At 27.6% G+C, this 43,606-nt stretch carries 37 protein-coding genes and 1 other annotated feature; of the genes, 30 read left to right on the forward strand and 7 right to left on the reverse strand.

What is annotated here, in order from left to right:
* Positions 1 to 191: 191 nt before the first annotated feature.
* Positions 192 to 1,385: a bifunctional 3,4-dihydroxy-2-butanone-4-phosphate synthase/GTP cyclohydrolase II gene (locus RGC78_RS12385; protein WP_252212832.1), complete on the forward strand. Its 1,194-nt coding sequence runs from the start codon at positions 192 to 194 to the stop codon at positions 1,383 to 1,385.
* A 91-nt stretch (positions 1,386 to 1,476) separates the two neighbouring features.
* A complete protein-coding gene (gene ribH, locus RGC78_RS12390) occupies positions 1,477 to 1,938 on the forward strand; it encodes a 6,7-dimethyl-8-ribityllumazine synthase (RefSeq protein ID WP_252212831.1) in 462 nt (153 codons plus the stop codon).
* A gap of 141 nt (positions 1,939 to 2,079) precedes the next feature.
* Here ribH and RGC78_RS12395 read toward each other — a convergent pair whose 3' ends face one another.
* Positions 2,080 to 2,841, reverse strand: a complete 762-nt coding sequence (locus RGC78_RS12395; RefSeq protein ID WP_309556743.1) for a DeoR/GlpR family DNA-binding transcription regulator — start codon at positions 2,839 to 2,841, stop codon at positions 2,080 to 2,082.
* 231 nt (positions 2,842 to 3,072) lie between these two features.
* Between RGC78_RS12395 and RGC78_RS12400 the strand changes: the two genes are divergently transcribed.
* The 8 genes from RGC78_RS12400 (at position 3,073) to RGC78_RS12435 (ending at position 12,659) form a co-directional block, all read left to right on the forward strand.
* Positions 3,073 to 4,227 carry an iron-containing alcohol dehydrogenase gene (locus RGC78_RS12400; protein ID WP_309556744.1) on the forward strand — a complete coding sequence of 385 codons (1,155 nt, stop codon included), beginning with the start codon at positions 3,073 to 3,075 and terminating at the stop codon, positions 4,225 to 4,227.
* A gap of 5 nt (positions 4,228 to 4,232) precedes the next feature.
* Positions 4,233 to 5,078: a class II fructose-bisphosphate aldolase gene (locus RGC78_RS12405; protein ID WP_252226315.1), complete on the forward strand. Its 846-nt coding sequence runs from the start codon at positions 4,233 to 4,235 to the stop codon at positions 5,076 to 5,078.
* A gap of 77 nt (positions 5,079 to 5,155) precedes the next feature.
* Positions 5,156 to 6,175 carry a 5-dehydro-2-deoxygluconokinase gene (gene iolC, locus RGC78_RS12410; protein WP_309556745.1) on the forward strand — a complete coding sequence of 340 codons (1,020 nt, stop codon included), beginning with the start codon at positions 5,156 to 5,158 and terminating at the stop codon, positions 6,173 to 6,175.
* A 13-nt stretch (positions 6,176 to 6,188) separates the two neighbouring features.
* Positions 6,189 to 6,977, forward strand: coding sequence for a 5-deoxy-glucuronate isomerase (locus tag RGC78_RS12415; protein ID WP_309556746.1), 789 nt, complete (start codon positions 6,189 to 6,191; stop codon positions 6,975 to 6,977).
* An 18-nt stretch (positions 6,978 to 6,995) separates the two neighbouring features.
* Complete coding sequence (iolD, locus tag RGC78_RS12420) at positions 6,996 to 8,927, forward strand: 3D-(3,5/4)-trihydroxycyclohexane-1,2-dione acylhydrolase (decyclizing) (RefSeq protein WP_309556747.1); 1,932 nt, start codon at positions 6,996 to 6,998, stop codon at positions 8,925 to 8,927.
* Positions 8,928 to 8,943: 16 nt separating this feature from the next.
* Entirely contained in the window at positions 8,944 to 9,957 is a 1,014-nt protein-coding gene (gene iolG, locus RGC78_RS12425) for an inositol 2-dehydrogenase (RefSeq protein WP_252226322.1), read from the forward strand.
* Positions 9,958 to 10,052: 95 nt separating this feature from the next.
* Complete coding sequence (gene iolE, locus RGC78_RS12430; protein WP_309556748.1) at positions 10,053 to 10,949, forward strand: myo-inosose-2 dehydratase; 897 nt, start codon at positions 10,053 to 10,055, stop codon at positions 10,947 to 10,949.
* Positions 10,950 to 11,066: 117 nt separating this feature from the next.
* Complete coding sequence (locus RGC78_RS12435; RefSeq protein ID WP_252212823.1) at positions 11,067 to 12,659, forward strand: solute:sodium symporter family transporter; 1,593 nt, start codon at positions 11,067 to 11,069, stop codon at positions 12,657 to 12,659.
* 301 nt (positions 12,660 to 12,960) lie between these two features.
* Here the strand turns inward: RGC78_RS12435 and RGC78_RS12440 are convergent, their stop codons facing one another.
* A complete protein-coding gene (locus tag RGC78_RS12440; RefSeq protein ID WP_252212822.1) occupies positions 12,961 to 13,140 on the reverse strand; it encodes a hypothetical protein in 180 nt (59 codons plus the stop codon).
* 322 nt (positions 13,141 to 13,462) lie between these two features.
* Here RGC78_RS12440 and RGC78_RS12445 point away from each other — a divergent pair, with 322 nt between their 5' ends.
* The 6 genes from RGC78_RS12445 (at position 13,463) to RGC78_RS12470 (ending at position 19,604) form a co-directional block, all read left to right on the forward strand.
* Entirely contained in the window at positions 13,463 to 14,320 is an 858-nt protein-coding gene (locus RGC78_RS12445) for a MurR/RpiR family transcriptional regulator (RefSeq protein ID WP_252212821.1), read from the forward strand.
* A 369-nt stretch (positions 14,321 to 14,689) separates the two neighbouring features.
* Positions 14,690 to 16,213 carry a gluconokinase gene (gntK, locus tag RGC78_RS12450; RefSeq protein ID WP_252212820.1) on the forward strand — a complete coding sequence of 508 codons (1,524 nt, stop codon included), beginning with the start codon at positions 14,690 to 14,692 and terminating at the stop codon, positions 16,211 to 16,213.
* Positions 16,214 to 16,237: 24 nt separating this feature from the next.
* Entirely contained in the window at positions 16,238 to 17,554 is a 1,317-nt protein-coding gene (gntT, locus tag RGC78_RS12455) for a gluconate transporter (RefSeq protein ID WP_252212819.1), read from the forward strand.
* Positions 17,555 to 17,605: 51 nt separating this feature from the next.
* A complete protein-coding gene (gnd, locus tag RGC78_RS12460) occupies positions 17,606 to 18,505 on the forward strand; it encodes a phosphogluconate dehydrogenase (NAD(+)-dependent, decarboxylating) (protein WP_252212818.1) in 900 nt (299 codons plus the stop codon).
* A 161-nt stretch (positions 18,506 to 18,666) separates the two neighbouring features.
* Positions 18,667 to 18,903 carry a hypothetical protein gene (locus RGC78_RS12465; RefSeq protein WP_252212817.1) on the forward strand — a complete coding sequence of 79 codons (237 nt, stop codon included), beginning with the start codon at positions 18,667 to 18,669 and terminating at the stop codon, positions 18,901 to 18,903.
* Between the two features lie 86 nt (positions 18,904 to 18,989).
* The gene (locus tag RGC78_RS12470) at positions 18,990 to 19,604 is read left to right on the forward strand and encodes an NUDIX hydrolase (RefSeq protein ID WP_252230273.1); all 615 of its coding nucleotides are present in this window, start codon (positions 18,990 to 18,992) and stop codon (positions 19,602 to 19,604) included.
* A 244-nt stretch (positions 19,605 to 19,848) separates the two neighbouring features.
* On the opposite strand, the gene RGC78_RS12475 is transcribed toward RGC78_RS12470, so the two are convergent.
* A complete protein-coding gene (locus RGC78_RS12475; RefSeq protein ID WP_252213059.1) occupies positions 19,849 to 21,141 on the reverse strand; it encodes an NCS2 family permease in 1,293 nt (430 codons plus the stop codon).
* 563 nt (positions 21,142 to 21,704) lie between these two features.
* Between RGC78_RS12475 and RGC78_RS12480 the strand changes: the two genes are divergently transcribed.
* The 4 genes from RGC78_RS12480 to RGC78_RS12495 all read left to right on the forward strand — a co-directional run bounded on the left by RGC78_RS12480 (position 21,705) and on the right by RGC78_RS12495 (position 25,273).
* Positions 21,705 to 22,547: a hypothetical protein gene (locus RGC78_RS12480; RefSeq protein ID WP_309556749.1), complete on the forward strand. Its 843-nt coding sequence runs from the start codon at positions 21,705 to 21,707 to the stop codon at positions 22,545 to 22,547.
* Positions 22,548 to 22,722: 175 nt separating this feature from the next.
* Positions 22,723 to 23,301, forward strand: coding sequence for a hypothetical protein (locus tag RGC78_RS12485; protein ID WP_309556750.1), 579 nt, complete (start codon positions 22,723 to 22,725; stop codon positions 23,299 to 23,301).
* A gap of 125 nt (positions 23,302 to 23,426) precedes the next feature.
* Positions 23,427 to 23,567 carry a hypothetical protein gene (locus RGC78_RS12490; RefSeq protein ID WP_252212802.1) on the forward strand — a complete coding sequence of 47 codons (141 nt, stop codon included), beginning with the start codon at positions 23,427 to 23,429 and terminating at the stop codon, positions 23,565 to 23,567.
* Between the two features lie 304 nt (positions 23,568 to 23,871).
* Positions 23,872 to 24,129 (forward strand) — a binding site (T-box leader).
* Positions 24,130 to 24,199: 70 nt separating this feature from the next.
* Entirely contained in the window at positions 24,200 to 25,273 is a 1,074-nt protein-coding gene (locus tag RGC78_RS12495; RefSeq protein ID WP_309556751.1) for an iron-containing alcohol dehydrogenase family protein, read from the forward strand.
* A 251-nt stretch (positions 25,274 to 25,524) separates the two neighbouring features.
* Here RGC78_RS12495 and RGC78_RS12500 read toward each other — a convergent pair whose 3' ends face one another.
* Entirely contained in the window at positions 25,525 to 26,160 is a 636-nt protein-coding gene (locus RGC78_RS12500) for an MntP/YtaF family protein (RefSeq protein ID WP_309556752.1), read from the reverse strand.
* 354 nt (positions 26,161 to 26,514) lie between these two features.
* Here RGC78_RS12500 and leuA point away from each other — a divergent pair, with 354 nt between their 5' ends.
* From leuA to RGC78_RS12530, 6 genes are all read left to right on the forward strand, one after another.
* Complete coding sequence (leuA, locus tag RGC78_RS12505; RefSeq protein WP_252226344.1) at positions 26,515 to 28,188, forward strand: 2-isopropylmalate synthase; 1,674 nt, start codon at positions 26,515 to 26,517, stop codon at positions 28,186 to 28,188.
* A gap of 271 nt (positions 28,189 to 28,459) precedes the next feature.
* On the forward strand, positions 28,460 to 29,677 hold the full coding sequence (locus tag RGC78_RS12510) for a PocR ligand-binding domain-containing protein (RefSeq protein WP_252212798.1): 1,218 nt from the start codon (positions 28,460 to 28,462) through the stop codon (positions 29,675 to 29,677).
* 10 nt (positions 29,678 to 29,687) lie between these two features.
* The gene (locus tag RGC78_RS12515; protein WP_309556753.1) at positions 29,688 to 30,743 is read left to right on the forward strand and encodes a response regulator transcription factor; all 1,056 of its coding nucleotides are present in this window, start codon (positions 29,688 to 29,690) and stop codon (positions 30,741 to 30,743) included.
* 379 nt (positions 30,744 to 31,122) lie between these two features.
* Positions 31,123 to 33,486, forward strand: a complete 2,364-nt coding sequence (gene dhaB1, locus RGC78_RS12520; RefSeq protein ID WP_309556754.1) for a glycyl radical glycerol dehydratase DhaB1 — start codon at positions 31,123 to 31,125, stop codon at positions 33,484 to 33,486.
* Between the two features lie 30 nt (positions 33,487 to 33,516).
* Entirely contained in the window at positions 33,517 to 34,431 is a 915-nt protein-coding gene (gene dhaB2, locus RGC78_RS12525; protein ID WP_252226519.1) for a glycerol dehydratase activator DhaB2, read from the forward strand.
* Positions 34,432 to 34,669: 238 nt separating this feature from the next.
* Positions 34,670 to 35,827 (forward strand): iron-containing alcohol dehydrogenase, encoded by a 1,158-nt coding sequence (locus tag RGC78_RS12530; protein WP_252212795.1) that lies wholly within the window; start codon positions 34,670 to 34,672, stop codon positions 35,825 to 35,827.
* An 89-nt stretch (positions 35,828 to 35,916) separates the two neighbouring features.
* Here RGC78_RS12530 and RGC78_RS12535 read toward each other — a convergent pair whose 3' ends face one another.
* On the reverse strand, positions 35,917 to 36,567 hold the full coding sequence (locus RGC78_RS12535; protein ID WP_252226352.1) for a hypothetical protein: 651 nt from the start codon (positions 36,565 to 36,567) through the stop codon (positions 35,917 to 35,919).
* A 339-nt stretch (positions 36,568 to 36,906) separates the two neighbouring features.
* Between RGC78_RS12535 and RGC78_RS12540 the strand changes: the two genes are divergently transcribed.
* Positions 36,907 to 38,382 carry a leucine-rich repeat domain-containing protein gene (locus tag RGC78_RS12540; protein WP_309556755.1) on the forward strand — a complete coding sequence of 492 codons (1,476 nt, stop codon included), beginning with the start codon at positions 36,907 to 36,909 and terminating at the stop codon, positions 38,380 to 38,382.
* Between the two features lie 38 nt (positions 38,383 to 38,420).
* A complete protein-coding gene (locus RGC78_RS12545; protein ID WP_309556756.1) occupies positions 38,421 to 39,455 on the forward strand; it encodes a M42 family metallopeptidase in 1,035 nt (344 codons plus the stop codon).
* A gap of 151 nt (positions 39,456 to 39,606) precedes the next feature.
* On the opposite strand, the gene RGC78_RS12550 is transcribed toward RGC78_RS12545, so the two are convergent.
* Complete coding sequence (locus RGC78_RS12550) at positions 39,607 to 40,635, reverse strand: LacI family DNA-binding transcriptional regulator (RefSeq protein ID WP_309556757.1); 1,029 nt, start codon at positions 40,633 to 40,635, stop codon at positions 39,607 to 39,609.
* Between the two features lie 114 nt (positions 40,636 to 40,749).
* Positions 40,750 to 41,523 (reverse strand): alpha/beta hydrolase, encoded by a 774-nt coding sequence (locus RGC78_RS12555; RefSeq protein WP_252226358.1) that lies wholly within the window; start codon positions 41,521 to 41,523, stop codon positions 40,750 to 40,752.
* Positions 41,524 to 41,648: 125 nt separating this feature from the next.
* Between RGC78_RS12555 and RGC78_RS12560 the strand changes: the two genes are divergently transcribed.
* Together RGC78_RS12560 and RGC78_RS12565 are read left to right on the forward strand one after the other, a co-directional pair.
* Complete coding sequence (locus RGC78_RS12560) at positions 41,649 to 43,013, forward strand: sugar porter family MFS transporter (protein WP_252212789.1); 1,365 nt, start codon at positions 41,649 to 41,651, stop codon at positions 43,011 to 43,013.
* Positions 43,014 to 43,167: 154 nt separating this feature from the next.
* A complete protein-coding gene (locus tag RGC78_RS12565) occupies positions 43,168 to 43,386 on the forward strand; it encodes a carbon monoxide dehydrogenase (protein ID WP_252226522.1) in 219 nt (72 codons plus the stop codon).
* Positions 43,387 to 43,606 lie beyond the last annotated feature (220 nt).

Raw genomic sequence — 43,606 nt, forward strand, 5'->3', positions numbered from 1 at the left:
ATACTAAAATGACTATAGTCCCATTTTAGCTTGCTCCCAATATAAAATTGAGACAAGCAGTAAATGTGACAATACTCATTAAGAATTCTCAAAGTCCAATTACAACGCCATTTTGCCTATTGCAGATATCAATACATATTTAAAACTTTAAAACAAATCCTAAAATAAAATTATGTATGAGGTGAGAGAAGATGAAATTTAGTACTGTTGAAGAATGTGTAAAAGATATAAGAAATGGAAAAATGATTATTATTGTTGATGATGAGGGAAGAGAAAATGAAGGTGATTTAGTTATTCCAGCAGAGAAAGCAACTCCTGAAAATGTGAATTTTATGATTAAATATGCAAGAGGACTGTTGTGTGCACCTGTAGAAGAAGAAATAGCATTAAAATTAGGATTAAATCCTATGGTTGAAAAAAATACAGACAATCATGAAACAGCATTTACAGTAGCTGTTGACTACATAGATACAACTACTGGAATTTCAGCATTCGAAAGATCTGACACTATAAAAATGTTAGTACAAAGTGAAAGACCACAGGACTTTAGAAGACCTGGACATGTATTTCCTCTTATAGCAAAGAAAAAAGGTGTATTAGAAAGAACAGGACATACAGAAGCTTCAGTAGATTTAGCGAAAATTGCAGGCTTTAAAGGAGCTGCTGCAATATGTGAAATAATAAAAGATGATGGAAGTATGGCAAGAAGAGATGATTTAATAAAATTTGCTAAGGAACATGATTTGAAAATATTAACTATAGAAGAATTAATAAGATATAGACTAAGAAATGAAAGAAGTGTTACTAAAGAAGTGGAAGCAAAACTTCCAACAAAATATGGAGACTTTAAGGTTATAGGATTTAAAGAAAATGATAGTGAAAAATGTCATTTAGCTTTAATAAAGGGAGATATTTCAGGAGAAGAACCAGTACTTGTTAGAGTTCATTCAGAATGCTTAACCGGGGATAGTTTAGGATCAAAAAAATGTGATTGTGGAGAACAATATGATGCAGCTATGAAAATGATCGCACAAGAAGGAAGAGGTATTTTACTGTATATGAAACAAGAAGGAAGAGGTATTGGTCTTTTAAACAAATTAAAAGCATATTCACTTCAAGATGAAGGATTAGATACAGTTGAAGCTAACTTAGCTTTAGGATTTGCACCAGATTTAAGAGAATATAAATCTAGTGCAGATATGTTAAAAAACTTAGGGATAAATAGAATTAAATTAATAACAAATAACCCGGAAAAAATAGATGGACTTAGAGAAAATGATATTGATGTAGTAAAAAGAATTTCTATAGAAATGCCATTAAACAAAAATGATGAATTTTATTTAAAGATTAAAAAAGAAAAAATGAATCATTTATTAAATATATAATTATTAGGCTATGTTTTAGCAGAGCGTTGATATATGCATAAGTAAAGTGGGCGAAGTAATTAAAAAAGTAAAAAATTAGGAGGAATTAATAATGAATATTTTTGAAGGACAATTAGTTGCAGAAGGATTAAAAGTTGGAATAATAGTAGGAAGATTCAATGAATTTATAGGTAGTAAGCTTTTGGATGGAGCTATAGATGGACTTAAGAGACATGGAGTAAATGTAGAAGATATAGACGTAGCTTGGGTACCAGGAGCATTTGAAATGCCATTAATAGCAAAGAAAATGGCAAAAAGTCCTAAATACGATGCAGTTATATGTTTAGGTGCAGTAATAAAAGGATCAACATCACATTACGATTATGTTTGTTCAGAAGTTTCTAAAGGAATTGCAAATGTATCATTAGAAACTGGAAAACCAGTAATGTTTGGAGTGCTTACAACAAATAATATAGAACAAGCCATAGAAAGAGCCGGAACTAAAGCAGGAAATAAAGGCTATGAATGTGCAGTTGGTGCAATTGAAATGGCTAATTTAATAAAAGAACTATAATGAGATGACAAATTAATATATACAGAATAGAATAATTCAACCTCGTTAAATATATACAAGCTAAAAATAAAAAGCTTAATATATTTAACGAGGTGATTTTTTGTTATTTTTTATTAACCATATCTAATAATATTCTTTAATTTAATTAGGAACTATAAGTTCAACATTATAATTATTAAAATAATCAATATATTTGGCTGAAGGATACTTATCTGTAATTAGATAATCTAGATCTTTTACATCACAAAAGGTCATTAAAGAGACTATATTAAATTTTGAACTATCTGCAAGTAAAAATGTTTTATGACTTTTAGAAACAGCTACTTTCTTTATTTTAAATTCATTAGGTGAGGTGTGAGTAAGGCCATTTTCTAATGAAATTCCAGTACAAGCCATAAAAGATTTATTTATATTATAAGTTGATAAGACATCACTAGAAGTTAGCCCAGTAAAAGAAAAAGTAGTTCTATTAAACCTACCAGATAAACATATTATATCAATATTATCATGAGGAATTGCTTTTAAAATAACATTAATACTATTGGTAAATAACGTTATATTATCTTTATCATTTAAATAATCAATTATATTTAATGTGGTAGTACCAGAATCTATGAATATAGAATCCCCATCTTCAATAAATTCAGCAGCTTTTTTAGCAATATCTATTTTAGCACTGTTATTTTTTATTGTTCTTTCTTCAAATGGAAGCAGCTCATTACTTTGAGTATTTACTGTAACGCCCCCATATACTTTTTTTATTACGCCTTTATCAACTAAGGCATCTATATCTCTACGAATTGTATTTTTTGACATCTTAAATTCTTCGCAAAGTTTATCTATTGATACGGTTCTATGTTTATAAATAAATTCTTCTAATAAATCAAGTCTTTTTAAACGCATCTAAATACCCCCTTTTTATTTTATTTCAAAAATATGGAATCTAATATTAATTATAAACTATGAAATTATAAAGTAAAAGACATTATCATCATTATACCATAAATATCCTTAAAATTTAAAAAAAGTAAAAAATATACAAGGAAAATATTGACAATCAGAAAACAGGTACTTATAATATAACCATAAGATAACAAGAAGTTAATCATAAGATACCTGAAAGGAGACGGTAAAATGTCAAATGAATTCATAATTCCAAATAAAATTTTAACAGGGAAAAATTCATTAGAAGATAGTGTAGAAGATTTAAAATTATTTGGTGGAAAAGTTTTAATAGTTACAGATAACATTATGGTTAAGTTAGGTAATGTACAAGCTGTAATTGATATTTTAGATAAAGAAAAAATTAATTATTTTATATATGACGAAATAAATGGTGAACCAACAGATGTGATGATAGACAGAGGTGTAGATTTATATAAAAAAGAAAATTGTGATTACTTAGTAGCTGTTGGAGGGGGAAGTTCAATAGATTCAGCTAAAGCAATAGCAATGATGGTAAATAATGAAGGCAAAATATCTGATTATAGGGGAAAACAAATAGAAAACAAATTACCACCAATAGTTGCAATACCAACAACTGCTGGAACAGGATCTGAGGCAACAAAGTTTACTATAATTTCTGATACTAAAACTGATGTAAAGATGTTAATAAAGGGAAGTTCATTAATGCCAACATTAGCAATTATAGATTCAAGATTTACTATGACAGCACCACCTAAAATAACAGCTGCAACAGGATTAGATGCATTAACACATGCTATAGAAGCTTATACATCTAAAAAGTCTCAACCACTTTCTGACACATTTGCACTATCAGCAATAAAGAAGATATTTAAATATTTGCCAATAGCATTTAATGACGGAAAGAATGAAGAAGCTAGAACTCAAATGGCAATTGCAGCATTAGAAGCAGGAATCGCTTTTAATAACTCATCAGTAACAATAGTACATGGTATGAGTAGACCAATAGGAGCATTATTCCATGTACCTCATGGAATATCAAATGCTATGTTATTAAAGGAATGTTTTAACTTTGCATTAGATGGTGCTTATAAGAGATTTGCAGATATTGCAAGAGTACTCAATATAGTAGATGATAATGAAACTGATGAAATAGCTGCTAAAAAATTTGTTGATGAAGTAGATAATTTATGTAACACATTATTGATACCTACTTTAAAAGAGTATGGAATAGATAAAGAAAAGTTTTTCAATAATTTAGATAAAATGGCTAAGGATGCACTAGAAAGTGGAAGTCCTCAAAATACTTTAAAAACAGTTAAACATGATGATATTATTAAAGTTTATAAATCACTTTGGAGGTGATGAAGATGCCATTAGTAAGTATGAATGAACTATTACTAAAAGCAGACAATGAAAATTATGCAGTTGGAAGTTTTAGTGTAGCTAATATGGAAATGATAATTGGTGCTATAAAAGCAGCAGAAGAATTAAATTCTCCAATTATATTACAAATAGCAGAAGTGAGATTAAAACATTCACCATTAGATATAATAGGGCCATCAATGATAAAAGCAGCAGAAAAAGCTAAAGTACCTGTAGCTATTCACTTTGACCATGGCTTAACAATAGATAATATAAAAAAAGCATTAAGCTTAGGGTTTACTTCAGTAATGATAGATGGATCATCTCTAGATTTTTTAGAAAATATAAAGATAACGAGCTTAGTAGAAAAATTGGCTAGAGATTATGGAGCTGCTGTTGAAGGTGAAATTGGCCATGTTGGCGGTAGTGAAGACGGTAGTGAAGATATAAATATAAAAGTTACTGATTTAGACGAGGCTAGGCAATTTATAAATGAGACTGAAATAGATGCTCTTGCAGTAGCAATAGGAAATTCTCATGGAGTTTATAAAGGTGAACCTAAATTAAGATTTGATATTTTAACAAAACTACATGATAACTTAAAAATACCATTAGTATTACATGGTGGATCAGGAATATCAGAAGATGACTTTAAAAAATGTGCAACTATGGGAATAAGAAAAATAAATATAGCAACTGCTACTTTTAATAAAGTAAGAGATTCTGTAAAAAATCTAAATAGTAATTCAAAAGACTATGATTACTTTACTTTACATGAGACTGAAATACAAGGGGCATATGAGAATGTAAAGAAACATATAAAAATTTTTGGTAGTAAGAATAAAGCATAACAAATGTAATTTTAGATAGAATCAGATAACGTTTGCATTAAATATTACGGAAATATTAAACAAGGAGGTTTTAAAAGATGGGATATATTAAATTCCAAAAAGATAGAAACTTTGAGATAGTTCCTATTGGAAGAGTAGCAATTGATTTTAATCCAATAGATATAAATAGACCACTTTCAGAAAGTACGACTTTCAAAAAATATTTAGGGGGATCACCAGCTAATATAGCAGTTGGGCTTTCAAGACTTGGCAAAAAAGTTGGCTTTATAGGTAAGGTTTCAAAGGATCAATTTGGAAAGTTTGTAGTTGATTACTTTGATAATGATGGAATAGATACTTCACAAATAAAGTATGCAGAAAATGGCGAGTCTTTGGGACTTACATTTACAGAAATAGCAAGTCCAACAGAAAGCAGTATTTTGATGTATAGAAATGGAATAGCTGATTTAGAGTTAGATGTTAATGAGATAGATGAAGAATATATAAAAAATACAAAGGCAATAGTAATATCAGGAACAGCACTTGCTAAAAGTCCATCTAGAGAAGCTGCATTAAAAGCATTAGAGTTTGCCAAAAAGAATAATACAGTTGTAATTTTTGATGTAGATTATAGAGAATATAATTGGAAAAATAAAGATGAAATAGCTATTTATTATTCAATAGTTGGAAAGCAAAGTGACATTGTTATGGGATCAAGAGAAGAATTTGATTTGATGGAAAGTCTAATTGTTAAGGAAAAAAGCACTGATGAAGAAAGTGCTAAAAGATGGTTAGATTTTGGTAATAAAATAGTTGTAATTAAACATGGAAAAGAGGGTTCTACAGCTTATACTAATGACGGAAAATCATATAAAATAAAGCCATTTCCAGTAAAACTCTTAAAATCATTTGGCGGTGGAGATGCATACGCTTCAGCATTTATATATGGAATATTAGAAGAATGGGATATTATGGATGCATTAGAATTTGGAAGTGCTTCAGCAGCTATGTTAGTAGCAAGTCATAGCTGTTCACAAGATATGCCAACTGTAAAGCAAATAAATGAATTTATAAAAGAGAAGAAAAAACAATATGGAGAAATGATAGCAAGAGGATAAGGGAGGATTAATGATGATTCATGAATTACATGATTTACAATATGGTGAAAACGTATTATGTGAAATTAGCGGTAAAAACAAAGAAATGTTAATGGATATTGTAGTTGAAAAATTAAGAAAAGGTGAAACAAAAGAGTACCACAATGATGATAAAGAAATAGCAGTACTTCTTTTAACAGGAAAGCTTAAAATAGCTTGGAATAAAGATTCTGAAATAATAGAGAGAAAGTCTGTTTTTGATGAAGATCCATGGTGTTTACATGTTTCTAAGAATATAAAAGTAATAGTTGAATGTTTAGAAGAAAGTGAATTAATAATACAAAGCACAGATAATCAAAATGATTTTGAAGCAAAATTATATTCACCGGATAAGTGTAGAAGTGATATTTTTGGTGAAGGAACTTGGAATGGAACTGCAAGAAGAATTGTAAGAACCGTATTTGATTATAACAATGCACCATATTCTAATATGGTAATTGGAGAAGTTATAACATTTCCAGGAAAGTGGTCAAGTTATCCACCACATTATCATCCACAACCAGAAGTATATTTTTATAAATTTAACAAAGAACAAGGCTTTGGATTTTGTTTAAATGGAGATAATGCATATAAGATCTCTAATAATAGTTTTTCAACAATAACAGGTGGAGATGTTCATCCACAAACATCAGCACCAGGATATGCAATGTATTATTGTTGGATGATTAGGCATCTTGAAAATAATCCATGGACTGACAGGATAGATGTAGAAGAACACAAATGGCTTTGGGATAAAGATGTTAAAATATGGCCTGATAAATAACAAAGAGAAGGTGAATTTATGAAGAGTACAAAAATGACAACAGCACAAGCATTAGTAAAATTTTTAGATAATCAATATGTTTCTTTTGATGGAAAAGAAGAAAAGTTTGTTCATGGAATATTTACTATATTTGGTCATGGAATAGTGGTTGGCTTAGGACAAGCACTTGATGAGAATCCAAGAGGTTTAAGAGTTTATCAAGGAAGAAATGAGCAAGGCATGGCACATGCAGCAACAGCATTTGCTAAGCAAAATAATAGAAGAAAAATCATAGCTTGTTCTTCATCAATAGGACCAGGAGCTGCAAATATGGTCACAGCAGCAGCAACAGCAACAGTAAATAATATACCATTACTTTTACTTCCAGGTGATTCATTTGCAACTAGACAACCAGATCCAGTACTTCAACAAATTGAGCAGTCTTATAACCTTGGAATCACTACAAATGATGTATTTAAGCCTGTATGCAAGTATTGGGATAGAGTAAATAGACCTGAACAATTAATGTCTGCAATGATCAATGCAATGAGGGTATTAACTGATCCAGCTGAAACAGGCGCAGTATGTATAGCACTTCCACAGGATGTTCAAGGAGAAAGTTTTGAGTTTCCAGAATACTTCTTTAAAAAACGTGTTCACAAAATTACTAGACCTTTAGCTGTAGAAGAGGAATTTTATGAATGTTTAAATATAATGAAAAATAAAAAGAAACCTATAATAATTTGTGGCGGAGGAGTAAGGTATTCAGAAGCTGGAGATGCCTTATCTAAATTTGCTAATAGATTTAATATACCTATAGGTGAAACACAAGCTGGAAAAAGCTCAATAAAATCAAGCGATCCTATGAATTTAGGTGGTATTGGAGTTACAGGAAATTTAGCTGCAAATATCATAGCTAAAGATGCTGATTTAGTAATTGGAGTTGGTACAAGATTTTCAGATTTTACAACTGCATCAAAATCATTGTTTAAAAATCCAGATGTAGAATTTGTAACAATTAACTTATCAAAATTTCATGCTAGTAAATTGGACTCATGTAAGATGGTTGGAGATGCTAAAGAATGTTTAGAATATCTTCATAAATTACTTGAAAAAGAAAATTATATTTCTTCATATAAATACGAGATAAAAAATGCAAAAATGGTATGGAAAGAAGAAATGAAAAGACTAACTAATATAAAATATGAAGAGAATTTTGAGCCAATTATAAAATTTAGAAATAAAGAAAGCTTAGAAGAATTTAAAAAATTAACTGATACAACAATAACTCAAACATCTGCATTAGGGTTAATTAGAGAATGTATTGATGATGATGCAATTATTGTTGGAGCATCAGGAAGTTTACCAGGAGATCTTCAAAGAATGTGGGAAACAGAATCTTTAAATTCTTATCATATGGAATACGGATATTCATGCATGGGATATGAAATAGCGGCAGGATTTGGTGCAAAGTTAGCAGATCCAGAAAAAGAAGTTTATTCAATTTTAGGTGATGGAAGTTATTTAATGTTACATTCAGAACTTATAACTTCAATTCAAGAGAATAAAAAAGTAAATGTATTATTATTTGATAACTGTGGATTTGGTTGTATAAATAATCTACAAATGTCTAATGGAATAGGAAATTTAGCAACTGAATTTAGATATAGAAATGATGAAACAAATAAACTTAATGGTAAATTAATACCAATAGATTTTGCAAAAGCAGCTGAAGGATATGGTTTAAAAACATACACAGCTAAAAACTTAGAAGAATTAAAGAATGCATTAATAGATGCAAAAAAACAAAAGGTTTCTACTTTAATTGATATTAAAGTATTACCTAAAACTATGACTGATGGATATGAATCATGGTGGCATGTAGGATTAGCTGAAGTATCAGAAAAAGAATCTGTTAATAAAGCTTTTGAAAATAATAAAAAAGTATTAAAAAGTGCAAGAAAATATTAAAAGGGAGATGTTTTTTATGTTAAAAGTTGGAATCATTGGAGCAGGAAGAATAGGTAAAGTTCATGGAGAAAGTATTTCTAAGTACGTTAAAAATGCAGAAGTAAAGGCAATAGCAGATGTATTTTTAAATGATGATACTAAAAAATGGGCTAAAGAAATGGGGATAGATAATGTTTATAATGACTACAAGAAAATTCTTGAAGATCCAGAAATAGATGCGGTACTTATATGTTCATCAACAGATACTCATTCACCAATTTCTATAGAAGCTATAAGAGCTGGCAAGCATGTATTCTGTGAAAAACCAATTGATCATGAGCTAAGTAGAATTAAAGAAGTTATAGATGAACTTAAGAAATCAAATGTTAAATATCAAGTAGGATTTAATAGAAGATATGACCATAACTTTAAAGCAGTTAGAAAAGCAGTTGTAGAAGGTAAAATTGGAGAACCACACATTCTTAAAATAACTTCAAGAGATCCAGAACCACCATCAATAGATTACGTTAAAGTTTCAGGTGGACTATTCCTTGATATGGCTATTCATGATTTTGATATGGCAAGATATCTTTTAGGAAATGATGTTGAAGAAGTTTATGCAGCTGGAAATGTATTAGTAGATAAAGCTATTGGAGAAGCAGGAGATATAGATACTGCAATAGTTACATTAAAAATGGAAAATGGAGCAATGGTTGTAATTGATAATTCAAGACAATCATCTTATGGATATGATCAAAGAGCAGAAGTATTTGGATCACTTGGGCAAGTAGCTGTAGCTAATGATAGTACTTCAAGTGCAGTTGTATCAACAAAAGATGGAGTAAATGGAGAAAAACCACTATTCTTCTTCTTAGAAAGATATATGCAAGCTTATGCAGAAGAAATAACTGAATTTATTGATGCAATTGTAAATGATAAAGAAGTTTGTGTAAATGCTGATGATGGATTAAAAGCTGTTCTAATAGGTAAGGCAGCAACAAAATCTTTAAAAGAAAATAGACCTGTTAAGATATCAGAAATTCAATATTAATATTAAAAGAAAATATATATTTAATGCTTAAAAATTCTGTATATAATTTATGAAAGAACAGTTTAATATTTCGTGAAATTTTAGGGGGAATTAATATGTTTAATAACGATAAAGTGAAAATAGGAATATGTCCAATTGGTTGGACTAATGATGATATGCCAGACTTAGGAAAAGAAAATACATTTGAACAAGCCGTAAGCGAAATGGCTCTTGCAGGATTTAAGGGTACTGAAATCGGAAATAAATATCCTAAAGATGTAAAGGTTTTAAAGAGGGCTTTAGAAATGAGAAATCTTCAAATTGCAAGTGCTTGGTTTAGCTCATTTTTAACTACTAAACCTTATGAAGAAACTGAAAAAGAATTTATAGATCATAGAGATTTTTTACATGCAATGGGGTCTAAAGTTATAGTAGTTTCAGAACAAGGTCATAGTATTCAAGGACAAATGGAAACTCCTATATTTGATGGAAAGCATCATTTTAATGAAGAAGAATGGAAGCTATTAGCCCATGGACTTAATAAATTGGGACAATTAGCAGCTGATAAAGGAATGAAGATTGTTTATCATCATCATATGGGAACTGGAGTGCAAACAACAGAAGAAATTGATAAGTTAATGAGTGTTACTGATGAAAATTTAGTATATTTATTATTTGATACAGGTCATTTAGTGTACTCAGGTGAAAATCCAGTTGAAATACTAAAAAAGTATGTTCACAGAATAAAACATGTTCATTTAAAAGATATAAGACCTGAAATTGTGAGTAAGGTTAAAAATGAAAAATTAAGTTTCTTAAAAGGTGTAAGAGCTGGAGCATTTACAGTTCCTGGAGATGGCTCAATAGATTTTGAACCAATATTTAAGATATTAGCAGAAAATAATTATGAAGGATGGTTAATGATAGAAGCAGAACAAGATCCATCTATTGCAAATCCTCTTGAATACGCAATTAAAGGAAGACAGTATATAAAAGAAAAAGCTAGTATTTAAAGCATTTAATTTATCATTTTATCTTTAGGATTCCATGTTATATTTTATAATAATTAGTATTTTATAAATATATATAATATGGAATCCTTTTATCTTAAAATAGAAGGAGGATTGAATATGTTTACGTTAATTACCTTTATATTTTTTGTAGTTTTAGTAGGTGTAATATCATTTTATAAGACTAGAGGTTCTAACACTGAATCAGCAGATGGATACTTTTTAGCTGGCAGAGGATTATCAGGTGTTGTAATAGCCAGTTCAATAATGCTTACAAATTTATCAACAGAACAAATAATAGGGTTAAATGGACAAAGTTATATGACTAATATGGGACCAATGGCATGGGAAGCTACGGCTTGTGTATCATTAGGAATTTTAGCTTTAATATTTTTACCTAAGTACTTTAAAAGCGGAATTACAACAATACCAGATTTTTTAGAGGAAAGATATGATTCAACAACAAAAAGAATAGTATCGTTGTTGCTTCTTTTAGGATATATAGTAACATACATTCCTACAGTATTGTATTCAGGTGCTATAGTTATAAATAAAATATTTGGAATATCAGATATTTTAGGAATAACAACTTTTCAAGCAATAGCAATAACTGGATTTATGATATCAGTAATAGGTTGTATATATGCAGTATATGGTGGATTAAAACTATGTGCTGTATCAGATACCATTAATGGAATAGGTCTGCTTGTGGGTGGATTAATGGTACCTGTACTTGGAATAATATCAGTTGGACATGGGAATTTTGTAGATGGATTTAATGTTTTATTAGCCAATCCTCAAAAATTAAATGCAATAAATCCAGCAAATTCCCTATCTCCACTAGTTCCATGGCCAGTTTTAATGACTGGATTATTATTTAACAATTTATTCTATTTCTGTACAAACCAATCAATTGTTCAAAGAGCTTTAGGTGCTAAAAATTTAGAAGAAGCACAAAAAGGCGCTATATATGCAGGGTTTTTAAAATTAATAGGACCTTTCTTTTTAGTATTACCAGGTGTAATTGCATTTGCTAAGTATGGAACAAGATTAGAAAATGCAGATATGGCATATCCTACATTATTAATAGATGTATTACCAAAACCATTATTAGGATTTTTCGCTGCAGTTTTATTTGGAGCTATTATGAGTTCATTTAATGGAGCGTTAAATAGTTCGGCTACTTTATTTACATTAGATCTTTATAAACCACTTATGAAACCAAAAGCTAGTGATAAAGAATTAGTTCATATTGGTAGAAAATTTAATATAATAATTGCAATAATAGCTACATGTGTTGCACCATTTATATTATATGCACCTACGGGATTATATGGATTTTTACAAGAATGTTTTGGTTTTTATAATGTACCGATTTTAGCAGCTGTAGTTGTAGGATTTTATTCTAAAAGAGTTCCTAAGATTGCACCTAAAATTGCATTTTTTGTTCATATAGCTTTATATACATTATCAAAATTTTTAATAAAAGATGTTCATTTTCTTTACGTATTGGGAGTTTTATTCCCAACATGTGTAATCGTTATGCTTATAATAGGAAAATTAAATCCTAGAGAAACCGATTTTGTACAAGAAAATAAAGCAGTAGTTAGTTTAACACCGTGGAAACATGCTAAATTAGCTACTGGAATTATGGTAGGAACAATGTGTTTAATATACTTAATTTTCTCACCACTAGGAATAGGTCAGTGGTAAAATATTAATTAGGCACAATCAAAAAATAACAAGTCCATTTGCTAGTTATTTTCCATCATGCTGCGTCGTTAAATTGACCTAATAGACACGCTATGAGGACAATTAATCTTCTTGACTGATGAAAAATATCCATTGCAACTTTAGACTTGTTATTTATTTTCATGCTTCTTTATTTGAAATTAAGAAATATAAAATTTAAAAACATTAAATAAAACTTAAAACTAAAAAATATATTTGGGTAAGAATAAATAAGTAAATAATAAAGTAGAAAGTCATATCTACACTTTAAATTAAATGTGCGCTATAAATCATCAACATCTTGCTCTTCACCATATCTAACAGTTCCATCAGAACTAAAACTATCTTTTTTATCATATTGAATAAATGAGCCATCATTTGGTTCTTTAGACTTTTGAGCACATTTACTACAAGATTGTGCTTGCGTATGTAATAAATCAACAAGTTTTTTTATATTATCCATATTAAAAATTACTCCTTTCCTATAATAGTTTTAGTATTACCAAGTATTTAAATTATAGTATTATAAGATATATAATTTAAACATATAAAAATATGTAAATAATAAATTTTGCCATTAGTAAATTTCATATGCTATAATTGAAATATATAAACAGAGTTCTCAGCCTTAGATTAGGTTGTGGTTAATCTTAAATTAAAAAATCGTTATGTAAAGATATATAGTTAATACTCCTACTTGTAGAAGTAGGAGTATTAACAGAGTCTATTTTCTGGATAAAAATTATCATATAATTTGACCATATACATTTGATTGGAGAGATATTATGTCTTATGAGAAAAACAGGGGATGCTTAGAAAGAATAACTAATATTTATAGTGAATTAAAAGGCGCAGAAAAAAAAGTTGCACAGTATGTATTAGAAAATCCTAAAAATATAATTCATTTTTCAATAACAGAATTAGCGGAAGTAAGCAAAGCTAGTGAAGCAACTGTATTTAGATTATGTAGTAAGCTTGGTTATAAGGGATATCAAGATTTAAAAATTAATCTAGCTGGCTCTGTAATAGAACCAATAGACAATATTTATGAAGAAATAAAAGAAAATGATGATACATATATCATTATGAGAAAAATAATGAGTTCTAATATAAATAGTATTGAAAGTACGTTAAAAATAAACAAAACTGAAGATTTAGATAAAGCAATTGATATAATATTGAATGCTAAAAAGATAATGTTTTTTGGAATGGGAGGATCTTGGACTATTGCAAATGATGCTTATCATAAATTTATTAGAACAGGAATAGATTGTGCTACTTCAAGTGATTCACATTGGCAAGTTATGTTTTCTTCTATAGCAAATAGTGGTGATGCTATTATAGCTTTTTCAAACTCAGGAAGTAATAAAGAACTAGTTGAAAATATTAATTTAGCGAAAAAAAGAGGTATTAAAATTATAGCCATTACTGGAAATGAAAAGTCACCTCTTGCTAAAGTTGCAGATTTACACTTAATAGCATATGGAAATGAATCTATGTTTAGAAGTGAAGCCATGGAATCTAGACTTACTTCATTAATGATAGTTGACTGGCTTTATGTAGGAGTAGCAATTAAAAGAAAGGATAAGACATTAGACAATTTAGAACGCATAAGAAATGGTATAGCTAGTAAAAGATTTTAGTTAACTTTATTACTATATTACAAAGCAAAAGGCTATTTTAAATAAATAATAAATAATAAATAATAAATAACAAATAATAAATAATAAATAAATGGCTATCTCAAATTAATAAAGATATCTTTTGAGATAGCTTTAATTTTAATATATTAATGAAAAAAAGTTTCGCAAAAATAAATTTTTAGATACGAATATGTCAAAATAAAAAAAAATTTCAAAAAATCTATATTTTTTATTGTATTACTAGATAATAGGTGCTATAATTTCATTAAAGAAAATTTTCTTTATAAATAACGAAAAAATAAGAAAAAAACAAATATACGAAAAAAAATTTCTTAAAATGTATTATAATTTGAGAAGAGGGGAAGAGGTATGAAGTACTTAATAGGAGTTGATATTGGCACAACTAGTACTAAATCAATAGCATTTGATATGGAGGGGAATGTTTTAACAAAATGTAATATAGAATATCCTTTATATAATCCATATCCATCTTGGAGTGAGCAAAATCCGGAAGAAATTTTCAGAGCAGTGTTAAATGGGATTAAGCATGTAGTTCAAGAAAACGATATCAAAAATAATAAATTGTTAGGAATATCATTTAGTAGTGCTATGCATAGCGTAATAGCAATAGATAAGGCAGGAAATGCTTTAACTAACTGCATAATATGGGCTGATACAAGAAGTAATAAGTATTCTGACGAATTAAAAAATAGTGACATAGGACAAGAAATTTACATGAGAACAGGTACACCAATACATCCAATGTCACCACTATGTAAATTATGTTGGTTAAGAGATAATGCTAAAGATGTATTCAATAATGCAGAAAAATTTATATCAATTAAAGAATATATATTCTATAAATTATTCAACCAATATATAGTGGATTATTCTATAGCTTCAGCAACAGGTATATTTGATATTTATGATCTTAAGTGGAATAAAAAAGCATTAGAATATATAGGAGTTTCAGAAGAAAAATTTTCAAAACCTGTACAAACAACTCATGTAGTTAATGGATTAAGTGATATTTATGCAGACTATATGAAAATACCAACAGAAACTAATTTTATAGTTGGAGGAAGTGATGGATGCCTTGCCAATCTAGGTGCTAATGCAATAAAGAATGGAGATGCTGCTGTAACTATAGGTACCAGTGGAGCGATAAGAGTAATATCTAAGAAGCCTAAAAATGATATATCTAGAAGAATATTTAGTTATATTTTAACAGAGGAACATTATGTTTTAGGTGGTGCAGTGAATAATGGAGGAATAATTTATAGATGGTTTAGGGATAATTTTTCATCAGTAGAAACTGAGGCTGCAAAATCATTAAATATAGATCCATATGATATTTTAAATTTAGAAGCTTCAAAAGTTAAAGCAGGAGCAGAAGGACTTATATTTTTACCATATTTGCTAGGAGAAAGAGCACCACATTGGGATGCAAATTCCAAGGGAGTATTTTTTGGTGTTAATATTAAGCACAAAAGAGAACATTTTTTAAGAGCAGTGCTTGAAGGAGTAATGTATGGAATATATGATGTTGGAAAAGCTCTAGAAGAAACAACTGGACCGATAAATACAATATATGCAACTGGTGGATTTGTAAGATCAGAGTTATGGGTACAAATATTAGCTGATATATTTAATAAAAAAGTTGTTATTGCAGAAAGTTATGAGAGTTCTTGCTTAGGTGCAGCTATAATTGCTATGAAAGCTTTAAATATGATTAAGAATATTGAGCAAATCGAAAGTTTGATTCCGACATCAAAAGTATTTGAACCTAATATAGAAAATCATAAAGTTTACATAGAAAATTTCAAAATTTACAGAAAATTATATGAGAAGTTAAAAGATGAATTTCTAGAAATAAATAATTTACAAGATTAAAAGTTTTGAAATGGAGGGATTTATATGCCATTATTAATAGTTGCTATAGGAGTTGCATTATTACTATTATTGATGATTGGATTTAAATTAAATGGTTTTATATCACTAATTTTAGTTTCACTTACAGTTGGTATAATGGAAGGAATGCCAATAGTTAATGTAGTAAGCTCTATAAAATCAGGTGTTGGAGGAACTTTAGGAAGTTTAGCTCTTATAATTGGATTTGGAGCTATGCTAGGTAAACTTATGGCTGATAGTGGAGGAGCACAAAGAATAGCTATAACATTAATAAAGAAATTTGGTAAAGAAAAAATACAATGGGCAGTAGTTATTACAGGGTTTGTTGTAGGATTTGCATTATTTTATGAGATAGGTTTTGTTTTACTTATACCACTTGTATTTACAATAGCAGCTGAAGCTGAAATACCACTTTTATATATAGGTGTACCTATGGCTGCAGCACTATCAGTAACTCATGGATTTTTACCACCGCATCCAGGACCAACAGCTATAGCAGGAGTTTATAATGCTGATATAGGTAAAACTTTATTGTATGGTGCAATACTTGGAATTCCAACAGTAATACTTTCTGGACCAGTATTTACAAAGTTTTTAAAAGGAATGGAGCATCCTATCCCTAAAGGATTATATAATCCAAAGATATTTACAGAAAAGGAAATGCCAAGTTTTGGAATAAGTGTATTTACAGCATTAATTCCAGTTATTTTAATGGCAGTACAAGCTATAAGTAAAATGACTCTTTCTGGTGATTCACAAATAGTTAAAATAACAGGATTTTTTGGAGATCCAGTAATTGCATTATTAATTTCAGTTATTGTAGCTATATTCACTTTTGGATTAAACAGAGGCAAAAAAATGCCAGAGGTTATGCAAACCGTAAGTGAATCAATTAATACAGTAGCAATGATAATATTAATCATTGGCGGTGGTGGTGCTTTAAAGCAAGTTCTTGTTGATAGTGGAGTGGATAAATATATTGCAAGTATAATGCAAGGTAGTAGTATATCACCACTTTTACTAGCTTGGTTAATCGCCGCAATACTAAGAGTTGCATTAGGATCAGCTACAGTGGCAGCTATGACAGCAGCTGGAATAGTAGCACCACTTATAAGTGCAACTGGAGTTAGTCCAGAGTTAATGGTAATTGCAACAGGAGCAGGTAGTTTAATATTTTCTCATGTTAATGACCCTGGATTTTGGATATTTAAAGAATATTTCAATTTATCAATTACTGAAACATTAAAGTCTTGGTCTGTAATGGAGACAATAATTTCAGTATGTGGACTTGTAGGAGTTTTAATTTTAAATGTTATTATTTAAAATGTTATTATTAAAAAATATAGTAAATTAAATATAAGAGGAGCGATAGTTATGAACGTAGGAATAATTGGACTTGGAAAGATGGGATTTAATATAGCATTAAATTTGCTAAACCATAATCATTCAGTAGTGGCATATGACTTAAGTGATGAAAGTGTTAATAATATTTCAAAAGAGGGAGCAAAAGGTGTTAATAGTATTGAAGATTTAGTTAAACAGCTTCCAGAAAGAAAAATCATATGGTTAATGATTCCATCAGGAAAAGCAGTTGATAGTACAATAGAAGAAATAATAAAATATATAAATCCTAATGATATAATAATTGATGGAGGTAATTCAAACTATAAAGATACCCTAAGAAGATATAAGTTTTTAAAAGAAAAGGGAATTGACTTTATTGATTGTGGAACTAGTGGAGGAACTAGTGGTGCTCTTAATGGTGCATGTACAATGATTGGAGCAGAAGAAGATGTGTTTAAATATTGCGAAGAGTTATTTAAAGACTTATCTATTCAAGATGGATATTTACATGTTGGAAAACCTGGAAGTGGACATTTTACTAAAATGGTTCACAATGGAATAGAATATGGAATGATGCAATCAATAGCAGAAGGATTTGAAATTCTTTCTAAAAGTGAATTTGATGTAGATTATGAAAAGGTAGCTAAATTATGGAATAATGGTTCAGTAATAAGAGGATGGCTTATGGAATTAGCACAATCAGCTTTTAGTAAAGATAAAGACCTAAGTAGTATAAAGGGAATAATGAATTCTTCAGGAGAGGGAAAGTGGACAGTAGAAACTGCATTAGATTTACAAGTACCTGCACCTGTGATTGCATTATCATTAATGATGAGATATCGTTCACTTGAAGAAGATACATTTACAGGTAAGGTTGTTGCAGCCTTAAGAAATGAATTTGGTGGACATGAAGTAAAAAAGAATAAATAAAAATATATTAAGAGATTTCACATAATGATTTTTTTAATAATTATGTGGAATCTCTTTTTTAATTAAGAAAAATTATTACTGTTATATTTTTTAGATTAGTAATATTTACAAAATATCATCATAAAATTATATAGGTATAAATTTAATTAGGAGAGAATGATATGGATTTAGAATATTATGATAAAAAGTTTTTAGAAAATAAAAAAATAATATTAGAGAAAATAGATCAAGGAAAGCAAGCAGGAATAAACAAGGTGTCAGCAGTATTTGCTATAAATGAAAATGATGAAATGAAAAATAAGATGGTAAAAGAAATAGCTACATGGCTAATGGAAGATGGATATAAAATATCTCTTAAAGAAGATGAATTAAAGATATTAGTAATAGAATGGGACTAGTATTATATTTATATAAATATAGTAGTATAATTATATTATTAAAAGTTTAAACTTTTATGAAAAAAGAATTATATGAGGTAGATAAAATGAAAAAAAATAAAGTAGTAGATTTAGAGAAGATGTCATCATCAAAATTTTTAAATATGTATAAAATTCAGTATCAAAATAAATTAGGAAATATAAAGGACTGGATTGTTGCATCTAGAAAAAGCGAAGAAACATTAAAAAATCGTTATTTTAATGGCACAGAAGACAAGATAGATGGGGTAGTTATAGCAGCTTTTCATAGAGAAGAAAAAAAGTTAGTTATAATAAAGCAATATAGAGTGCCAATAAATGATTATGTTTATGAACTTGTAGCAGGTCTTGTAGATAACAATGAAGATATAAAAAGTACTGTTAAAAGAGAATTAAAAGAAGAAACAGGATTAAGACTTTTAAATATAACTGAAAAAGGAAATAATAAGCTATATATATCACCAGGAATGACTGATGAAGCATTAGCATTTGTTTATTGTACATGTGATGGTGACTTTTCAAAAGAGTATCTAGAAGAAGATGAAGATATAGAAACAATGCTTGTATCTCAAGAAGAGGCAAAAGAGATTATAAAAAGTAAAAATAATATAGATGTGAAGTGTTTTTTAATTCTACAAAGTTTTGCAGAATTAGGAGAAAAAATGTTTATAGAAGGACATTAAAGTAATGTAAGGTTACATAGTATTTATTATAGGATGAAAATTTTAAGAATGTTTTATTTTAGTAGAGTGTTGATATATGCAATAGGCAAAATGGCATTTTAATTGGATTTTGAGAATAGTTAATGAGTATTCCTAAGTTAAATTATTTAGTCCAATTTTTTTATGCGTATATTAATATTTATACTAAAAAATAACCATAAAAAAATGCAGAAGTGAAAAAACTTCTGCATTTTTGTTTTATATATTAATGAATAAAACCTTGGATTAAGAAGTAAATAAGGAAGATAGCAGATGTGATACACATAGTTACTGATAAATCTTTCTTCTTATTACTAAATAATTTACATATAGGATATAAAATAAATCCAAAGGCTATGCCATCTACAATACTATAAGTTAATGGAATTAAAATTACCACTATAAATGCTGGTATTAACTCTGTTAAATCATCAAAATTTAATTGTTTTAGATTTTGGAACATTAAACTTCCTATGATAATAAGAATTGGAGCTAATGCTGCATTTGGAATTATTGATATAAATGGTATAAAGAACAATGAAAGTAAAAATAATAATCCAGTTATTATTGATGTTAATCCAGTTCTTCCACCCGCTGCAATGCCCGCTGCTCCTTCAACAGTAGAAACAGGAGGACAAGTTCCTAAAAAGCCATATGCAATAACAGAAAATCCTATTGATGTTAAAGCTTTTTCAGATTTTTCTGGAGTCTTTAACATTCCATTTAATTGACCATGCAATAATCCTATATTTTCAAATATTAAAACTAATGTTAATGAAAATGTAGAAATCCAAAAGTTTGGAGTTAGTATAGCACTAAAGTCAGGATTAAAGAATATATCTTTATAAGCTCCGAAATTAGGAAGTGAAAACGTAAGATTACTTATATCTACAATTCCCATAAATATAGAAATAATTGTACCTACGATAATTGAAATCAAGAATGCACCAGGTACATTTCTAATAAACAATATTAATGTAATAATCATAATTATTATGAATGCTATAACTTCAGGACTAGTTATATCTCCAAGCTTTAATAAATTAGAAGGATCAGATACTATAAGACCTGATTTTGATAATCCAATAAGTGTAATAAAAAGTCCAATACCAACTGTAATGGCTTCTTTTAAATTATTTGGAATAGCTTCAGTTATATTTTTAGCAAGTGGAGTAAGTGCAACTATTGTTAATAAAATTCCTGATACTATTACTGATGCTAGTGCTTGATAAAACGTAAGCCCTAAAGTTTTTACAACAGTGTAAGTAAATAGTGCATTGATTCCCATACCGGGCATAATGATTAGAGGAGCATTACTAACAAACCCCACTATAAGACAACCTAGTAACGAAGATAGAACCGTTGCGATAATTAATGGTTCAATAGGTATGCCCGAATCACTTAGTATGCTAGCGTTTACTATAATAATGTATACAGCAGCAAAAAATGATGTAAGTGCGGCTATAGTTTCCCTCCTTATTGTAGAATTGTGTTCAGTTAATTTAAAAAATTTATTCATCCTTTCGACCAACTTTCAAAATCTCCCTCGCCCACCCGCACAAAAAGTGCAAGTCTATTATATCATCCATAATAAAAAATTCAATATAAATGTATATTGAAAATATTTTTTTGGCAAACTAAAAAGTTATTTTAATATATAAATTTTCATATAATTTCATAATTTATTATTTCTGTGTTGCATAAAATAAGAAATTATGAAAATAATAGTGAAATTTTTAGAAAAATGTATAATTTTCGGAAAAACATAAAACTTTTAATATTTTAATTTATATTATATTAAATTAATGATAATAAACGTTTTTAATAAATTAAATTATTAAATATTATATAATATATATGTTGAAGATATTAAGAGGTTATAAATTTGTTTATCTAAAATAATATTTTATAACTATTATGTGCATTTAATATAAAAATTACTTAAGGTATTCAAGATAGTTATATTTTAGCAAATTTAAAAAGTAAAGATATAGATTTACTATTCGATAATAAATGGGGTAAAATAGTTTTTTTATAATAAATATACAAAAAAGAAAAATTAATTAAATAGGGGATGATGATATGAATGAATATATCTACAGAAAACATTTAAGAAATCCAGGTAAATATTTATTATTAATGATGGGGTTTGTTTTATCAATATTAATAGAAACTGGCATAATATCATGTCTTAAATCAATAAATGAAGATATGTTAATTTTTGCTGGAATTTTTGCAATTATAGCATTAGCTATATTGACTATAATAGGATTAGAATATTTATTACTTTATTTTGTAATGTTTAGGAAATTTAAAAAGGTTAGTGTAGAACTTACTGATTCAGGAATAATATATAAAAATATTAAAGGAACAACTTTTATTAGATATGAAGAAATACAAGCTATACAATTTCCATCTATAAGGTATTTTGGAGGATGGACAAAAATTAAAAGTAAAGAAAAAAATATTAGATTAACTGTTGTATTAGAAAATATAGAGCATTTTATGCAAGATTTAAAATGTATATTAGATGAAAAAAATTTAAGTCATGTGTATAATGATAAAAAATTATATAACTTTAGGAAAACAGCTACATATAGTGATCAAAGTTGGGAAAGAGTATATGAAAAAATAAAAAGTTTATCAGTTACATATTTTATAGGTATATTAATTTCAATATTATACTTAGGATTTATTAATCTTTATGCAACACAAATAATTTTCCAATTATTAATTACATTATATCCTTTTTTTGCATTTATATTTAGTGAAATAATTTTAGGATTCAAACTTTCTAAAGATATAAAAACAAGCGGAAAAATAATTACAAAAAGAAATAAAGAATTTGAAAATAGAGTATATAAATATACATCTATAGTTCTAGGAATTTTAACTTTATTAATACTTATAATTTCAATGATATAAATGATACTTAATAAGAAATTTAACTATTTAATTTATATAATACAAAAGAAATTTTAGATATTCAAAAAACATAATATTAAATAAATAATGAAAATTATGATTAATATTATTAAAAAGTGATATAATTTCTAATAGATTATAAAATTATAATTATTGGAAAAGAAGGGTTTGAATAGTGAATTTTGAATTAGAAAAAATAAAAAAAATTAATTTAATATTGAATTCATTATGTATTTTTAAAGATTTACTTAATGATGATGTAATTAGTTCTTATAAGGAGTTAATAAGTTATTTAAATAAGAACGAATTTGATATTAATAATTTACTTAATTACTATAATACTTTTACATATAATCTTATAGAAAAATCAGAAAAACTATCTATAAGGAAATATATTATTGATAAAATTCTTATGGAGGATAAAGTATTTAAAAAGATCATATCTAGTAATGATTTAACTAATAAATTAATAACTAAACAAACTAGATATGAACTTACATTATTGGAAGAATTATCAAACACAAAAAGTGAAGACATAAAGAGAGCTATTTTAGAAAAAGGGTTTTTATCAGAATTTGAGAAATCAATTATTAAAAATTTAATTACTTGGAATGAAGATATAAAAACTAAAACTAAAGATAATAAAATAGAAGATAAAGTAAAGCAAAAATTATTTAGCAATAAAAATTGGGACACTTTATTAGAGGAGATAATAGAATTTTATAATAAATATGGAATTGAAGAGATTAATTAATAATTATAGATGACTTTATTCATTAGTTATAGGTAGAAATCTAAAAAACTGCAATATAAGTAATAAAATACAAAGGATAACTTCTTTTCTTTGAGTAAAAATATTAAAGAAAGGAAGTGGAGTTTATGTCTAAGAGTAAAAAAGACAAGTTAATACAACAAACAGGAAATCTATCTCAGTCAAAAGTTAAATCATATCAAGAGAATAAAGAATATCTTGATCGAACTAAAATAGAAACTAATAATACTAATAATAAATTTTTCTGATTTTTAAATGTTAAATAATAAAACTATAAAAACTGAAGTAATCATTGAATTTGGATTACTTCAGTTTTTATTTATTATAGAGTTTGAAATAGCATTACTTTAAGCGAGAATTTTAACTAAAGATTAAAATATATAAGTATTACCATGCAAGATGTAATAAAAAATAATTAAAATAGATATAGTAATATTTATAATAACAATATAAATATTAATCATACGGTGTATTTTTTATCTGATTAATAAAAAATATGAAAAATTATTGACAATATAAAAACAAAGAGATACAATTATGAAAAATTAAACAATAAATACATTGATTGAGAAAAGTAAATTTTATATTACTTATAAAGAGAGCTTATCATTTGCTGAAAGATAGGATTTGTAAAAGAATTGAAAATCACTCATGAGTAGTTAGCTGAAGATATAATTATTGTGTAAGCAAGACCGGTAGCAACCGTTATATTGCCAAATATTAAATAGGATTTCCTAGAGATATTTTGAGAGGTTACTTTTCAAGTGATAAATAGAGTGGTACCGCAGAGTTTTTGACTTTGTCTCTAATTAATAGAGATAAGGTCTTTTTTTATAAAAATTATATAATTAATATTAAAAAATAATTAGGGGGCAAAAAAATGAGTAGTTATAGTTTGTTTTTACCAAGTTATAGTATAGGGAGTGATGTTTACAGAGGAATTCCTAAAATTTGTGAAGCTTATGGAAGGAAGGCTGTAGTAGTTGGGGGCAAAACAGCAATAGCAAAATCTAAGGAAGAACTTTTAGATGGGCTTAAAGGTTCAAATATAGAAATAGTAGATTTTGTATGGTTTGGGGGAGATTCTTCATATGAAAATGTAGAGATGCTTAAGAAGAATCCGATAGTTAGAGATGCTGATATGGTATTTGCGGTTGGTGGAGGAAGAAGTATTGATACAAGCAAAACAATGTGTGATCAAACAGGACAATCACTATTTGTATTTCCGACAATAGCTTCAAATTGCGCTGCAATAACAGAAACAACCGTAATTTATGATTCTAATCATGTATTTAAAGAATTATATTTTACAAAAAAATCAGCAACACATTGCTTTATTAATACTAAAATAATAGCAGAAGCACCAAGTAATTTTATATGGGCAGGTATAGGAGATGCATTATCAAAAGAATATGAATGTACATTTTCTTCAAGAGGTGATGAACTTGATCATACTAATCTTTTAGGCGTAGATATAAGTCGTAATTGCGTTGAACCACTTTTGAGATATGGTAAAAGAGCTTATGAAGATGTTAAAATTAATAAAGTATCAAATGAGGTAGAACAAATAATTCTTAATATAATAATTACTACAGGACTTGTATCTGTTCTTGTGAAAAATGATTACAATAGTTGTCTTGCTCATTCAGTATATTATGGATGTACTACATTAGAAAATATAGAAAAAAATCATTTGCATGGTGAAATAGTTTCTTATGGTGTTTTGGTTATGCTAACATGTGATAAGCAATTTAAAGAACGTGACAGGGTTTATAAGTTTAATAAGAGCATTGGACTTCCAACATGTTTAGATGATATTGAGGTGAAAGAAGGAGATATTGATAAAGTACTTGATAAGATAATGGAAACAAGTGATATAAGGCATGTACCTTATGAAATAACAAGAAAAATGATTTATAATGCAATAATGGATTTAGAAAAAACAATAGTATAAGAATATTTGCATTATTTGGAATAAAACGCTATTACTCCTGATGGATATAAAGTGGACAATAGAGGGATTTGGATTTAATAAAGAGCAGCTATATTATTAAATGAAATTTAGAAAAAAATATTTTAAATTAAAGTTCTAAACTTTGCTTAAATTTGAGTAAAGTTTAGAACTTTTTTTATTTCTGTAGAATATTTAAAAATATAAGATTTTTTGATTTTTTAATAAAGGTGTTTAAGGCTCAAAAAAATATATTATTGTAAATATGAAATTAGGTATTCACAAAGTCCCCAAAAGATTAAAAGGATACCTGAAAATACGTAAAAATTTTTACCTATCCAATTTGAAAAAGAAAATTTTGTTATAAAATTTCCAATCAAAATCATTAATATACTTATTATGAAACTAAAAAATATACTCAAAGGTATGCTTATATTAAGAAGTCCTGCAATTAAGCCTAATAATATATTTGTTTTTGAAAGAAAAATAGATAATGATAAGGTATCTTTAAAACTTATATGGCTAGAATTAGCAAATGGTGACATGTTTCCCTCTTTCAATAGCAAACCAAATCTTGAGTTGTCTTCTACATAGTAAGATGTATCTTCATTACGACTTTTCTTTTTTAGTCTTATATGTTCAACAAAAAAGTAAGTCCCTATAAATATTAAAAGTATGCATCCAAATGGAATTACTATTTCTTTTAATAAAAGTTTACTAATTAATTCTCCAATACCCATAGAAATAAATGTTGCAAATGTTGTAATAATTGAAATAATTAAAATTTGTGCTTTTTGTATAGATATTTTTTTTAAGCTACAAAAACTTGAAACTCTAAAAGTATCTAAATGTGATGAAAGTGATAATAATAAAGGAGAAAAAATATTCATAGATTACCTCAAAAAGATTGATTTAATAATAATATATTCAAAAGTTTTAAAAATGACAAAAAGTAACACTAATAGTATAACTAAAGAGGTTGTTGATAACTTTATAAAAAATGAATAAAATAATTAACGATATACATAGGAAATACAATAAATATTTTACAAATAGTTAAAAAAGTGGTAATATAACTTTAAGTTTTAATAATATAAAGAGGTGTTTTAGATGGGGTTAAGAAAGTAGACAAAAAAATTATTTTTATTGTGAAGTTATATGGTGTTGTTGAGGGACTGTTTCTCATTAGAAAGTAGCGATAAGTAGTAATCTTAAAAACTTATTTTATTTGGGGAGATGATTTAATGTTAAATTATAAAAAATATAGAAGATTTGAAACAGTTAAATTAAAAGAAAGACAATGGCCAAATAACCTAATTGAAAAGGCACCTATTTGGTGTAGTGTTGATTTAAGAGATGGCAACCAAGCTCTTATAAATCCAATGACAGTAGATGAAAAAATAGAGATGTTTAAACTTCTTGTAAAATTAGGATTTAAAGAGATAGAAGTTGGATTTCCATCAGCATCGCAAATAGAATATGACTTTTTACGAAGATTAGTTGATGAAAAACATGTTCCGGATGATGTGATATTACAAGTTTTAACACAAGCTAGGCCACATTTAATAAGAAAAACTTTTGAAGCAATAAAAGGTTTGAAAAAGGCTGTTGTTCACATATATAATTCTACATCAGTACTTCAAAGAGATGTAGTATTTAATATGAGTAAAGAGGAAATTAAACAAATAGCTATAGAAGGAACCAAATTAGTAAAAGAATATAAAAAAGACTTTGATGGAGAGATATTTTTAGAGTATTCACCAGAAAGTTTTACAGGAACTGAAGTTGATTATGCATTAGAAATATGTGATGCTGTTGCTGATGTATGGGAAGCAAGTGAGGATAATAAGATAATTATAAATCTTCCATCCACTGTGCAAATGGACACTCCTAATATATATGCAGATCAAATAGAGTGGATGTGCAGAAATTTTAAAGATAGAGATAGAATAATCTTAAGCGTACACCCTCATAATGATAGGGGTACAGGCGTTGCAGATGCAGAATTAGCACTTTTAGCAGGAGCTGATAGAGTGGAAGGAACTTTATTTGGAAATGGTGAAAGAACAGGAAATGTTGATATTTTAAATATTGCATATAATATGTTTTCTCATGGGATAAACCCTAACTTAAATTTAGAGAATGTTAATGATATAATTGATATCTATGAAAGATGTGTAAAAATACCAATACATGTAAGACATCCATATGCAGGAAAACTAGTATTTACAGCATTCTCAGGTTCACATCAAGATGCTATAAATAAGGGGATGAAAAAGTATCAAGAAAGAAACAATGGCATATGGGAAGTACCGTATTTACCAATTGATCCAGGTGACTTAGGAAGAGAATACGAAGCATTAGTTAGAATAAATAGTCAATCTGGTAAAGGTGGAGTTGCATTTATTATGGACCATTGTTTTGGATTTAAACTTCCAAAGACAATGCATAAAGAATTTGCATGTGTTATACAGAAGTTGTCTGAAAAGATAGGAGAAATTTCTCCAGATGAAATAATGAAGCAATTTGAAAAAGAATACTTAGATATTGATGAACCATTTAAATTGATTAATTATACAATCACAGATATAAATAATGGAGATTCTAAAGCTGATACTAAAGTTAAGGTTTTATTAAAACATAAAGGTACGAATTTAGAACTTGAAGGCTTAGGAAATGGACCTATAGATTCATTAAAAAAAGCATTGGTTTCAAGTAATTTAATAGATACAAAGATTATAGATTATACAGAACATGCTTTAAGTACAGGATCTGAAGCAAAAGCTGCGTCATATGTTTATATGGAAAGAATCGATATAGATAAAAAGACTTTTGGCGTTGGTGTAGATAGCAATATCACAAGAGCTTCAATTAAAGCAATATTTAGTGCTATAAATAGACTATATTCAAAAAAATAATAGTAGAATATTATTTTATAATAAAATAACTTTTAATAAACCTGAAAGAATATCAAATGGAATCTTTCAGGTTTATTTATGATAAAATTTAATATTGAATATAAATGTAAATGATTAAGAAATCTGAATTAGAACTTTGAAACGCATATTGAGATATTGAGTCGAATTATAAAATGATTTACTATATTTTTTTATAATTTCATGTTATTATTTAAATATACATATTTTAGGATGTGTTATTTAAAATAAATAATAATTATGGTGGTGAAAAATGAATAGCATTATCGATCTTAAAGATATTATAAATGTTGAAGCTTTCCAAAATATTCAGGATGACATTGCAAAAGCTACAGGAATTGCTATTATAACTACTGATTATAAAGGTAAACCTATTACAACACATAGTTGCTGTTCGGAATTTTGCAATATTATACGTAAAGATAAAAAGCAAGTAGAACTATGTGAAAGATGTGATTCAAGAGGTGGAATTGAAGCTACAAGGACAGGAAAGCCATACATATATATTTGTCATAAAGGAATAGTAGACTTTGCAGTACCTATTATAGTTAAAGGTCAGTATTTAGGAGCTATAATGGCAGGACAAGTCCTGATAAATAAAGAAGAAGAAAAAGACTTAGAAGCTGTTGCAAATGTTAATTTTGATTTGGGAGAAAGTGAGGAACTTATATGTGCATATAATAATCTTACAACTATTTCATTAGAGAAGATTAAACACATTTCTCAAATGATGTTGCATTTATCAAATTATTTAGTTGAAGAAGGAATACATAAATTAACTACAAAAAAATTAAATGAAAGCAATAACAAGATTGTAAAATCAGAAATTAATCAATTAAAATTACAAAATGAGTTAGAGAAGTTTAGATTAAAATCATTAACATCTCAAATAAATCCTAATTTTGTATTTGATATAATGAATAATATATATTCATTATCATTAATAGAAGATGCAGAAAAGACAAGTAATCTTACATATAAATTTACTGAATTTATAAGAAATACTTTTTATAAATCAAATAAAATAGTTACATTAAAAGAAGAATTAGAATATTGTTTAGAGTACTTAAATTTACAGAAGATTAGATTTGGTAATAGATTAAATTTTGATATTAATTTAAGTATTGAAGAGGATTTCAAACTTCCATTTATGAGCATTTATCCTTTTGTTGAAAACGTTGTAACACACGGGATAAAGCATAAAGAAAATGGAGGAAGTATAAATATATCTGTATTGGAAGAAGAGGAATCTATAATAATTTCAATAGTAGATGATGGAGTAGGGATATCAAAAGAAAAATTAAAAGTTATAAATTTAGGAGAAAAAAACACAAGTTATTCATTAAGTGGAATATCAGTTGCAAAACAACGAATAAAAAATTTCTATAAGTATGATTATTGTATAGATATAGAGAGTGATTTAGGGATAGGAACTAAAGTTACAATAAGCTTACCAATTGATGAAAGGTAGGTAGTTATATATGTGTAATGTTATTTTAGTAGATGATGAGTGTATAGAGTTAGAAGCACTTAAAAAAGTAATAAATAAAATTAATATTAAAATAAACATCGTAGGAACTGCAAATAATGGTAAAAAAGCAATAGAACTTGATAAAGAACTTAAACCAGATGTAATAATTATAGATAATGATATGCCAGGAATAAATGGTATTGAAGCTTCAAAATTTATAAAAGAAAGAGATAAAGAAAAAATTATAATATTGCTAATGGAGTATTATAATTTAAATAATAAAAAAATAAATTCTGATATTGATGATTACATATTAAAACCAATAAGTTCAGAAAAATTAGCTAAAGTATTAAATAAACATATTATGAATTTAAAAACAAATGAGAATAAATTAATAGGAAAAGAGTTGCTACTTTTAGATAAAATAATTTCTAATGAAGAAAAAGATACTGTGGAGTTACTTGATAATTTATTGTATGGATATAAACTTTTAAGTAATGGTGATATTAAGCTATATAAAGATAAGTGTAGAATTTTATTGAATAAAATGATTAATATCTTCATTAAGATTAGGAATAAGAATAAAGTGAATTCAAATATTAATTTATATAGCCATAAGATAGAAAAGATTCATAATATAACGAAAATAAATGCTGTTATGAATGAATGTTTGGAGTTTATATGTAAAGATAATTCTGATGATATAATTAGAGAAAAGTTAATTGGAAACAAGGATATAAGTAAAGTTTTAAATCCAGTATTAACTTATATAAGTGAAAATTATACTGAAAAAATAACTCTAGAAAGTGCGGCTAATTCTTGTAACTTGAGTATATTTTATTTTAGTAAACTATTTAAAAAAGATATAGGTATGAAGTTTATTGATTATATAAACTTATATAAAATAGAAAAATCTAAGGAATTACTAGAAAATACAGATATGTCTATAATAAATATAGCTGTAACTTTAGGTCATGATGAATCGGGATATTTTTCTAAAGTTTTTAAACGGGTAGTTGGCATAACCCCTTCAGCATATAGAAATAATAATAAAAATAATTTATAAAGATATCTAAGGATGATAAAAAATCATCCTTAGATATCTTTATATTTTTGTCATGTTTTAAAAGAGAGGACTTGAAGAGATATTATTTTTAGTGATTATAGTATAGATAGTAAATAATAATAGAAATATTTAGTCAATGTGTGTGTAATTTATCACTATGTAATAATAGAAAATTAGTGTAAATTTAAAAATTAAGAGTTTAAAAAACGTAATAATGCATAAAAACGTTATTATAAGACAAAAAAATACTGTTTAATAAAAAAGAAAGATAGAAATAACAAAAAAGTACAAATAGTAAGCAATAAAGTTTGTTAAAAATTTATCAATAAAATGATAAGATTAAATCAAGAAAAAGAGAATTTGATTGGAGGAATTTAAAATGATAAGTAAGGGATTTAGTACTCAAACAGAAAGAATAAATATTTTAAAAGCTCAAATATTAAATGCGAAACCATGTGTTGAGTGTGAAAGAGCGATATTAATAACAGAATCTTTTAAGGCAACAGAAGGTGAACCCGCAGTATTAAGAAGGGCATTAGCTTTAAATAATATATTAAAAAATATTCCTGTGACAATTAGAGAAGAGGAACTTATAGTAGGTAGTTTAACTAAAGAGCCAAGATCTTCTCAAGTATTCCCTGAATTTTCAAATAAGTGGTTAAAAGATGAATTAGATAGAATTGATAAAAGAAATGGGGATGCGTTCCAAATTTCAGAAGAAAGTAAAGAAAAATTACAATCTGTATTTGAATATTGGGATGGAAAGACAACAAGTGAATTAGCAACTTCATATATGTCAGAAGAAACAATAAATGCAGTAAATGCAGATATTTTTACAGTAGGAAATTATTACTATAATGGAGTAGGTCATATTGCTGTAAGTTATGATAAAGTATTAAAAATTGGATTCAATGGAATTATAAAAGAAGCAAAGGATCAATTAGAAAAAAGCAGAAGTATAGATCCAAACTTTATAAAGGCAGAGAAGTTCTTAAATAGTGTTATTGTTTCTTGTGAATCAGCAATAACATATGCAAATAGATATGCTGAAGAAGCTAAAGAACTTGCAAAAAATACAAATGATGCAAGAAGAAAATCTGAACTTGAAAAAATCGCAGAAATTTGTACAAAGGTTCCAGCAGAGCCAGCAACATCTTTCTACGAAGCGTGTCAATCATTTTGGTTTGTTCATGCAATAATAAACACAGAATCTAATGGACATTCTATTTCACCAGCTAGATTTGACCAATACATGTATCCATATTATGCAAATGATAAAAATATAACAAAAGAATTTGCTCAAGAATTAATAGATTGTATATGGATAAAATTAAATGATATTAACAAAGTAAGAGATGAAATTTCAACTAAGCACTTTGGTGGATATCCAATGTATCAAAACTTAATTGCAGGAGGACAAACTCCAGAAGGAAAAGATGCAACAAATGAAATATCTTATATGTGTCTAGAAGCATCAGTACATGTTAAATTACCTCAACCATCTTTATCAGTAAGAATATGGAACAAAACTCCAGACGAATTCATGCTTAGAGCAGCAGAATTAACTAGAGAAGGATTAGGACTTCCTGCATACTACAATGATGAAGTTATTATTCCATCATTAGTTGCTAGAGGGCTTACATTAGAAGATGCAAGAGATTATGGAATTATTGGTTGTGTTGAACCACAAAAGCCAGGAAAGACAGAAGGATGGCATGATTCAGCATTCTTTAATCTTGCTAGAATAGTAGAATTAACTATAAATTCAGGAATGGACCATGGTAAACAAATAGGACCTAAAACTCAAAGTTTTGAAGAAATGACTTCTTTCGAAGAATTCATGACTGCTTACCAAAATCAAATGGAATACTTTGTAAGACATATGTGTACTGCAGATAACTGTATAGATATTGCACATGCAGAGAGAGCACCATTACCTTTCTTATCTTCAATGGTTGATGATTGCATTGGAAGAGGAAAGAGTCTTCAAGATGGAGGAGCAGAATATAACTTTAGTGGACCACAAGGTGTTGGAGTAGCTAACATTGGAGATGCACTAGTTGCAGTCAAAAAACTTGTTTTCGATGAAAATAAAATAACTCCTTCAGAATTAAAGAAAGTTTTAGCTGAAAACTTTAAGGATTCAGAACATATACAAGCATTACTTAAGAAAGCTCCTAAATTTGGAAATGATATTGATGAAGTTGATGATTTAGCTAGAGAAGGCGCATTAGTATATAGCAGAGAAGTTAATAAATATACAAATCCAAGAGGTGGTAAATTCCAACCAGGATTATATCCATCATCTATAAATGTATTCTTTGGAAGTTTAACAGGGGCTACTCCAGATGGCAGAAGCTGTGGACAGCCATTAGCAGATGGGGTTTCTCCATCAAGAGGATGCGATACTTCAGGACCTACTGCAGCTTGTAATTCAGTTGCTAAATTAGATCATTTTATAGCATCAAATGGAACATTATTTAATCAAAAATTCCATCCATCAGCATTAAAAGGTGATAATGGATTAATGAATTTAACAGCATTAATAAGAAGTTACTTTGATCAAAAAGGATTCCACGTTCAATTTAATGTAATAGATAAAGATATATTACTTGCAGCACAAAAAAATCCAGAAAACTATCAAGATTTAATTGTTAGAGTTGCAGGATATAGTGCACAATTTATATCTTTAGATGAGTCTATACAAAATGATATTATTGCAAGAACAGAACATGTTATGTAAAAAAAGTTTTTAGAGGAGGATATGAAAGTGATGAGTACAGACATAAAAGGAGTTATATTCAATATACAGAAATTTTCATTACATGATGGACCAGGAATAAGAACAATAGTGTTTTTTAAAGGGTGTCCAATGTCATGCTTATGGTGCAGCAATCCAGAATCACAAGATATTGCTCCTCAAATAATGTTTAATAAAAATTTATGTACTAAATGTGGAAGATGTGAATCACAATGTGAAAGTTTAGCTATTGATATGGATTCATCGTATAGAGTAAATGAAGATAAATGCACACAATGTGAAAAGTGCGTTGATAATTGCTTAAATGGAGCACTTATTCTTGAAGGAAAAGAATGTAGTACTGAAGAGATTATTAATGAATTAAAAAAAGATAGTGTTCATTATAGAAGATCAAATGGCGGAATAACATTATCTGGAGGAGAAGTATTACTTCAACCAGATTTTGCAGTAGAGTTATTAAAAAAATGTAAATCATATGGATGGCATACAGCTATTGAAACTGCAATGTATGTAAATAGCGAAGCAGTTAAAAAAGTTATTCCATATATAGATTTAGCTATGATTGATATAAAGAGCATGAATAGTGAAATACATAAAAAATTCACAGGTGTAGATAATGAGATTATTTTAAATAATATTAAATTAAGTGATGAAATAGCTAAGGAAATAATAATTAGAGTTCCAGTTATTGAAGGATTTAATGCAGACTTAGAAAGTATTAAGGAAGTAGCGGAATTTTCAAAAACATTAAAAAAATTAAAGAGAATAGATCTTCTTCCATATCATAACTATGGAGAAAGTAAGTATGAAGCTATAGGAAAAGAGTATCTTCTTAGAGAACTACAAACTCCTAGTGACGAAAAAATGGAAGAGTTAAAGTCTCTAATTGAAGGCATGGGTATATGTTGTACAATAGGAGCTCAGTAATTTTTACATAAGAAATTTTAATGTAAACAAAAGAATTCTATTAAAAAAACAATATATTACTATATAGAAAAATAGCAGATTATAATTAAACAACAGATTACTAACATACAACAATAAAATTTATTAATATTAAAAGGATATTTTGATAGTATTAAAATGAAGAAAAATTAATGTTGAATCAAAGTTAATAAAATTAATTTTGATTAATAAAAGAATAATTAATGGAGAGTGAAACATAATGAGAATGTATGATTACTTAGTACCAAGTGTAAACTTTATGGGAGCAAACTCAGTGTCAGTAGTAGGTGAAAGATGTAAAATATTAGGCGGAAAGAAAGCTTTAATAGTTACAGATAGATTTTTAAGAGATATGGAAGGCGGCGCTGTTGAATTAACAGTTAAATATTTAACAGAAGCAGGAATAGAAGCTGTTTATTATGATGGTGTTGAACCTAATCCAAAAGATGTTAATGTTTTAGCTGGATTAGAAATATTCCAAAAAGAAAATTGTGATATGATTGTAACAGTAGGTGGCGGAAGTGCTCATGATTGTGGTAAAGGAATAGGTATTGCAGCAACACATGAAGGAGATCTTTATGACTATGCTGGAATAGAAACACTTTCTAATCCATTACCTCCAATTGTAGCAGTAAATACTACAGCAGGAACTGCTAGTGAAGTAACTCGTCATTGTGTTTTAACTAATACAAAGAAGAAAATAAAATTCGTTATAGTTAGTTGGAGAAACTTACCTTTAGTTTCTATAAATGATCCAATGCTTATGGTTAAAAAACCAGCAGGATTAACAGCAGCTACAGGAATGGATGCATTAACTCATGCTATCGAAGCTTATGTATCTAAAGATGCAAATCCAGTAACTGATGCATCTGCAATACAAGCTATTAAGTTAATATCACAAAACTTAAGACAAGCAGTAGCTTTAGGTGAAAACCTTGAAGCAAGAGAAAATATGGCTTATGGATCATTACTTGCAGGAATGGCGTTTAACAATGCTAATTTAGGATATGTACATGCTATGGCTCATCAATTAGGTGGATTATATGATATGCCGCATGGTGTTGCTAATGCTATGCTATTACCTCACGTTGAACGTTATAACATGATATCAAATCCTAAGAAGTTTGCTGATATAGCAGAATTTATGGGAGAAAATATTTCAGGTCTTTCAGTAATGGAAGCAGCAGAAAAAGCTATAGATGCTATGTTCAGACTTTCAAAAGATATTGGAATACCAACAAGCTTAAAAGAAAAAGGAATTAAAGAAGAAGATTTTGAATACATGGCAGAATTAGCATTACAAGACGGAAATGCATTCAGTAATCCAAGAAAAGGAAATCAACAAGATATAATAAATATATTCAAATCAGCTTACTAATTAAATAGAATATTTATATTTAGAGTAAAAATTTTTGAGAAAAGTTTAGAAAAAGAAGTTGATTACTAAAAAATCAACTTCTTTTTTGATTAATTTAATTTCAACTTCTTTAAATCATCTAAAGTAAGGATTCCCTTTATTGTAATGATTATGTTATTATCTTGTATTTTTATATCTTTAACCTTGATATTATTAATACTGCTTATAGAAAGAGTAATATCACCAGTATTTTTATCAAATTCTACAAATTCATTTGATTTTAATTTAGAAAAAATCAAATCTTTATTAATGTTAATGAAACCAACATTACCACTATCATAATGAAGAATACATTTGCCATTTTCAGCAGAAGCAGTAAATACTAAATGGCCCTCTAAAGGAATTCCATTGTATTTTAAATGAAAGATAATATTAAGTTTATTTTCATTTATATCTACTTTTAATCCAGTTATTAAATTTGAGAGTTTATTATTACTTTTTTTAATTAAACCAATAAACATAGAATTTAAGTCTTCTTCAGAAAGTGTTAAAGAAGTCTCAAGGGATATTTCCTTAGAAGATAAATTTAAATCATTCCTTGATAGTTTATCTAGCAGAGTTAAATCATTAAAATTAGATGAAGTATTAATATCTATGACTTCAGTTTTAGGGTAAAAGCCAATGTAATAAGTAGCACTTAAAGTTAAAAGAATTACTAGTATTATACTTAAAAATATACTAGTTTTTTTTGTCTTTGCCATAAGTTTAACCTCCCTTAGTAAATATTTTAATTATATGTTTTAAAGTAGTATTTGTAAATTTAAATAGAAATTTAAAAAGTAAACTTTAACAGAAAATCGTTTTTAGATGTAAACAAGAAATTAAAATATAAATTATAGTAATAACAAGTTTGTAATCACTATAATTTATAATATCATAATAAATAGTTTACCTTATTTAGAAGAAAAAATAAAAATATAGAATAATAATTAAATTTCTATTAATTTTTACAATTTTTAATAATATAGTCCCTTTTTAGAGTTTATTTGTTGTATTATTAAATGGTACAATTTACAAGGATGATTAAGGGGGAAACGTAAATGAAAAAGAAATTAATTGTAATAGGAACTGCAGTATTAATGACGATATGTAGTGGAAGTGTACAAGCATTTGCATATGATAATAATGCAAATACTAAAATAGAAATTTCTGAAGAAGAGAAATTTGAGCCTGAAAGAAATTGGCTTAACATGGAAGTGGCAGATGAGCTTAATAAGAAATTTAATGAACTTACAAAAGAAGATTTTTTAAAGATTAAGAAATTGGATTTGCATTACAAAAGATTAGAAGGGGAATTACCAGAAACAATAGGTTTAATGAAAAACTTAGAGTATTTAAATTTAAACTATTGTAAATTGACTAAAATTCCTGATAATATAACAGAATTAACTAAATTAACATATATAGATTTAGGTGACAATAAGTTTAGAGAATTACCAGAAAAATTTGAAGAAAAGATAATTAAAGGTGAATATCAATATGTTGATGTTGAAAGCAATGAAGTAAGATTAAAAGAAGGATTGCATTTTTTAAAGGGAAAGTGGACATACTTAGACAGACATGGTGATAGAGTTAAAGAAACTATAAAAGTTAATGGTAAAACATATAACTTTAATGAAGATGGTACATTAAAAATTGGTTGGCAAAAAGAATCAGAGAAGTGGTTTTATTATGACACTTCTGGAGAGTTAATAAAAAACACATGGAAAGTAATTAATGGCAAGAAGTATTACTTTAATGAAAATGGTGAAATGTTAATAGGATTTATAGAAGTGAATTCAAAAAAATATTATTTAAATTCTAACGGAGAAATGGCTACTGCTTGGACAAAAATAGATAATCAATATTATTATTTTGATAGTAGTGGAATAATGCTTAGCGGTTGGTTAGATGAAGGCAATAATAGGTATTATTTAGATCAAAATGGTATTATGGTATCTGGAAAAGAAATTACTATAGATGGTAAAAAATATAGATTTTATTCTAATGGAGCACTAATTAAAAATACATGGATTGATGATAATACATATGTTCAGCCTAATGGAGAAACTGTAAATACATCTAGTAATTATTCTCATTCTAATGTTCAACTTAATGCATTTAAGTATATGACAAATCCTAGTAATCAATTAAGCGTTCATAATAAAGCTGTAGAACTTCATGGAGGAGAGACAAGCAATAATTGCGTATATTTCTTATCAGAAGTTTTAAGAAGAAGTGGTGTTTGGTTACCAGAGCAAACTTGTAATACTTACGAATTAGAAGGATTATTAAAAGAAAAAGGATTTATAGCATCAAGTGATTTCACACAATTAAAACCAGGGGATATTTTATATACTAATGGTCATACTCATGTGTATTTATTTATGGGATGGAGAGATAATCAATATGCTTATATAGTAGATAATCAAAGAGATAAATTTGATAATGAAATATTCCATATAAGAAATGTATATAATGATGATTCAACATACTCTACTGATAGAGCAATATATTTCTATTATTATCCATACTAAAATTTTAGTTTTATTTTGGTAGAAAAGGAGAGAATTTTATGAATATTAATAAAGAATATATTTTAAAAACAGCAAAAGAAATATTAGAATTTAATAGTCCAACTGGATTTTGTTTTGACATAATAAAAAAGATTGAAGAAATTGCTAAAGGTTTTGGATATGAATTTGAAACAACAAGAAAAGGTTGTGGAATAATAACTGTAAAAGGTGAATCTAATAATGAAGTAATAGGATTATCAGCTCATGTAGATACTTTGGGCGCAATGGTTAGATCAATAACAAGTGATGGAAAATTAAAATTTACTTTGCTTGGAGGTCCAATAGTTCCAACGTTAGATGGAGAATATTGCATCATAAGAACTAGAGAAGGAAAGCTTTATAACGGTACATTTTTAAGTACAAGTCCTGCAGCTCATGTTTTTGAAGATAGCTCAAGCAAAACACGTGAACCTAAAAATATGGAAATAAGAATAGATGCGGTAGTAAAATCTAAAGAAGATGTTGAAAAGTTAGGAATTTGTGCAGGTGATTTTGTATTTATTGATCCTAAAACAACAATAACAGAAAGTGGATTTATAAAGTCAAGATTTATAGATGATAAAGGTAGTGTATCTTGTTTAATGGGATTACTTGAACTATTCAATAGAGAAAAGATAACTCCTAAATTTACAACTAAGATATTTATTTCAGTTTATGAGGAAGTTGGACATGGTTCATCATATATTCCCAAGGATATAACAGAAATGATAGCTGTAGATATGGGATGTATAGGTGATGATTTGAATTGCACAGAATATGATGTTTCAATATGTGCAAAGGATTCTGGCGGCCCCTACGATTATAATATGACAACAAATCTAGTTAATTTAGCTAAGGAAAACGACATAAATTATGCAGTAGATATTTATCCAATGTATGGATCAGATGTCGGAGCTGCACTTAAGGGCGGAAATGATATAAGAGGAGCCCTTATAGGACCAGGAGTTCATGCGTCACATGGAATGGAAAGAACTCATTATAATGCATTTGAGAATACAATAAAATTATTATATTTATATTTAACTAAGCAATAATTATATTTAAATGTAAAGCTGTTTCAAATTTTTTATTTAATTTGAAACAGCTTTTTTGATTTTTGAGAATAATCAATATGTTATATTTGGATGCTAAAAAAATCATATTTTTAATGTATCCGATTTAAAATCATATATATGATTTTTGAATTTATTTTTTATGATTATTAATAGACGTTGAAGAACGAATTATTAATTTAGGTTGAATTATTTGTTCTTTAATATATTCTTGACTTTTGTTTTGTATCATAGAAATTAATTGCTCAATTGCAGCAGCACTTATTTCAGAAACGGATTGATGGATGGTAGTTAAAGATGGAAAATACTCTGAGGCTTCTTCGATGTCATCAAATCCGATAATTGACAAATCTTCTGGAATTTTAATTCCGAGTTGTTGTGCACTGCTAATTGTTTGTAAAGCTAATTTATCAGTTGCACAAACAATTGCTGTAGGTGGACAAGATAGTTGTTGAATGTTTATTAGGTAATCTGTAATCATTGACTTTGTTTTAATTTTATTTTGCCATGTTTTTGGATTTGATGGAAGTTTCAATGCTTCAATTTCTTCTTTAAAATAATTGAATCTATGTCTAACTCCTAAAAGTTGATTGCCTATATAACCAATATTTTCATGATTTAATGTAATTAAATGGTTTAATGCCATTTTAATCCCTTCTTTTTCATCTGTACGAATGACAGGAGTAATATAATTTTCAATATCACCCATTATAGCAACAAAAGGAACCCCTTGTTTTTTTATATTTTGTATAAATAAATCATTTTCAGAAAGATTATCAAGTATTATTAATCCATCAAATAAGTAATTTATCATAGCATTTAATTGTCGTTTGGCTGTTTCGTACTGATAATTAGTATGACCAATAAATAATTCTAAGTTTTTTTCATGTACATAATTTTGAACTTCTTTTACAATTTTAGATAACAACGGATCTGTAATATCTCTTACAATTACCCCTAATACACCTGTATTTTTTGTACGCAAAGCAGATGCAAAAGGATTTTGTTGATATCCTAAAGAGTTTGCTATATCAAGTACTTTTGTTTTGGTCTTTTCACTAATTTTTATATTTCCATCTTTTTTGTTTAAAATTCGCGAAACAGTTGCAACAGAAACATTAGCAGCTTTAGCAACTTCACTAATAGTAACTTTTTTATTCATACATAATTGGCTCTCTTTCTATATATTAATATGTTAAATGTCTTGGGAGACAGTTTTAATATATAGTAACTATACCATTATTTTTTGTGAAATGCTAAAATTCTTTTTTATTGTTTATTTTAAAGGTAACCAATTTATGATTTTTTTAATTTGATAATCCCAGAAATTCCATTCATGTGAACCAGGTCCTTCAGAATAAATATAGTTAGGTAATTTATGTTTTATATTGTCGCGGAATTTAATATTATCTTCATATAAAAAATCTTCTGTGCCACAACATTGATAGACATTTAAATGAGAAAGAGCTTCTATATTTTCTTTCCTTATTAAATAATATAAATCATTTTTAGTACCTTCAATTTTATGGTTCCCATAAATTAAATCAAAATCTTTCATTTGTACATCTTTATTATTAGGGAAATTTTTAATATCAACTACACCAGAAAGGGAAGCGGTAGCTGAGAAAAAATTTGGATGATTGAAAGCCCATTTATAAGCTCCATATCCACCCATAGACAAACCAGCCACAAAATTATCTTCTCTTTCGCAAGATAATGGAAAGAAATGACGCATTTTTTTAGGTAATTCTATTGTTAAGAATGTCCAATAGCTACTTCCATAGCACATATCTGTATAAAAACTACGATGAACTTGTGGCATAACCACTGCAATACCACGTTCATTTGCATAACGTTCAATAGATGATTGCCTAGTCCATGCACTAGCATCATCAGAAAGTCCGTGTAATAACCAAAGTGTTGGATATTTTTTTAGAATATCTACTTCGCCTACTTTCCCATTTTCTTTTTTTTGTTCTGGTATTATCACTGTGGATGTAGTAGAAATCTCTAAAACATCTGAATAAAAATTACATGTAATTAATGCCATAAAAAACAACTCCTTTTAATTATTTTAAAAACACTTGTATTAATTTCTTTTATAGTTTATCATAAACATTATAAAAAGTAAACGTTATACGTTAAACGTTTGAGGAAAAATAAAGGAGGATAATTATGAACAAAATTAAAAAGGAAAAGGGATCTACTATTTTTATTATCTTTATCTGTATAGCAGCTGCCTTTGGTGGGCTATTATATGGATATGATTCAGCAGTTATTTCTGGGGCAATTGAATCAATTCAAGCTAAATTTCAATTTAGTAGTGCAATGGTTGGATTTGTGGTTTCAAGTATTTTAATAGGTGGAGCTATTGGAGTATTAATTTCTGGTTCTTTTAGTGATTGGATGGGTCGTAAAAAGGTACTAGCAATTTCAGCAATATTATTTGGAGTATCTTCAATTATTCAAGCTTTTGCACCTAATGTGATAATTATTATTTTAGCAAGATTAGTTGGGGGCTTAGGTATTGGAATGGCTTCTGTATTATCAGTTACATATATTTCTGAAGTTGCTCCTTCTCATATGAGAGGACGATTAGGTTCAATTTATCAATTTGCTTGTGCTATTGGGATTGTATCTGTTTACTTTATTAATGCGGCAATAATGAATGGTGCTGATCATATGTGGAAAATTAATGTAGGATGGCGTTTAATTTTAGGACTAGCTGGTGTTCCTGCAATATTATATCTTATTATTTTATTGCCAATACCAGAAAGTCCAAGATGGTTAATATTTAAAGGGAGAAGTGAAGAAGCTAAAACTATTTTAGAAAAAATTAATGGAAAAGTAGAAGCTAATAGAGAACTTATTAATATTGAAAATTCAATTAAAGTTAATAAAAGAAATTCATGGACTGATTTTAAATCTCCTGGAGTAAAGAAAGCACTTAGAGTAGGCATTATTTTAGCTGTATTGCAACAATTAGTGGGTATAAATGTTATTATTTACTATGCTCCACAAGTATTTAAAGCAGCTGGTGCAAATGGAGACATGGGAACTCTTACTATTTCTATGATAGGTATAGCAGCCTTTTCTGGTGTAGTTTGTTCTATGTGGCTTGTTGATAAGATTGGTCGTAAAAAACTTTTAATGATTGGTAGTTTAGGAATGGCTTGTATGCAAGGTCTTGTTGGTATTTCACTACATTTTAATTTAAATTTAGGAATATTAACAAGTATATTCATTGTATTATACTTATTTTTGTTTAATGTTTCTATGGGACCAGTTGTATGGGTTATTCTTGGTGAGATTTTTCCAAATCAAGTTCGAGGAAGAGCAATGTCTATTGCAACATTTTTTATGTGGGTAGCAAATTGGTTGATATCACAATTATTTCCAATTATTTTATCTAATTTTGGAGGTGGAATAACATTTAGTTTCTTTGGAATAATGTGCATTATTGCTTTCCTTTATACATGGGTAGCACTTCCAGAAACAAAAGACAAATCACTAGAAGAAATAGAACAAATTTGGGGATAAAATTAAAATATGTTTTTTAAAGAAATAGAATTTATATAGTATTTTAGATTCGAGAAATAAAGTTTTTGAGAAACATGATTATTTGTAAAAGATAGAAGGAATTTTACCATGTCTTATATAATAAAATTATATGAGAGGAGTGGTAAATTTGAAGGTGGTCAATAAAGAAAACAAATGCAATGCATGCCATAATATTGTAAAATGGAATTGCATAATTTATGGTGAGAGGACAGCTACAATAAAAAGAGAGGGTATGCAAGCGCAAGAGGTAATAGCCATAGGTGAAACTATAGGAAGTAACGGAACAATAACTAATTATGAAGCAATTGTTAAATGTCCATTTTGTAATACAAAAAATAAATTTTCAATATAAAAACAATTAGAACTCTAGAAATAGGGTTCTAATTGTTTTTATATTTAACTTTTGAATATGTCTTAAATCTGTGTCTATATATGCAATAGGGAAAGTGGCATTGTAATTGGACTTTGAGAATCCTCAATGAGTATTGTCACATTTACTGCTTGTCTCAATTTTATATTGGGAGCAAGCTAAAATGGGACTATACTCATTTTTAGTATTCCTAAGTTTAATT

Source organism: Clostridium aquiflavi (assembly GCF_031344075.1).
Lineage (GTDB): Bacteria > Bacillota > Clostridia > Clostridiales > Clostridiaceae > Clostridium > Clostridium aquiflavi.

Coding starts and splice junctions, on each gene's coding strand:
- RGC78_RS12385 (WP_252212832.1), top strand. CDS start 192: ATGAAATTTAGTACTGTTGAAGAATGTGTAAAAGATATAAGAAATGGA.
- ribH (WP_252212831.1), top strand. CDS start 1,477: ATGAATATTTTTGAAGGACAATTAGTTGCAGAAGGATTAAAAGTTGGA.
- RGC78_RS12395 (WP_309556743.1), bottom strand. CDS start 2,841: ATGCGTTTAAAAAGACTTGATTTATTAGAAGAATTTATTTATAAACAT.
- RGC78_RS12400 (WP_309556744.1), top strand. CDS start 3,073: ATGTCAAATGAATTCATAATTCCAAATAAAATTTTAACAGGGAAAAAT.
- RGC78_RS12405 (WP_252226315.1), top strand. CDS start 4,233: ATGCCATTAGTAAGTATGAATGAACTATTACTAAAAGCAGACAATGAA.
- iolC (WP_309556745.1), top strand. CDS start 5,156: ATGGGATATATTAAATTCCAAAAAGATAGAAACTTTGAGATAGTTCCT.
- RGC78_RS12415 (WP_309556746.1), top strand. CDS start 6,189: ATGATTCATGAATTACATGATTTACAATATGGTGAAAACGTATTATGT.
- iolD (WP_309556747.1), top strand. CDS start 6,996: ATGAAGAGTACAAAAATGACAACAGCACAAGCATTAGTAAAATTTTTA.
- iolG (WP_252226322.1), top strand. CDS start 8,944: ATGTTAAAAGTTGGAATCATTGGAGCAGGAAGAATAGGTAAAGTTCAT.
- iolE (WP_309556748.1), top strand. CDS start 10,053: ATGTTTAATAACGATAAAGTGAAAATAGGAATATGTCCAATTGGTTGG.
- RGC78_RS12435 (WP_252212823.1), top strand. CDS start 11,067: ATGTTTACGTTAATTACCTTTATATTTTTTGTAGTTTTAGTAGGTGTA.
- RGC78_RS12440 (WP_252212822.1), bottom strand. CDS start 13,140: ATGGATAATATAAAAAAACTTGTTGATTTATTACATACGCAAGCACAA.
- RGC78_RS12445 (WP_252212821.1), top strand. CDS start 13,463: ATGTCTTATGAGAAAAACAGGGGATGCTTAGAAAGAATAACTAATATT.
- gntK (WP_252212820.1), top strand. CDS start 14,690: ATGAAGTACTTAATAGGAGTTGATATTGGCACAACTAGTACTAAATCA.
- gntT (WP_252212819.1), top strand. CDS start 16,238: ATGCCATTATTAATAGTTGCTATAGGAGTTGCATTATTACTATTATTG.
- gnd (WP_252212818.1), top strand. CDS start 17,606: ATGAACGTAGGAATAATTGGACTTGGAAAGATGGGATTTAATATAGCA.
- RGC78_RS12465 (WP_252212817.1), top strand. CDS start 18,667: ATGGATTTAGAATATTATGATAAAAAGTTTTTAGAAAATAAAAAAATA.
- RGC78_RS12470 (WP_252230273.1), top strand. CDS start 18,990: ATGAAAAAAAATAAAGTAGTAGATTTAGAGAAGATGTCATCATCAAAA.
- RGC78_RS12475 (WP_252213059.1), bottom strand. CDS start 21,141: ATGAATAAATTTTTTAAATTAACTGAACACAATTCTACAATAAGGAGG.
- RGC78_RS12480 (WP_309556749.1), top strand. CDS start 21,705: ATGAATGAATATATCTACAGAAAACATTTAAGAAATCCAGGTAAATAT.
- RGC78_RS12490 (WP_252212802.1), top strand. CDS start 23,427: ATGTCTAAGAGTAAAAAAGACAAGTTAATACAACAAACAGGAAATCTA.
- RGC78_RS12495 (WP_309556751.1), top strand. CDS start 24,200: ATGAGTAGTTATAGTTTGTTTTTACCAAGTTATAGTATAGGGAGTGAT.
- RGC78_RS12500 (WP_309556752.1), bottom strand. CDS start 26,160: ATGAATATTTTTTCTCCTTTATTATTATCACTTTCATCACATTTAGAT.
- leuA (WP_252226344.1), top strand. CDS start 26,515: ATGTTAAATTATAAAAAATATAGAAGATTTGAAACAGTTAAATTAAAA.
- RGC78_RS12510 (WP_252212798.1), top strand. CDS start 28,460: ATGAATAGCATTATCGATCTTAAAGATATTATAAATGTTGAAGCTTTC.
- RGC78_RS12515 (WP_309556753.1), top strand. CDS start 29,688: ATGTGTAATGTTATTTTAGTAGATGATGAGTGTATAGAGTTAGAAGCA.
- dhaB1 (WP_309556754.1), top strand. CDS start 31,123: ATGATAAGTAAGGGATTTAGTACTCAAACAGAAAGAATAAATATTTTA.
- dhaB2 (WP_252226519.1), top strand. CDS start 33,517: ATGAGTACAGACATAAAAGGAGTTATATTCAATATACAGAAATTTTCA.
- RGC78_RS12530 (WP_252212795.1), top strand. CDS start 34,670: ATGAGAATGTATGATTACTTAGTACCAAGTGTAAACTTTATGGGAGCA.
- RGC78_RS12535 (WP_252226352.1), bottom strand. CDS start 36,567: ATGGCAAAGACAAAAAAAACTAGTATATTTTTAAGTATAATACTAGTA.
- RGC78_RS12540 (WP_309556755.1), top strand. CDS start 36,907: ATGAAAAAGAAATTAATTGTAATAGGAACTGCAGTATTAATGACGATA.
- RGC78_RS12545 (WP_309556756.1), top strand. CDS start 38,421: ATGAATATTAATAAAGAATATATTTTAAAAACAGCAAAAGAAATATTA.
- RGC78_RS12550 (WP_309556757.1), bottom strand. CDS start 40,635: ATGAATAAAAAAGTTACTATTAGTGAAGTTGCTAAAGCTGCTAATGTT.
- RGC78_RS12555 (WP_252226358.1), bottom strand. CDS start 41,523: ATGGCATTAATTACATGTAATTTTTATTCAGATGTTTTAGAGATTTCT.
- RGC78_RS12560 (WP_252212789.1), top strand. CDS start 41,649: ATGAACAAAATTAAAAAGGAAAAGGGATCTACTATTTTTATTATCTTT.